This is a genomic window from Isoptericola sp. GX10416 (assembly GCF_056590155.1).
The window spans coordinates 1-56,847 of sequence record NZ_JBWPVO010000002.1 but is presented as its reverse complement, the minus strand read 5'-3'; the positions used below and the strand labels follow the sequence as shown (position 1 = coordinate 56,847).

Below are 56,847 nucleotides of genomic sequence, written 5' to 3'. Positions count from 1 at the left end.
CGATCGCGCTACCGTCCGGGGAGGAACGCCGCCATTCCGGGCGTCCCCGCACCGGCCGGCAGCGAAGGAACATCGGTGGCCGCAACATCAAGACAGCGACAGAAGGCAGCGACGCGTGCGGCGATCATGCGGACCGCGGCCGAGGAGTTCGACGCCCACGGCTATTCCGCGACCTCTGTCGCCCGGATTGCCGACAGGCTGCGTCTCACCAAGGGATCGGTCTACTTCCACTTCGCGTCGAAGGCAGAGCTGGCCGCCGAGGTGGCCCTGGCCGGCGCGGACGTCTGGGAACCCATCCTGCGGTCGCTCGACGACGACGGTCTGACCGGCCTCGACGCGCTGCAACGGCTCTCCGTCGAGGTCGCGGGCCTGTTCCGCGACGACGTCATGCTGCGGGCTGCCGTACGGCTGACCCGGCAGGGCCCCACGGCCGAGCTGCCGGACCCCTTCACGAGCTGGATCGCGGTCGTGCGCCGCTGCCTCGACCGGGCCGTCGGAGCGGGCGAGGTCCGGCCCGGCGTCGACGTCGACGCCCTCGCCTGGCAGCTCGTCGCCACGTTCCTGGGCATGCAGGAGCTCGCGCGGCGCGTGGCCGACCCGACCGACCCGGTCGACCGGCTCGACGGCCTGTGGAACGTCGTCCTCGACGGTGTGCGGGCACCCTGAGACCGGTTCCCACGGTCGATTGACCTACCGGAAGGTCAGCGAAACGCTTGCGGTCCGGGGCTGCGCACTGCACTCTGGGGTGCGTGCCGCACGGGGCGGCGCCCAGAGACACCTGGCAGGAGGTCCGCCATGCGCGCCGACGCGACGGACCGCGAGCTGTGGGCGAGGGTGCGTGGCGACGACCAGCACGCCTTCTCGCTGCTCTTCCGCCGCTATCACGAGCAGGTCCTGCGCTCCGTGGCCGGCCACCTGCGAGGTGTCGCGCGCGCGGACCCCGCCGCCGTCGCCGGTGACGTCTTCACCACGCTCTGGCGACGGCGCACCAGCGTGGACGTCGAGACCACCGCGTGGCCGTGGCTCCGGGCGGTCGCCTCGCGGCTGTGCGCCAACGAGCGCCGCCGCTGCCTGCGGCACGACCGCCTGCTGGTCCAGGCCGCCTCCGCCGCCGCGCGGGGCGGGCACGTCGTGCCGGACCACGCCCCGGGGGTCGCGGACCGGATGGCGCTGGTCGACGCCCTGGCACTCCTCGGCCCCGCGGAGAGTCAGGTGGCGCGCCTCGCGCTGGTCGACGACCTGCCCGACACCGAGGTCGCCGCGACGCTGCGCGTGCCCGTCGGCACCGTGAAGTCCCGCCTGCACCGTGCCCGCCGGGAGCTGCGTCGCCACCTGCAGCGTCACGGTAGCGTCGGACCGTGACCACCGACGTTCCCTCGCCCACCGTCGCCGACGTCGGTTACGCCGCGGGCTCCCCCAGCCAGCATCTCGACCTGTGGCTGCCCGACGCCCCCACCGCTCCGGCCCCGGTGGTCGTGTTCATCCATGGCGGCGGCTGGTACTACGGCTCTCGCGACATGGTGGGCCCCAAGGTCGGCCCGCTGCTCGCCGCCGGGTTCGCCGTCGCGAGCATCGACTACCGGATGTCCGGCGAGGCACCGTTCCCGGCCGCCGTCGACGACGCGCGGGCCGCCGTCGGCCACCTGCGCCGCCACGCCGCCGAGGCCGGGCTGGACCCGGACCGGATCGTGCTGTGGGGCGAGTCCGCCGGGGCGAACATCGCCTGCGTGGTCGGCGCGCTGTCCGGGCGGGCCGCACCCTGGGACTCGGCGTCGCCGGACGCGCCCGGGCCGACGCCGCCCGTGGCCGCCGTCGTCGACTGGTTCGGCCCGACGGACTTCCTCGCGATGGACGAGCAGGCGGCGGAGATCGGCTGCGCCCCCTCGTCGCACTCCGCGGACGACTCGCCCGAGTCGCGGTACGTCGGCTCCCCCGTGCGGACCGCGCCGGACCTCGCGGCGCTGGCCGGCCCGCTGCCGCACCTGGCCGCGGGGGCCGACGGCGCCGCGAGCGGCGAGGACGCCCCGCCGCTGCCCGCCGTGGCGATCGCGCACGGCACGGCCGACTGCACCGTCGCGCCCGGGCAGTCGCGCCTGCTCGTCGAGGCGCTGCGCGCCCGCGGGGCCGAACCCTGGGTGACCTGGCTGGAGGGGGCGGAGCACTCGGACCCGCGCTTCGACGCCGAGCTCCTGGCACCGACGATCGACTGGCTCTGCGAGGTGCTGGGACGGTAGCTCGTCGATACACGGGCTACTGAATACAGGGAGCCATGTACTGTGGCCCGCATGGAGACCGTGACACTCACCCACACCGCCGCGCTCGCCCGGCTCGGGCACGCCCTCGGCGACCCGACCCGCACGCGCATCCTCCTCGCGCTCCGCGACGGTCCGGCCTACCCCGCCGACCTCGCCGACGAGCTCGGCGTGTCACGCCAGGTGATGTCCAACCAGCTCGCATGCCTGCGCGGCTGCGGGCTGGTCGCCACCCGACGCGACGGCCGCCGGACCGAGTACCGGCTCGGCGACCCCCACCTGGCCCATGCGCTCGGCGACCTCCTGCGGCTCACCCTCGCCGTCGACCCCGACTGCTGCGGGCCGGACTGCACGTGCGCCACCGGCACGCCGTCCGACGACCGGCCCGCGGACGTGGCATGAGCGCCACCGCCGCGCCGACGACGGCGCTCACCCGGCGCGGCCTGCACCTGGCCCAGCTGACCATCGCCTACAACGTGGTCGAGGGCGTCGTCGCCGTCGGCGCGGGCGTCGCGGCCGGGCTCGTCTCCGTCATCGGGTTCGGCATCGACTCCGGGATCGAGACCGCCGCCGCCGTGCTGGTGGCGCTCCGCCTGTCCGCACGCCTGCGGCGAGGCGCCACCGTGGGCGTGGCCGGGACGAGCCGCCGCGAGCACCCTGACGAGCACGACCCGGCCGAGCCCGACCCGGCCGAGCTGCGCCGCGAGCGCCGCACCCTGCGCGCCGTCGCCGCGACGTTCTTCCTGCTCGCGGCGTGGGTCACCGCCCAGGGCGTCCGCGCGCTGGTCGTGGGCGCCGAGCCCGAGACCTCGCCCGTCGCGCTCGGCGTGCTGGTCGCCTCGCTCGTGATCATGCCGGTGCTCGCCGCGGCGAAGTACCGCGTCGGTCGCGCGCTCGGCGACCCGCTCGTCCTCGCCGACGCCGCCGAGACCCGCGTGTGCGTCTGGCTGTCGGTCGCCACCCTCGCCGGCCTCCTCGCCTTCTGGTGGACGGGCCAGGCCTGGATCGACCCCGTGGCCGGGTTCGTCGTCGCGGCGTTCGCCGTGCACGAGGGGATCGAGGCGTGGGAGGGCGAGCTCGTGGAGGATGACGACTGATGGGCCACAGTCACGGACCGCCCGAAGGCGGTCACCAGGGTCGCCTCGCCGTGGCGTTCGGCATCACGGCGTCGATCGTCGTGGCGCAGGTGGTCGGTTCCGTCCTGACCGGCAGCCTCGCGCTGCTCACCGACACCGTGCACCTCCTGGTCGACGCGAGCGGGCTCGGCATCGCGCTCCTCGCGGCACGCGTCTCCCAGCGGCCGCCGACGGCGCAGCGCACCTGGGGATACCGGCGCGCGGAGGTCCTGGCCGCCCTCGCCCAGTCGGCCGTGCTGCTCGCCGTCGGCGTCTTCGTGATCGTCGAGGCCGTCCAACGCCTGCAGGACCCGCCCGACATCCCGGGCGGCGAGCTCGTGGTCTTCGGCGTGATCGGGCTCCTCGGCAACGTCGCCGCGCTGGCCGTGCTGGCCTCGCGCCGGACGGCGAGCCTGAACCTGCGTGCCGCGTTCCTGGAGGTGCTCAACGACGCGCTCGGCTCCCTCGCCGTCATCGTCGCCGCCGTCGTCATCACCACGACCGGCTGGCAGTACGCCGACACCGTGGCGGCCCTGGTGATCGGGGCGCTCATCGTGCCGCGCGCGGTCCGGCTGCTGCGCGAGACCGCCGCCGTGCTGCTGGAGTCCACCCCGCCCGGGCTCGACCTCGGCGAGGTGCGTGTCCACCTGCAGCGCGTCGAGCACGTGCGCGAGATCCACGACGTGCACGCCTCGCTCATCGCGACCGGGCTGCCGCAGCTCTCGGCGCACGTGGTCGTGGACTCCGGCTGCTTCCGTGACGGGCACGCCGGCCGCATCCTCGACGAGCTGCAGGACTGCGTGCGCGACCACTTCGGCGTGGAGCACACCACGTTCCAGGTGGAGCCGGACACGCACCCGGACCACGAGCACCCGACCCACCCCTAGGTGCCGGGGCGGGGCCGGGGGGTGCCGGGGCGGGGCCTGCAGCGGTCCGGTCAGGGTGCCGAGCCGCGCACCACGAGCTCGGGCGGGAAGACGACGTCGCGCGGCTCGCGCCCCGGCTCGGCGATCTCGTCGAGCAGCAGCCGCGCCGCGGCCCGGCCCATCTCGGCGATCGGCTGCCGGACGGTCGTCAGCGGGACGGCCGCGCGCGCCGCGAACGGGATGTCGTCGTACCCGACCACCGCGACGTCGTCCGGCACCCGCACACCACCGGCGACCAGGGCGTTCACCAGGCCGATCGCATGCAGGTCGTTGCCCGCGAACACCGCGTCGGGGCGGTCGGCCGCCTCGAGGCCCGCGATCCAGCGACCCATCTCCTCGCCGTCGGTGAGGTCCAGGTCGGCGGACCGGGCCACCTCGAGCCGCGTGCCGGCGATGCCCGACACCACCTCGCGGCAGCCCTCCAGCCGGCGGGCGACCTGCCGCACGCCCTCCGGACCTCCCGCGAACAGCAGCCGCGTGCGCCCGGCGGTGACGAGGTGCTCGGCGGCGATGCGCCCGCCCTCGCGGTGGTCCAGGGACACTGAGGACAACCGGCCGTCCGGGTCCTCGTGATCCACCAGGACGACGGGGGTGCCGCGGTCGCGGCGCTGGCGCAGCGGCTCCAGCTCGTCGTCCGACGGCGCCACCACCACGCCGTCGAACCGGAGCTGCTCGAACAGGGTCAGGAACTTCTCCTGGCGGTCGGCGGACTCGTGGGACGAGCCGACCACCACCGACAGCCCGGCGTCGTCGGCGACCTGCTCCACCGCCGTCGCGATCCCCGCGAAGAACGGGTTGGAGGCGTTGACGACGCTGAGGCCGACGATTCCGCTGCGCTGCCGGCGCAGCTGCCGCGCAGGCATGCTCGGCACGAACCCGAGCTCGGTGACCGACGTCTCGACCCGGGAGCGCATCCGGTCCGAGAGCTTGTCCGGCCAGTTGAAGAAGTTCGACACCGTCGCGGCGGAGACGCCCGCGTGGCGCGCGACGTCGTGGATCGTCACCGTCGACTCACGCATCGCTCATCACACCGGGAGGTTAGCAGCGCTGATCAGGGCGGGGCCGCGACACCGGGTAGACGTGGTCGACCACGTGCTCGGCGATCGCGAGGCTCGACGTCGCGGCGGGCGAGGGCGCGTTGCGCACGCTCGTGACGCCGTCGGACGTCTCGATGACGAAGTCGTCGACCAGGGTGCCGTCCCGCTCGACGGCCTGCGCGCGCAGGCCCGTCCGTCCGCGCATGACGTCGGCGGTGCCGATCGCCGGGACGTAGCGCTGCGCGGCGGCCATGTAGGCGGACGTCACGGCCGAGCCGTACAGCTCCCGCACGCCGGTGCGCCAGTGCCGGGCGGCCATGCGCCAGAACCCGGGCCAGGCGAGCGCGGCGGCCGTGTCGCGAGGACTCACCGCGAGCCGCCGGTAGCTACCGCGGTCCAGGGCCAGGACGGCATTGGGGCCGACCTCGAGGTCCCCGCCCACGGTCCGCGTGAAGTGCACGCCCAGGAACGGGTAGCGGGGGTCGGGCACGGGGTAGACCATGCCGCGCACCAGGTCGCGCTTGGCCGGGCGGACCGTCATGTAGTCGCCCCGGAACGGGACGATCGCGGGGCCGCGGCCGCCGCCGACCAAACCGGCGAGGCGGTCGGACTGGAGGCCGCCGCACACCACGAGCCGGTCCACGGTGTGCCGCTCGTCCCCGCAGGAGACGACGACGCGGGCGCCCTCGCGCCGGACGCCGGTCACGCGCGCACCGAGGAGCACCCGCCCGCCGGCGGCCTCGACGTCGCGCCCGAGCTGGGCGCACACGGCCACGAAGTCCGTGATGGCGGTCCACGGCGAGTGCAGGGCGGCGAACCCGACGGTGTGCGGCTCGACGTCGGCGATCTCCGCGCCCTCGAGGCGGCGCAGGCCGGGCACCCCGTTCTCACGGGCGGTCCGCTCCAGGGCGTCGAACCGGGCCAGCTCGCCGTCGGAGACGGCCACGACGAGCTTGCCGACCCGGTCGTACGGCAGCCCGTGCTCGGCGCAGTATTCCCGCAGCAGGTCGCGGCCGCGCGCGCAGAGCCGCGCCTTGAGGCTGCCCGGCCGGTAATAGATCCCGGCGTGCACGACGCCGGAGTTGTGGCCCGTCTGGTGCGCGCCCAGGCGGTCCTCGGCCTCCAGGACGACGACGCGGGTGCCCGGGCGCCGCCGCAGGACCTCGCGGGCGACCGCGAGCCCGACGATGCCGGCGCCGACGATCCCGACGGTCTCGTCCTCCATCGCTGCCCTCCGGCCGCCCTCGGCCCCGCGGTCCGGGGATCTGCGTTCCAGGCTAGCGCCGCACCCGCCGGAAGGGGGGCGAACCCTGCCGAGGCACGTTCGGCACTACCTCGCGGCCCAGGGGCCGTGGGCGTCGCCGGGCTCCTGGTTGCGGGTCCACCACTGCGCCACGTAGGTCTCGCCGTCGTGCACGACGGCGTCACCGGCGGTGAACACGCGCGACGGTGTCCACAGGGCGTCGCCCGACGCCGTGCGGACCGTCTCCTGCCACGAGCCCCACACGGCCTGGCCCGGAGCATCCCGGGTCCACCACTGCGCCACGTGGTACGAGCCGTCGTGGAACACCGCGTCGCCACCGGTGTAGGTCGCGTCCTCCTCCCACGCCGGCGTGGCCTCGCCCGGCACCTTCGCCATGACCTCGATCTCGCTGACGACCAGGTGCGTCGCCTCCTGGGCGGTCAGCACGACCCGGACGGCGTCGCTGCGCACGTCCGCCGCGACCTCGGCCACCGGCGCCCCGCCGTCCTGCGTCACCTCGACCGGGTCCCCGACGGCCTGCCACGCGCCGTCGACGTGCGCCTCGACCTGGACGCTCCGCGCCCAGCTCGGGTGCGAGCCGTCGACGTAGAAGTACACGTCGACGCCCGTGACGTCGCGCTGCCGGGGCAGGTTCACCGTGAGGGTGTCGGTCGGGTTCTTGTCGCCCGACCGCCAGTTGGACCAGCCCTTGTCGCTCCGGTCGCCGTCGACCACCCGGTCCGCCGGGTAGCCCGGCTCGGTGTACGTGGCCGACACGGTGGTGCCGTCGGCCGTCGCGGCGTTCGCCTCGCCGGGCTCGGTGACCAGCACCCGCACGGTGGCCGGCAGCGTGCCGCCCGCACCGGCGTCGGCGGTCCCGGAGAGCTGGACCACGCCGATCTCGTCGTACACGCCGTCGGTCGCCTCCTGCCACGTCACCGTGCGCTCCACGTCGACGCCGCCGGCCGTCACAGCCGTCACCGTGGCGGGCAGCTCCGGCTCACCACCGACGTACGTCGACGCGGACGCCGTGCGCGTCGAGTCGAGCACGTCGACGGTGACGGTCGCCGTCGCGGCGACCGTGCCGCCGGCCGGGTCCGCCACCGTGCCGGTCACCTCCACGGTGCCCGCCTCGGCCCAGGCGTCGTCGCCCGGGACGTCCCAGACGACGGGCAGCGCGTCCCCCGCACCGTCCGGGTACACGGGCGTGACCGTCTCCGGCAGCAGCGGCACCGCGCCGGGCGTGGTGAAGACGTCGACCGGCTCCGTGCCGAGCAGCGTCTCGTCCACGATCTCCCAGCGCTGGTTGGCACCGGAGTTGGCCCGGTAGGTCCCCACCGGAGAGCCGTCCGTCGTGGCGCCGCCGCCCACCTCGAGCAACGTGCCCGACGACGCGTTCACCAGCGTGTACGTGCCGTCGCCCGTGGTCGACAGGATCCAGCGTGCCGCCTCGGGAGCGTCCGCCGGGTCGGCGGACGCCTCGACCAGCACGGCCGAGGTGTCCGTGTCGACGGCGAGCTGCTCACCGGTGGCCACGTTGGTCACCGCGTACCGCGCCCGGTGCGAGCCCGAGCCCTCCGGGGCGCCCAGGTCCGTCAGCGTCCAGAGCTGGTCCGCCGCGGCGTCGTCGGTGGCGATCTGCAGCCCGTCGCCGGCCGGGGCCAGCGAGCGGTCGGACTGCACGCCGTCGATCCGGTAGACGTGGCCCTCCTGGACGAGCGGGGCGTCGTCGGCCACGCCGGAGACGCCGTCGACGACGAAGGTGGTGACGGACTCGGCAGGCACGGTCAGCGTGGCGCTCGCCGCGCCGTCGGCCTCCTCCACCTCGACCGGGTCGCCCTCGACGAGGTAGCCGTCGGCGGAGGTGACCACCGGGGTGACGGTGGCGGCGGCGGCCACCTCGCCGAAGCCGGAGAGATCCAGAGCGACCGTGCGCGCGGACGTCGCGTCGTTGACGTGCACGACGGCGGCCTGGTCGCCGGAGGCGGAGACGGCCGCCGTGCTGCTGCGGTCGTCCACCCCGATCAGCCGGTCGCCCGGGGTGATGTAGTGCGTGAAGTTCTGGGTCGCCCAGAACTTCGTGTTCGTGTAGATCGGGCAGGTCTCGAGGGTGTCCTCGGCGGTGCAGTCGAACGGGATCTGGATCTCGCCCCAGTTCATCCCGTCGGCGCTCTCGCCGCCGGGCGCCATGTTGGCGTAGTCCTCGACGGGCTGCCAGAACACCCAGGCGGACGGCTCGAGCTCACGCAGGTCGTCGATGATGTGCTGCGCGCTGCCCAGCCCCGACTCCATGGTCTCGAAGTCCTGGCCGGTCGAGCTCCAGTTGCCGCCGACCTCGCTCATCCACAGGGGCTTGTCCTCGCCCTTGGCGATGTCCCGGACCGTGGTGCGACCGCCCGTGCCATAGGTGTGGACGTTGAGCTGGTCCACCAGGTCCTTGACCTCGGGCGAGTAGGAGTTCCAGTTGTTCGCGAACGTGCCTGGGTTGGTCTCGTCCATCGCCGAGATGACGGCGTCCGTGCCCGAGCCGTCCAGGGCCGCGGCCAGCGCCGGGATCACCTGCTGCTGCAGTTCGGGACCCATGTGGGCACCCTCCTGCCGCCCGCCGGTGGGGTTGCCGTCCTCGCCGAGCCGGGTTCCCCAGTAGTCCGTGTTGGGCTCGTTGAACGGGTCGATCGTGTCCACGTCGATGCCGTGCGCGTCCTCGAGCCGCTCGGTGACACCCACCATGTACTGCGCGAAGTCGTCGACGCTCTCGGGCTTGAGCTGGTCCTCGTTCGCGTCGAAGTTGCCGGAGACGTACCCGGACTCCGTCATGAACCACGGCGGGGAGTTGCTGAAGGTCTCCCAGTGCGTGACCTCGTCCTTGATGCGGTCCACCCACCAGCGCTGGGTCGCGTCCGCGTCGGGGTCCCAGTGGTCCGGGTCGTCCGGGTCCCACCAGTCGACGTCCTCGCGCGTGGTGCCCTCGGGAGCGTTCCACCAGCCGTCGACGGCGCCGCCCGCGCGCAGGTAGTCGGGCACGTCGGGCGCGTTCCCGCCGCCCACGTTGTACCGCGCGATGTTGAGGTTCAGGCCCTCGTCGCCGAACACCATGTCGGCGAGCCGGTCCCGGATCTCGTCCGGGTAGTCGCCCGTGGCGTTGGCGAACCAGACGAGGCTGGTCCCCCAGCCCTCGAACGGTTCGCCCGCGTAGGAGGGGTCGGGGCGGACGACGACGTCGGCGTCCTGCGCCGCCGTCACGCCCGTCGCCGTCGCTACGGGCGCGGGCGCGGCGGTCGCGGACACAGGCGCGGCGGTCGCGGGCGCCGTCGCCAGGCCGGCGACCAGCAGTCCGCCGGCGCACGACGCGACAGCGCGTCGGGTGCGTGATCGTGCAGGGTGCCAGGTGCTCATCGGTGAGTGTTCCTCTCGCGTCGGTGCGATGGGTCGTGCAGGTCGTGCAGGTGCGCTCAGAGGCGGGGGCGGCGCAGGACGACGACGCCGCGGGGCGCGAGCACGCCGTCCGCGGCCGGGCGGTCAGCCGCCGCGTCGCCGTCGTGCGGCGTCGTGCTGACCAGGACCTTGCCGTCCGCACCGGTGAGGCCCAGGGCCTCGTCGGTGCGGTTCACGAGGAACCAGAACTCCTCGTCGGTGGTGCGGCGCACGGCGAGCTCCACCCGCCCGCGCAGTGGTGCGGGCAGCTCGCTGGGCACCCCGGCGGCGGCGAGCAGCCGCTCGAGCAGCGGCCGGATGCCCGCCGCACCGAGCCGGGTCGACACGTACGCGGCCGACCCCTGCTCGACCGCACGCCGGGTCACGGCCGGGCGTCCGGCCTGCCGTCCGTCGAGGTAGGTCGCCAGCACGTCGGTGCCGGGCAGGACGTCGATGCGGTCGGTCCACAGCGTGCCCGTCGAGCCGTCGTCGAGCCGTACGCTCTCGCCGTCGTGCAGGGGGCCGAGCTCCTCGATGCGCAGGCCGAGCAGGTCGCGCAGGGCGCCCGGGTAGCCGCCGAGCCACACGTGGTCGTCGGCGTCGACGATGCCCGAGAAGTACGTGGTGACGAGGTGTCCGCCGGCCTCCACCCAACGGGTCAACCGGTCGGCCAGCGCGGCCGGCACCACGTGCAGCACGGGGGCGACGACCAGGTCGTAGTCGTCGAGGTCCGTGCGGCCGTCCGCCAGGCCGGCCACGGGGACGACGTCGGCGCGGACCCCCGCGTCGAGGAAGGCCTGGTACCAGTCCAGCGCCTCGGCGCGGTAACGCAGCAGCTCGGTGGGGTGCGAGTCGAGCTCGGACGCCCACCAGGAGTCCCAGTCGAACAGGATCGCCGCGCGGGCCGGGGCGCGCTCGGCGCCCAGCACCGGGGCGAGGTCGGCGAGCGTGCGACCGAGCGCGACGACGTCACGGAACAGCGCCGAGTCCTCGCCGGCGTGCGGCACCATCGCCGAGTGGTACTTCTCCGCGCCCGCGGCGGACTGGCGCCACTGGAAGAAGCAGACCGCGTCGGCACCGTGGGCCACGTGGGTGAGCGAGTCCCGGGCGAGCTCGCCCGGCCGCTTGGGGACGTTGACCGGCTGCCAGTTCACGGCGCTCGTGGAGTGCTCCATGAGGAACCAGGGACGGCCGCCGGCGACGCCGCTCGTGAGGTTCGCGGAGAACGACATCTCCTCGCGGCCCTGCGGCCCCGGCTGGAGGTAGTGGTCGTTGGAGACGAAGTCGATCTCGGGCGCCCAGCTCGCGTAGTCCATGCCCTTCGTCTCGCCCATGACCATGAAGTTGGTGGTGATCGGGACGTCCGGCGTGATGCGACGCAACACGTCCCGCTCGGCGCGCAGGTGCTCCACCAGGGCGTCGGAGGAGAAGCGCTTGAAGTCGAGCTGCTGCGTCGGGTTCGGGTACGACGCCCCCAGCCGCGGCGGCAGGATCTGCTCCCATGCCGTGTAGCGCTGCGACCAGAACGCCGTCCCCCACGCCTCGTTGAGCCGGTCGAGCGTGCCGTAGCGCGCCGTGAGCCAGGTGCGGAAGGCCCGGGCGGCGTCGTCGGAGTAGTCCTCGACGTTGTGGCAGCCGAGCTCGTTGCTGACGTGCCAGGCCGCGAGCGCCGGGTGCCCGGCGTACCGCGTGGCCATCGCCTCGACGAGGCGCAGCGCGTGCTCGCGGAACACCGGCGAGGTGGGCCGCCACTGCTGGCGGCCGCCGGGCCACAGCGTCTCCCCCGCGCGCGTCACCGGGAGGATCTCCGGGTGGGCGGTGGTCAGCCACGGCGGTGGGGAGGCGGTCGCGGTGGCGAGGTCCACGGAGATGTCGTGCGCGTGCATGAGGTCCATGACCTCGTCGAGCCAGCCGAAGTCCCACCGGTCCGGCGCGGGCTGCAGCCGGGCCCAGGAGAAGATCGCGACCGAGACGACGTTCACGCCGGCGGCCTGCATGAGCCGGGCGTCCTCGGCCCACACCTCCCGCGGCCACTGGTCGGGGTTGTAGTCGGCGCCGTACCCGAGGCGTGCGGGGCGGGTCGTCTCCGGGCCCGCGAGCAGGCGGCGGGGGGCGTCGGTCATGGGTGCTCCTGGACGTACGGGGGGTGTGCGGGTGTGCGCGGGGGCCCGGGCCGGGCACACGGCTGGCGCGTGCCCGACCCGGACGGTTCTCAGCGGGCGGGCGTCACTCGACGGTGAAGCCCTGGTCGTTGCCGTAGGTGACCGTCTGCTCCTGCCAGGTGGCCAGGCCGTCGGTCAGGGTCGTGTCGGAGACGTACGCCTGACCGACCGTGTCGTTGAAGATCGAGTTGGCGTACACCTGGAACGGCAGGTACTGCCAGCCCTCGGCGACGTTCGCGGCCGACGTCGCGAGCACCTCGTTGACCTGCTGGCCGCCGAAGTACTCGAACTCCTGCTCGCGGAAGGCGGAGTCCTCCAGCTCGGCGACGGTCGCCGGGAAGGCTCCCTCGTCGACCCGGGTGGCGATGCCGTCACCGACGGTCGCGTACTCCAGGAACGCCCAGGCGAGGTCGGCGTTCTCGCTCGCCGCGGGGATCGCCAGGGAGCTGCCGCCGTTCTCGGACGTGACCTCCGCACCGCTCTCCCACTGGGGCATCGGCGCCACGGCCCAGTCACCGGACGCGTCCGGCACCGACGACTCGAGGTTGCCGCGCATCCACGCACCGATGACGAGGGAGGCGATGGACCCGTCGGACAGGCCCTGGTACCACTCGTCGCTCCACGACCCGACGGGCGCCACGAGCTCTTCGTCGAGCATGGTCTGCCAGGTGGAGGTGAACTCCTGGGTGCCCTCGTCGGAGAAGTCGACCGCCACCTCGGTGCCGTCGACCTGGTAGGGGCGGCCGCCGGCCTGCCAGATGAGCGAGGTGGTGAAGCCGGCGTCGCCGACGTCGTTGGTCAGGTAGGCGTCCGGGTCGGCCTCCTGCAGGGCGCGGGCGGCCTCGACGTACTCGTCCCACGTGGTGGGCACCTCGATGCCGTGCTCGTCGAAGACCCGCTTGTTGTAGAACAGCGCCATCGGCCCGGAGTCGGTCGGCAGCGCGTAGACGCCGCCCTGCTGCTGCACCGCACCCCAGGGGCCCGGGGTGAACGTGCCGTCGAGCTCGTCGGCACCGTACGCGGTGAGGTCGGCGAGGGCCTCGGAGAGCGCGAACTGCGGCAGCGCGTAGAACTCGACCTGCGCGACGTCGGGCACCCCGTCACCGGCGGCGATGGCGTTCTGCAGGGCCGTGTACTGGTCGTTGCCGGTGCCGACGTTCTCCAGGTTGACGGTGACGCCCGGGTGCTCCGCCTCGAAGTCGGCGGCCACCGACTCGAGGGTGGGGTCCCACGCCCAGACGGTGATCTCGCCGCCCTCCTCCAGCGCGGACTCGGCGTCCTGGGCGGCCTCGCCCGACTCGGTCTCGCCGCTCCCGCAGGCGGTCAGGCCCAGGGCCAGGACGCCGGCGACGGCGGTGCCGCGCAGCACCTGCTGCCTCCGTGTCGTGGTTCGTGCGTGCATGGTGGCGTTCATGAGGTCCTCACTTCATCGGTCGAACGGTGCGGTCGGACGGCCGGCGGCACCGTGGCGCCACCGGTCATGCGTCGGTCTGGTCATTCCTTGACGCTCCCGGCGGCGAGGCCGGACTGCCAGTAGCGCTGCAGCAGCAGGAACGCGGCCACGAGCGGCAGGATCGTCAACAGGGAGCCGGTGATGACGAGGTGGAAGATGGCCTCGCCGCCGGCGGTCGCGGCCTGCGCGTTCCACGCGTTGAGGCCGAGCGTGAGCGGGTACCACGCCGAGTCCCGCAGCATGATCAGCGGCAGGAAGTAGTTGTTCCAGGTCGCCACCATCGTGAACAGCAGCACGGTGACGATCCCGGGCGCGAGCAGCGGCAGGCTGACCTGGAAGAACGTGCGGAACTCGCCGGCGCCGTCGATCCGGGCGGCCTCGAGCAGCTCGGTGGGGATCGCGTCGATGGCGAACGTCCACATGAGGTAGAGGCCGAACGGCGAGATCAGCGACGGGATGATCACCGCCCACGGGGTGTTCGTCAGGCCCATCTGGCTGAACATGAGGAACGTCGGCACGGCGAGCGCGGTGCCGGGCACGGCGACGGCACCGATGACGACGGCGAACACGCCGCGCTTGCCCGGGAAGTCGAACTTGGCGAGGGCGTAGCCGCCGAGAATCGCGAGGAACGTGGCGCCGCCGGCACCCAGGACGACGTAGAGCACCGTGTTGCCGAGCCACCGGACGAACACGCCGTCGTCGTAGGTGAGCGTGGCCACGACGTTGTCCCACAGGGCGAACGAGTCGCCGAACCACAGGCCGAACGAGGTGAACAGGTCGCCCTGGGTCTTCGTGGAGTTGACGAGCAGCCACGCGAGCGGGACGAGCGAGTAGAGCAGCACGATGCCGGTGAGCACCGTGAGCAGAGGGTTGCGGCGGGGGCGGTCCACGCTGTGCTTGTTGACGGTCTGCGTGCGCAGGCGGGGGCCCTGGGGGCGCGGCTTCCGGGCGCTCGCGGAGTCGGTGGCGGGTGCGGTGTCGGTGGGCACGGTCACGCCTCCTTGCGCATGCCGCGCAGCTGCACCACGTAGGCGATCACCATGGTGATCAGGCCCATGATGATGGCGACGGTCGCGGAGTAGTTGTACTGCTGGCCGGAGAAGGACAACGAGTAGGCGTACAGGTTCGGGGTGAACGCGGTGGTGATCGCGTTGGGCGCGAGCGACTGCAGGATGCTCGGCTCGTTGAAGAGCTGGAAGCTGCCGATGATCGAGAAGATCGTCGCGATGACCAGCGCGCCGCGGATCGCGGGGATCTTGATCGCGCGGACGATCTGCCACTGGGAGGCGCCGTCGATCTCCGCGGCCTCGTACAGCGAGTGCGGGACGACGCGCAGCGCCGCGTAGAAGATCAGCATGTTGTAGCCGACGAACTCCCAGGTCACGATGTTGCCGATCGAGGCCAGCACCAGGTCGGGCGAGAGCGGGTCGGGCAGCCGGATGCCCAGCGCGTCGTTGAGGTTGCCCACGAGCCCGAACCGTGTGCCGTACATGAACCCCCACATGAGGGACGCGACGACGGCGGGCACGGCGTACGGCATGAAGATCGAGATGCGGAAGAAGCTCTTGCCGTACAGGCGGCCGGAGTCGATGGCCAGCGCGACGAGCAGGGCGATGCCGAGCATGATCGGCACCTGCACGACGAGGAAGAGGCTGACCCGCCCGAGGCCCTCCCAGAACTGGGGGTCCTGCATCGCCCGGGCATAGTTGTCGATGCCGACGAACGTGGTTCCGCCGACCATCTGGGTGCGGAACACCGACAGGTACAGCGAGTAGGCGATCGGCGCCAGGAACACGAGCGCGAAGACGAGCATGAAGGGGCCGACGAACATCCAGCCGGTCCATCGCCGTCGGCCGGGTCGGCGGGTGGTGGGGGCGGATGGTGTCACCGCCACCGGTGGGGACGTCGTCGTCATGCGGGCTTCCTTGCGCTCACGGGGATGTTCACGTGACCATCGCGCGCCGTGGCGGCAGATGTTTACGTAAACATGGACTAGAGTGATCGTGCATCCCGAGACGCGGTACGTCAACCCCGACGGCCTGCGAGATCGAACTGTGACCGAGCGGAGGACCTTTGGCCGACCGGAGCCCGACGGGGCGACCTCAGCGTGTCTCGATGGCCGACGTCGCGCGCCGCGCGGGCGTCTCGTCGCAGACCGTCTCCCGGGTCTCGAACGGCCATCGCGGGGTGGTCGACTCCACGCGGGAGCAGGTGCTGGCCGCCATGCGCGAGCTCGGCTACCGTCCCAACAGCGCCGCCCGCGCCCTGCGCTCGGGCCGGTTCCGCACCATCGGGGTCATCCTGTTCTCCCTGTCCACCACCGGGAACGTCCGCACCCTGGACGCCATCGCGACGTCGGCCGCGGCCGAGGGCTACGCCATCACCGTGATCCCCGTCGAGGCACCCACGCAGGACGGGGTCAACGGCGCGTTCACCCGGATGGGCGAGCTCGCCGTCGACGCCGTGATCCTGCTGATGGAGGTGCACCTGATCGACGCCGCCAGCATCTCGTTGCCCACCGACGTTCCCGTCGTCGTCGCGGACTCCGACGCCGGCGACCGCTACCCCGTCGTGGACACCGACCAGGCCGCGGGGACACGCACCGCCGTGCAGCACCTGCTCGGGCTCGGGCACCGGACCGTGGTGCACCTGGCCGGACCGCCCGAGTCGTTCTCGGCCCAGCGCCGCGAGGACGCGTGGCGCCAGACCCTGGCCGAGGCCGGTCGCGAGATCCCGCCCGTCCACCGCGGCGACTGGTCCGCGGCGTCGGGCTACGAGGCCGGGCGGGAGATCGCCCGCACCGACGCGACCGCCGTCTTCGCCGCGAACGACCAGATGGCCCTCGGTCTGCTGCGCGCCCTGGCCGAGGCCGGCCGCAAGGTGCCCCAGGACGTCAGCGTCGTCGGGTTCGACGACCTGCCCGACGCCGTCGCGTACCTGCCGCCGCTGACCACCGTGCACCAGGACTTCGCCGAGGTCGGACGGCGGTGCGTCACGGGCGTCCTGCGCCAGATGGCGGACCACACCACACCGCACGGCCGCACGCTGGTGCCGACGCGCCTCGTCGAACGGGCGAGCACCGCCGCCCCCTGACACGCCAGCCGACCCGGACCGCTCCGGACGGCCCGCGTTGTCGGCATCGCCACCATCGTGTTCTGTGAGCAGATGAGCGAACAACCCGAGCCACAGCGCACGCGCAGCGAACAGCTGGAGATGACACGGATCGTGCTCCGCCCGAGCGGCAACCCGCTCCCGCTGGGCTTCATGGCGCTGGCCCTGGCGACCGTCGGGTTCAGCTGCCTGCAGCTCGGCATCCTCGGCCCCGAGGAGGAACGGACCGTGGCGCTGGCCGTGCTCGTGCTCACCGTGCCCCTGCAGTCGCTGGCCGCGATCGTCGGCTTCGGCGCGCGGGACCCGATCGCCGGCACCGGGATGGCCATGGTCGCCGGCGTGTGGGCCATGCTCGCCGCCTCCACGCTCACCTCCGCGCCCGGCACCTCGAGCCCGGCCGTGGGCGTGCTGCTGCTGACGGCGGCCGTCGCCATCCTCGTGCCCGCCTCGGCAGCCCACGGGAAGCTCGTCGCCGCCGCGGTGATGGTCGGCTCGGCGGCGCGGTTCGCGTTGACCGGCGTCGCCGAGCTCACCGGGTCCGGCCCCTGGGAGGCCGTCGCCGGTGTCCTCGGGCTCGTCCTGGCGCTGCTGGCGCTCTACGCCGCCCTCGGGTTCGTCCTCGAGGAGGCCGACCATCCCGTGCGGCTGCCGGTGCTGCGCCGGGGCGACGGGATCAAACCGCTGCGTGACGACCTCGAGGAGCAGGTGGAGGGGATCGCCCGGGCAGCGGGCGTGCGCCAGCAGCTCTGACGCCGCCGAGCCAGGACCGCCACGACAGGTCTCCCGACGCGGGGTCGGGTGGCTGAGTCGAGGTGACGTGCGGCGATCGTGCGAGCGGCTTGGTCGACGACGCGGAGCTGCTCGTCAGGGATGGTGGTCGAGCTCGTCCTCGATGACGGCCTTGAGCCGCGGAACCTAGCCGTCAGCGTCCTGGCGCCGCTTCTCGACGGCGTTCTTGAGCAGCAGGGCCGGCAGCAGGAAGTTCGCCAGCAGCGTCACGATCCAGACGATGACCGGGCCGACGATCCATCCCAGCCATCCCGAGATGTCGAGGCCGTCGGGCGCCACGAGGACGGCGATCAGGAGCGCCACGTAGGTGGTGATGAGCCCGACGGCGCTCAGTATCGCGGGAGCGTTGTCGCGGGCCACCTTGGCGAAGAACGGTGTGAGGACGGCCTGGGCGACCGCGAAGACGACCACGGCCAGCACGAACGCCAGCGGGCTCGCCCAGTGGATGTCGAACGTCTGCCAGCCGAGCGCGGCGAACGCCCAGTCGGTCAGGAGCATCCCGACGGCCACGGCGAGCAGCAGGACCGCGGTCCGGGCCAGGAGTCTCAGCATGGCGCCAGCGTGGCACACGTCACACACGTTCGCCCGTGATGCTCTTGACTACCTCAACTCCCCTGGTCTGCACGTCGGGGCACCGCCATCATGGCGGCACGTCAGCAACGTGGTGCGAGGTGTGTCAGATGCGGGTCCTGGTCACGGGCGGCGCGGGCTATCTGGGGTCCCACGTGGTGCTCGCACTGGTCCAGGCGGGCCACGAGGTGGACGTCGTGGACGACTTCTCCCGCGGCACCCCGGCCTCTCTGGCCCGCGGCGAGGCGATCTCCCGGCAGCGGGTGCGCACCCACGCCGCCGACGTCGCCGACATCGACGCCATGGAGCGGATCTTCGCCGGCGCGAACGCCGACGCCGTCGTCCACCTCGCCGGGCTGCGGTCCGCGTCGGAGTGCGTCGACCGGCCCCTGGACGCCTACGAGACCAACCTGACCACCACGTTCACGCTGCTGCGATGCATGACCTGGTACGGCGTCGACCGGCTCGTGCTGTCCTCCTCCGCGGCGGTCTACGGCGATGCCGGGGCCGACGGCGGCACCCCCTTCGCCGAGGATGCCCCGCTCGTACCGGTCTCGACCCTCGGGCGCACCATGGTCACCAACGAGCAGCTGCTGCGCGACGTCGCCCGGGCCGGTGCCGCCCTGCGCGTCGCCGTGCTGCGCTGCTTCAACACCGTCGGCGCCCACCCGTCCGGACGCATCGGCGAGGACCGCAACGGTGCACCGTCCAGCCTGCTGACGCGGCTCGGCGAGGTGGCTCTGGGGCTGCGGGGCCACGTCGAGGTGCACGGCGACGGCCACTCCACCCTCGACGGGGCAGCCGTGCGCGACTACGTCCACGTCTCCGACGTCGCGGCAGGCCACGTCGCAGCCCTCGCCGCCCTCGACGAACCGTCCGCGGAGGCCGTGCGGACGTGGAACCTCGGGACGGGCGAGGCCAGCAGCGTGCACCAGGTCCTGCGGACGTTCGCGGAGGTCACCGGTCGCGACGTGCCCCACCGGGTGGTGCCCACGCCGCCGGAGACGGTCACCACGTCGGTCGCCGACACCCGGCGCTCGGCAGCCGAGCTGGGCTGGACGGCCGGACGGGACCTCACGCAGATCTGCCGGGACCACTGGCGGTGGCAGCAGGAGCACCCCCGCGGCTACCCCTCGACGGTCACCCCGGAGACCCCGTGGCGCCGTGGCGTCGGCCACCGGCTGCGGCTCGTGCCGCCGCTCTCGGCAACGGTCTCCCGCTGAGGGTCACGACTTGACCTCCTGGTAGTACCGCAGCGCTCCGGCCTGCAGCTCGGCCGGCTCGGTGTAGATCGCCCGCGACCGGTCGAGGAGCGCCGCCGAGGGAACGAGCACGGAGATCTCGCTGCGCGTCTCGAAGAGGGTCTGCACCAGCCCGTGAGCGACACCGTCGGGCATGTCGGGGCCGACCACCAGGACGTTGGGGACCGCGAGCGTCTCCACGTCGTCGGCGACACCGTAGACACCCTCGGGCACCACGCCGTGCCGGTACCCGTGCCCGTACTGGGTGCGCAGCCCGTCGACCACGTCCCCGAGCGGGATCAGCCGGACGGGCACGTCCTGGGACAGTCCCACGATGCCGGGCGTCCGCAGCCCTCCTGACCAGAACACGGCGTCGAGGCTGCCGTGCTCCAGCGCGTCGATCGACTCGGTGATCCCGAGCTCCGTGACCCGCAGGTCGTCGATCGGCACTCCCGCGGCCTCGAGCACCCGGCCCGCGATGAGCGAGGTGCCGGACCGCGGCGCTCCGACGGACACGCGCAGCCCCCGCAGGTCGGTGATCTCCTCGACCGGCGAGTCGGCCGGCACCACCAGGTGCGCGAAGTCGTCGTACACGCGGGCGAGCGCCTTGACCTCGACCGGATCGCTGAAGGCGCCCTCGCCGTCGACGGCGTCCGCCACCGCGTCCGCGGCGCTGAAGGCCACGTCCGCGGTCCCGTCGGCGACGAGCTGCAGGTTGTCCACGGACCCCCCGGTGCTGAGCACCTCCACCTCGATCCCGTACTGGTCGGAGAGCTGCGCCGCGAGCGCCTGGCCGTAGCCGTGGTAGATGCCGCTGGTCCCACCGGTCGCGATGGTCAGGCTCTGGGGACGCTGGCCCTCCCACGGGTCGCTGTCCCCCGCCGTGCACGCCACCAGCAGCGCGGCGGAGGCGAGCAGCGACAGCGCCGTCGCGACGGCCCGCCTCACTCCCCCGCCTCCCAGGCCGGGACCTGCAGCCGCACCCGCAGTCCGCCGTCGTCGGGCAGATCGAGCCGCAGACCGCCGCCCAGCGCGGCGAGAAGCTCCGAGGCGATCGCCAGGCCCAGCCCCGAGCCGCGCACCGAGCTGTGACCCGGGCTCCGCCAGAAGCGTTCCGTGAGGCGTTCGAGCTGCTCGGCGGGCACGCCGGGCCCGTGGTCGCGGACGACGATCTCGATCCTGCCGGCCTCGCGGACCACGAGGACGTCGACCGGCTCGGACGCCGGCGCGAACTTGATCGCGTTCTCGACGACGGTGTCGAACGCGCTCTCGAGCGCGGTGGGGTCGGCAGCGGCCAGGACCTCACCGCCGGGCGTGGTGAGCCGGACCTCCCGGTCCGGGTCGAGGACCTTGCGGCCCTCGACGCGCCGCGCCACGAGGTCGGCGACGTCGACGGGCTGCGCGGCGGACATGCTCGTGCCGTCGGCCAGGAGGAGCAGGGCGTCGAGGATCTGCGCCATGCGCTCGGCCTCGGCCCGCACGTGCTCGACGTCGTCCGCGTCCTCGGCCTCGACGGTCAGTGCGAGCGACTCGATGCGCAGCATCAGGGCGTTGAGCGGGTTGCGCAGCTCGTGCGAGGCGTTGGCCACGAACTCCTGCTGGCGGCGCATCAGGTGCTCGACGCGCTCCGCCATCTCGTTGAATCGGCTCACCACCTGGCGCAGCTCGGGCGGCCCGGTCGACGGTGGGATGCGCTCGTCGAGCCGCCCACCGCCCATCTTCTCCATCGCCTGGTCGACGGCGCGGACCGGCCGCAGCACCCAGCCTGCCGTGCGGTCGGCGAGGACCAGCGCGAGCAGCGCCATCACCACGCCCGCCGCACCGAGGAGCGCCCAGCTGTACCAGATCGCGCGCTGCACCTTCACGGCGTCCGACGACGTCACGAGGGCGCCGACCAGGTCCCCGCCGTCGAAGATGGGCTCGGCGACCACGATCCGCTGCGCGTCCCAGGGCCAGAACGTCTCGCGCATCTCCGCGCGGCGGCCCGCGAGCGCCGCGTGCCGTTCCGCGTAGTCGTGGATCTCCAGCCCTTCCGCTGCGACGGTGACCCCGGCCTGGTCGACGACGCCGGCACGGATGCCGTACACCTGCCGGTACCTTTCGAGGTCTCCCGCGACGAGGGACGGGTCGTCGGCGACGATCGCCTGACGGGCGGGCAGCACCAGGTAGCTCGTGTCGCGCAGCCGGTCCAGGAAGACCTCCTGCTGGTGCGCGCGCGTCACGCTCCCCGCGTAGAGCATGCCGAGCAGCAGGATGACCAGGGCGAGCGGCACGTAGACGAGCGCGGCGAGTCGGCTCCGCACGTCACTGCTGCCCGACGCGGTACCCCACGCCGCGCACCGTCTCGACGACGGCGGGTTCGCCGAGCTTGCGGCGCAGGGAGGCGATGTGGACCTCGAGGGTGCGGCCGAGCCCCTTCCAGCTGGAGCCCCACACCTCCCGCAGGATGCGTTCGCGGGCGAGCGCCGTGCCGCGGTGGCGGACCAGCAGCGCGAGCAGGTCGTACTCCTTGCGGGTGAGCGACACGACGTCGCCGTCGGTGCGGCGCACCACGCGGGCGGCGAGGTCGACCTGCACCTCGCCGACGTCGATCCGGGCGACGTCGGCGCGGCCGTCCCACTCCCGGGACCGGCCGCGGCGCAGCACCGCGTCGATGCGGGCGAGGACCTCGCGGATGTCGTACGGCTTGGTCACGTAGTCGTCGGCGCCGAGCTCCAGGCCCCGCACCCGCGACTCGAGCTGGGTACGTGCGGTGACCATGATGATCGGGGTGTCGCAGACCTTGCGCATCCGGCGGCAGACCTCGAACCCGTCCATGTCCGGCAGCGCCAGGTCGAGCAGCACGAGGTCCGTCCGCGGGCTCAGCGCGTCGAGCGCGCTCGCGCCGTCGGCCGCCCGGAGCACCTCGTACCCGTGCTTGCCCAGGACGGAGACGAGCGCGCCGGCGACATGCTCGTTGTCCTCCACGACCAGCAGCTGCACGTTCCGACCGTATCCGAGCACGGACGCGACGGATAGACGCGGTCAGGACGTGAGCACCCCTGGAGCGGGTGATCCGTGGCGGACGCCGCGGTCGGTCCGCGACCGTGATCCTCAGGCCCGCGGCCAGCAGCGGTGCGAGCTCGGCGAGCACCACGGGGTCGATCACGGGACGGTTCGGACCGCTCGCTCGGGACGCCAGGGCAGCCGGATGACGTGTCCGGCGCCGGTCGCCAGGGAGCGGTACGCATCACAGGAGGGAGCGACGTCCCGTCCCTGCCGCGACGGTAGGGTACGGACGTCGAACGGAGAGCCATGGGACAGGACCGCAAGCAGATCGGCGAGGTGTCGGAGCGTACCGGCCTCTCCCTGCGCACGATCCGCTACTACGAGGAGGTCGGCCTCGTCATCCCGTCCGCGCGCTCGCACGGCGGCTTTCGGCTGTACACCGACTCGGACATCGCGAGACTCCTGCTCGTCAAGCAGATGAAGCCGCTGGACTTCTCCCTCGAGGAGATGCGCGACCTGCTCACCACGCTCGACGAGCTGGAGCGCGACGACGCCGGTACCGCGGGACGCGAGGCCACGCTCGAACGGCTGAGCACGTTCGAGGCGGCGGCCGAGGAGCGCTGCCGGAGCCTGCGCGCCCAGCTCGAGAGCGCCGAGGAGTTCGCCGGCAACCTGCGCCGCGAGCTGGACGACCGACGCACGGTGGTGGCCGGCTCCCGATGACCACGCTCGCCACCGAGAACACGTCCGTCACGGCCGAGGCCGCCCGACGGCGCAGCATCGCCGTCATCTCCCACCCCGACGCCGGCAAGTCGACGCTCACCGAGGCCCTCGCCCTGCACGCCCACGCCATCGACCAGGCGGGCGCGGTGCACGGCAAGGGCAACCGCTCCGGCGTCGTCTCCGACTGGCTCGAGATGGAGCAGAAGCGCGGCATCTCGATCACCTCGGCCGCGCTGCAGTTCGTCTACCGCGACGTCGTCATCAACCTGCTGGACACCCCGGGGCACGCGGACTTCTCCGAGGACACCTACCGCGTGCTGACCGCGGTCGACGCCGCCGTCATGCTCCTGGACTCCGCGAAGGGCCTGGAGCCGCAGACCCTCAAGCTGTTCGAGGTCTGCCGCCGCCGCGGCGTGCCCGTCATCACCTTCGTCAACAAGTGGGACCGGCCGGGGCGTGAGGTCCTCGACCTCTGCGACGAGCTCGAGGAGCGCATCGGTCTGCGGCCCACGCCGGTGACCTGGCCCGTCGGCGAGGCGGGCCGGTTCCTCGGTCTGCTCGACCGCCAGGACGGCCACGTGACCACCTACCGCCGCGCACCGGGCGGCGCCTCGATCGCCGAGGAGCGCACGCTCGACGCCTCCCGAGCCGCCGAGGAGCTCGACGACGACTACGTCGAGGCGCTCGAGGGCGCCCAGCTCCTGGAACCGGTCGACGTCGGCACGTTCCGCAGCGGCGAGACCACGCCCCTGCTCTTCGGGGCGGCGCTGGCCAACATCGGTGTCCGGCAGCTCCTCGACGCCGTCGTCGACCTCGCCCCCGCGCCGGCCGCACGGCCGACCGCCGACGGCGGCGACCGCCCCGTCGACGCACCGTTCAGCGGGTTCGTGTTCAAGATGCAGGCCGGGATGGACCCCAAGCACCGCGACCACGTCGCGTACATCCGGGTGTGCTCCGGGCGGTTCGAGCGTGGCATGAACGTCACGCACCAGCGCACCGGGCGGCCGTTCGCGACGAAGTACGCCCTGTCGGTGTTCGGCCGCGAGCGCTCGACCGTGGAGGACGCCTACCCCGGTGACGTCGTCGGGCTGGTGAACGCGGGCGCGCTGGCCGTCGGCGACACCGTCCACGAGCCGTCCGGCCCGTCCGTGCGGTTCCCGCCGATGCCGGCGTTCGAGCCCGAGCACTTCGCCGTCGCACGGTCCTCCGACCCGGGACGCTCGAAGCAGTTCCGCAAGGGCATGGCCCAGCTCGAGCAGGAGGGCGTCGTCCAGGTCCTCGTCTCCGACCTGCGCGGCGACGCCAGCCCGGTCCTCGCGGCGGTCGGTCCGCTGCAGTTCGAGGTCGCCGCGTTCCGCATGGAGCACGAGTTCTCGGCGCCGATGGTCCTCGAGACCCTCCCGCTCTCGGTCGCGCGCTACGTCGACCCCGAGCACGCCGCCACCCTCGCGGCCTACCCGGGGGCCGAGGTCGCGCGTCGCCGCGACGGCGCCACCCTGGCGCTGCTGCGCGACGTGTGGCACGCCCGTGCCTTCGAACGCGGCCACCCGGACATCGCCCTGGACCCGCTGACACCAAACCTGCCTTGACGTCAGGGTAGAGTTCTCCACGGCTCACCCTTTCTGCGCCGTCACCGGCGCGACCGAGCCCACCTTCTTCCCGTGCGCAGCGTCGCGTGCGCTGTCCTTGTCCATCCCGACCGTGTCTCGCGACCCGGTCCGCGGGCGTGCGCGCCCACCGAAGCCGAAAGATGCTGCGTGCCGAACGACGCCCGTACGCCCCCGCCGGACCCTGCCTCCGCGCCGCAGCCCGTCACCGGCGCGCCCGAGGCGGCCCAGACCTACTCCGTACTGACGGCGCTGCGGTCTCCCCGGATCCTCAGGACCGAGGTCCTCGCGGGTCTCGTCGTCGCTCTCGCGCTCATCCCGGAGGCGATCGCGTTCTCGATCATCGCGGGCGTCGACCCACGGCTGGGGCTGTTCGCGTCGTTCACGATGGCGGTCTCGATCTCGTTCCTCGGCGGCCGACCCGCCATGATCTCCGCCGCCACCGGGGCGGTCGCCCTGGTCATCGCACCCGTGGCCCGCGACCACGGCATCGAGTACTTCATCGCCACGGTGATCCTCGCCGGCATCTTCCAGGTGGCCCTCGGCCTGCTCGGCATCGCCCGGCTCATGCGGTTCATCCCGCGCTCGGTGATGGTCGGGTTCGTCAACGCCCTGGCGATCCTCATCTTCACCTCGCAGCTCCCGCACCTCTTCGGTGACAAGGTCACGGCCGGCAACCGCTGGTGGATCTATGGCCTGGTGATCGTCGGCCTCGTGATCATGGTGCTGCTCCCGCGGCTGACCAAGGTGGTCCCCGCGCCGCTCGTCGCCATCGTGCTCATCACGAGCGCGACCGTCCTCGCCGCGATCAACGTCCCGACTGTCGGCGACGAGGGCGAGCTGCCCCAGTCGCTGCCGTCGCTGCTCGTGCCGGACGTGCCGCTGAACATCGAGACGTTCCGGATCATCGCCCCGGTCGCGCTGGCCATGGCCCTGGTGGGCCTCCTCGAGTCGCTGCTGACCGCCAAGCTGGTCGACGACGTCACCGACACGCACTCGAACAAGACGCGCGAGGCGTGGGGTCAGGGAGCCGCCAACATCATCACCGGGTTCTTCGGGGGCATGGGCGGCTGCGCGATGATCGGCCAGACCATGATCAACGTGAAGGTGTCCGGCGCGCGCACCCGGATCTCGACGTTCCTCGCCGGCGTGTTCCTGCTGGTCCTCGTCGTCGGGCTCGGCGACGTGGTCGCCGTCATCCCGATGGCCGCGCTCGTCGCCGTCATGATCATGGTGTCCGTCGGCACGTTCGACTGGCACTCGGTCCGGCCCGGCACGCTGCGGCGGATGCCCCGCTCGGAGACGGCCGTGATGCTGTCCACCGTGATCGTCACGGTCTGGACCCACAACCTGGCCTACGGCGTCGGCGTCGGCGTCCTGGTCGCGATGGCGCTCTTCGCGCGCCGCGTGGCCCACTTCACCACCGTGACGCGCCTCGACGCATCAGATGCTGACGACGAGCGCGTCTACGCCGTCGAGGGCGAGCTGTTCTTCGCGTCCTCGAACGATCTCGTCTACCAGTTCGACTACTCAGGAGACCCGCACCGTATCGTGATCGACATGACCAATGCCCACGTCTGGGACGCCTCGACGGTCGCAAGCCTCGACGCAGTCCGCACCAAGTACGAGTCGAAGGGCAAGACCGTCAGGATCGTCGGCGCGAACCCTGACACCGCGGCGAGGCTCGACCGCCTCGCCGGCACGCTGGACGGGGGGAGCTGAGATGCACACCGCTCCCCGTGACCTGACGCGCCCTCCCCGGCTCTCCCGCAAGGCTCTGCGGATCACGCCGCTCGGCGGCGTCGGCGAGATCGGCCGCAACATGACGGTCTTCGAGCAGTCCGGGCGACTCCTCGTCGTCGACTGCGGCGTCCTCTTCCCCGAGGACCACCAGCCCGGCGTCGACGTGATCCTCCCCGACTTCGCGAGCATCACCGACCGGCTCGACGACATCGAGGCGATCGTCCTCACGCACGGGCACGAGGACCACATCGGTGGCGTGCCGTACCTGCTGAAGCTCCGTCCGGACATCCCCCTCGTCGGGTCCGAGCTGACGCTGGCGTTCATCGCCGAGAAGCTCAAGGAACACGGCATCAAGCCGGTCCTGAAGCGGGTCGAGGCGACCGACCGGTACTCCACCGGCCCGTTCGACCTCGAGTTCATCGCCGTGAACCACTCGATCCCGGACGGTCTCGCCGTCGTCATCCGCACCGCCGCGGGCTCCGTGCTGCACACCGGAGACTTCCGGATGGACCAGTTCCCGCTCGACGGGCGGCTGACCGACCTGCGGGCCTTCGGCCGCATCGGCGAGGAGGGCCTCGACCTGCTGCTGGTCGACTCCACCAACGCCGAGGTCCCCGGCTTCTCGATCTCCGAGAGCGACCTGGTCCCGGCGATCGAACAGGTCTTCCGCACAACCCCGGGCCGGGTGATCGTCTCCAGCTTCGCCAGTCACGTCCACCGGATCCAGCAGGTGCTGGACGCCTCCCACGCGGTCGGCCGCAAGGTGTCCTTCGTGGGGCGCTCGATGGTCCGCAACATGCGGATCGCGCGCGAGCTCGGTTACCTCACCGTCCCGCGCGGCATGGTGATCGACTACAAGAAGACCCGCGGCATGGCGCCCGAGCAGGTCACCCTGATCTGCACCGGCTCCCAGGGCGAGCCGTTGGCCGCGCTGTCCCGCATGGCCAACGAGTCGCACGAGGTCCGCATCAGCGAGGGCGACACCGTGCTGCTGGCCAGCTCGCTGATCCCGGGCAACGAGAACGCGATCTACGGGATCATCAACAAGCTGACGGACCTCGGCGCGAACGTCGTGCACAAGGGCAACGCCCGCGTGCACGTCTCGGGCCACGCCAGCGCCGGCGAGCTCGTCTACTGCTACAACATCCTCAAGCCGCGCAACGTCATGCCGGTCCACGGCGAGCCCAAGCACCTGCACGCCAACGGTGCGCTCGCCGAGCGCACCGGCGTCGACCCGGAGAAGGTGCTGATCACCCGTGACGGCGTGGTCGTCGACCTCGTCGACGGCACCGCGAAGATCGTCGGCCAGGTCCAGGCGGACCTCGTGTTCGTCGACGGGCAGACGGTGGGCCACGCGACCGAGGACACCCTCGCGGAGCGTCGCCAGCTCAGCGCCGGCGGCGTGCTGACCGTGCTCGTGCTGCTGAAGCCGGGCACGACGGAGCTCGCCGAGCCCCCGGAGTACCTGCACCGCGGGTTCGTGCAGAGCCCGGAGAGCCTCGAGGCGGCCACCAAGGCCCTGACGAAGGCGCTCGCCGACGCCGCGGAGCGCGGCATCACCGAGGGCGAGGAGCTCGAGAAGCGTCTGGCGGGTGCCGTCGGGCGGTCGCTGGCCCGCACCTCCCGCCGCGAGCCGGTCGTCATCGCCCTGGTGCTCGACGCCTGACCCTCCTCCGGCCGCCGAATAGGTGGATCGAGACCGGTATGCGTCGCATACCGGTCCCGATCCACATATTCGGCACGCCACGGACGGCGGTGCACGCGTCGCCGTCCCCGGCCGATCATGGAACCATGCCACTGCCCTCGCTCCCCCGCCCGGACCAGGTCCGCCTGGTCGTCACCGACATGGACGGCACCTTGCTCGACCCCGACGGCGCCGTCCCCGACGGGCTGTGGCCGCTGCTCGAGCGCATGCACGACGCCGGCATCGCGTTCGTCCCCGCCTCGGGACGTCAGCACGCCACCATCGCCGCGTCCTTCCCGCCTGCCACCACCCCCGGCCACGACGAGCTGGTGATCATCGCCGAGAACGGCACCCTCGTCACGCGCGGCGGGGCCGAGGTGTCCTCCGAGACGCTCGACCGGGACGGCGTCACCGCCGTCGTCCACGCCGTGCGCGGACTGGGCACCAGCCGGGACGGTGGCGCCGTCCTCGCCGGCAAGCGGGGCGCCTACGTCGAGCGCGCGGACGCGCGGTTCGTCGACCACGTGCGCACCTACTACCTCGAGCTGGAGGTCGTCGAGGACCTGCTCGCCGTCGACGACGACGTCCTCAAGGTCGCCGTGTACGACGACGTCGACTCGGCCACCGGCACGCTGCCCGTGCTCGAGCACCTGCGCGCCACCCACCAGGTCGTGGTGTCCAGCCCGCACTGGATCGACGTCATGCCCACCGGTGTCAACAAGGGCCGCGGCCTGCGCCGGCTCCAGGCCGAGCTCGGCGTGACGCCCGCGCAGACGATGGTGTTCGGCGACTACCTCAACGACATCGAGATGCTCGACGCCGCCGAGTGGTCGTTCGCCATGGCCGGGGCCCACCCCGACGTCCTGGCGCACGCCCGGCACACCGCACCGAGCAACGCCGAGCACGGCGTGGTCCGGGTGCTCGAGGCGCTCTTCGCGGACTGAGGCCGGCCGGCGCCGGGACGGCCCACCCACGGTGGCCGGGCCGGCACGAGCCGTTGCCATCGCATCTACATCGATGTAAGTTTGCGGTGCTCGCGACCACCCTCAACGTGGAGGACCCATGGAAGCCCGCACCATCGCCCGAGCTCAGCACACCCGGCACTCCCGGCGCACCGTCGCGGCACTCCTCGCCGCGTTCGTCACGGCACTCGCGCTCGCCGCCGGCTGGACCGTCGCCGCCGGCACCCCGGCCCGCGCGGCCACCGTCGACCCGAACGCCTGGTACGTGCTCGTCAACCAGCACAGCGGCAAGGCGCTCGACGTCTACGAAGCCGCCACCGACGACGGCGCCGGCATCGTCCAGTGGGAGCGCAACAACGGCGCCTGGCAGCAGTGGCGGTTCCTCGACTCCGGGGACGGCTATCACCGGCTGCAGTCGCGGCACAGCGGCAAGGTCCTCGACGTCTCCGGCCGGTCGACCGCCGACGGCGCGGACGTGGTCCAGTGGGCCGACACCGGTGGGACGAACCAGCAGTTCCGCCTGGTCGACTCCGCCGACGGGACCGTCCGGCTGGTCAACCGCAACAGCGGCAAGGCGCTCGAGGTGTGGGAGTGGTCGACCGCCGACGGCGCCCGCGTCTCGCAGTTCGACGACCTCGACGGCGCGAACCAGCGCTGGAGCCTCGTACGCGTCGAGGGCGGTGGCGACGGCGGGACCGGGACGAGCTACCCCGGACCCGGCCCCGTCACCGGCGACACCGGCCTGCACGACCCCGAGGTGACCCGGACGCCGTCCGGCGGCTACCTCGTGGCGAGCACCGGGCCCGGCGTCCCGCTCAAGACGTCGGACGACCGCACGCACTGGACCGACGCCGGCTCGGCGTTCCCCGACGGCACGCCGTGGGCCGACCCCTACACCGGCGGCAGCGCCCACCTGTGGGCGCCCGAGATCCACCACGCGAACGGTCAGTACTACCTCTGGTACTCGGCGTCGTCGTTCGGCGAGAACACCTCGGCGATCTTCCTGGCCACCAGCCCGTCCGGGGCCGCGGGCACCTGGACGCACCGCGGGAAGGTCGTCGAGTCCGGTGCGGGCGACGACTTCAACGCCATCGACCCCGACGTCTTCGTCGATGCCGACGGCTCCTGGTGGATGAGCTTCGGCTCGTTCTGGTCCGGCATCAAGATGATCCGCCTCGACCCGGCCACCGGGGAACGCTCCGGGTCGGCGTTCCACTCGATCGCCGGCCGCGGCGGCGGCGCGATCGAGGCGCCGAGCATCCACCACCGCGACGGCTACTACTACCTGTACGTGTCGTTCGACTCCTGCTGCCAGGGCGCCGACAGCACGTACCGCGTCATGGTGGGCCGCTCGACCTCGATCACCGGCCCGTACGTGGACCAGGCCGGCGTGCCGATGACGGCCGGCGGCGGCACGGAGGTCCTGGCGAGCCACGGCTCGGTCCACGGCCCGGGCCACCAGACCGTCTTCAGCGACGCCGACGCCGACGTGCTGATGTACCACTACTACGCGGCGTCGGGAGCGTCGTTCCTGGGGATCAACCTGCTCCGGTACGACGACGGCTGGCCGTCGGTGTACTGACACCCGGACGCCGGGTGAGGCGCGCCACGATCCGCGTCCACCCGGCGTCGGCCGCAGTAGGCTTCCGGGGTGCGTCTCTGGACGGGAGCGACGATGGCCGGACGACCGCTGGCAGCCTGGCTGCGTACCGACTCGGGTGCCGCCCTGCTGCTCCTGGCCGTCACCGCGCTCGCCCTGCTCTGGGCCAACTCGCCGCTGTCCGGCTCGTACGAGCACCTGTGGGAGACGCCGATCAACATCGAGGTCGGCGAACTCGCCTTCGACATGGACCTGCACCACTGGATCAACGACGGCCTCATGGTGCTGTTCTTCTTCGTCGTCGGCCTCGAGGTACGCCAGGAGCTCTCGATCGGCTCCCTCCGCCGGCGCAGCCAGCGCCTGGTCCCGCTCGTCGCCGGCACCGTCGGCGTCGCGGTCCCCGCGCTGATCTATCTCGCGGTGGCCGGCCGGCAGGCACCCGAGGGCTGGGGCGTCGTCGTCGGCACGGACACCGCGTTCCTGCTCGGCGTGCTCGCCCTCGTCGGCCCGGCGATGTCGAACCAGCTCCGCGTCTTCCTGCTGACCCTGTCGGTGGTGGACGACTTCCTCGCGGTGACGATCATCGGCGTCGTCTACTCCGACGCGATACGGGTCGGCCCGCTGCTCCTCGCGCTGGCGTGCCTCGGCGCGCTGTGGCTGCTGGGCCGCATGCGCGAGTGGCGCAGCGCCCCGTACGTGGTCGTGGTGGTCGTGCTGTGGGGGGCCACCGTGCAGGCCGGGGTGCACCCGTCCATCGCCGGGATGCTCGCAGGCCTGCTGGTGCCCGCCGCGCTCACCCGCCGTGACGACGTCGTGCGGACCAAGAACCTGTACCGCGCCTACTGGCAGTCCCCCAGCGCGAGCGTCGCCCGCGACGTCCACCTCGGCCTGGCGCGGTCCATCTCGGTGAACCACCGGCTGCACCAGGTACTCAACACCCCGGTGCTCCTCGTCGTCGTGCCGCTGTTCGCGCTCGCGAACGCCGGGATCGACCTGCGGGGCGGCGCGCTCGGCGACGCGCTGGGCTCGTCGATCACGTGGGGCGTGGTCGCCGGGCTGGTCGTCGGCAAGCTGGTGGGCATCAGCGTCGGCACGTGGGTGGCCGTCCGGCTCGGGCTCGGCACCCTGCCCGACGGCGTGGGGCCCGGCAGCGTGCTCGGCGGCGCGGCCCTGTCCGGGATCGGCTTCACCGTCTCGCTGCTCGTGGTCGACCTGGCCTTCGACGACGCGGCACAGCGCCAGGCCGCCACCGTGGGCGTGCTGCTCGCGCTGGTGATCGCCTCGCTGGTCGCCTGGGCACTGTTCGCCACAGCACGGGTGCGGTGGGGCGAGGAGAGCGCCGACCTGCCCCTGACGCTGGACCCGCCGGTCGACCTGCGCCACGACCACGTGCGGGGCGACCCCGACGCGCCGCACACCGTGGTGGAGTACTTCGACTTCGAGTGCCCGTTCTGCGCCCGGACCACCGGGATGTGGCGGGACCTGCGCGACCACTTCGGCGACCGCGTCCGGTACGTGGTGCGTCACCTGCCGCAGGAGGACGTGCACCCTCGGGCGCTGCTCGCCGCCGTCGCGTCGGAGGCGGCGGCGCGGCAGGGCCGCTTCTGGGAGATGCACGACCTGCTGTTCGCCCACCAGTCCCGCCTCGAGGCGGAGGACCTGCGCGGCTACGCCGAGGAGCTCGGCCTGGACCTGGAGCAGTTCGACGCCGACCTCGCCGACGACGCCCTGCACGCCCTCGTGCAGGACCACACCGTCAGCGCGGCGGCCAGCGGCGCCCGCGGGACACCGACGTTCTTCCTCGACGGCACCCGTCACCAGGGCTCCCACGACGCCCAGACGCTCATCGCGACGCTCGAGGCACTGGACAGCGCCGACGGCCTCGCCGACCCGTCCCCACAACGCCGACGACGGCGCTGACGGCAGGTCCGCCGGCTCAGCAGCTGGGGCAGGGCACCTCTCCCGGGCGAGCCACGCCACGCTCCGCGCGGACCCTGTCCCACCACGCCTGCGCCCGGTCCAGCAGCGGCGCCGTGCGCTCCCAGAGCGTCGGGCGGCGGGTGCTGACCCGGAACGTCGTGGCCGCCGCAGCGTCCGAGACGACGGCGGAGACCCGCTCCGGGGCGCAGTGCCCGTACTTCGCCCGGTAGGCGTCGTCGAGCGGGCCGTGCACCTCGGGCGCCACCTCGGCGAGCGTCACGTGGTGCACGACGTCGGCCACCCGCACGCGTGCCCCGCCACCGCCCGGGTGCAGCCGTTCCCCGCCTGGCGCCGACCGCACGTAGAGGTCGTGGCCGAGGGACACCACCCACGCCGGGTTCCCCGGGCCTGACCCGTCGCTCGTGAGCAGCTGGGCGGTGGGAAGGGACGCGAGGTCCTGCAGGGTGGTGTCGGTCATCAAGGTCTCCTCGCGGCGGTGCGTCAGGGTCGTGCTGGGCGGGCTCGGGTGGATGTGGTCTCCTCAGAGGGGGTGTGCGTCCAATCCGGTGGAACCCCGCTGTCGCCCCGGCTATTCCGGCAGCAGGAGGCCCGCCCTTCCTAGGCCTGCTTTTGCCGATCATGAAGCAAAAGATGACCTTTCGGGGCACAACTTCCCTCGCAGAGGTCGGTCAATGTGGTTGACTTCTCCGCATGGCGACCGTTTCGGCACCCGAGCTCGGTGCCGTCCTGCGGCTGCTCCGCGACGGGCGTTACCGCACCCGCGCCGAGCTAGCGCGCACGGCCGGGCTCTCCCGCTCCACGATGTCCGCGCGTATCGACGAGCTCCTGCGCCTCGGCCTCGCAGCCACGGTCGGCGACGCCGGATCCACCGGAGGCCGGCCCGCCGCGACGTTCGCGCTCGCACCCGGCTCCCGGCTCGTCGCCGGCGTCGACCTCGGCGCCACCCACGCGCGGGTCTCCGTCACCGACCTCACGGGCCGCGAGCTCACCGAGCACATGGAGCAGCTCCACATCGCCGACGGCCCGGACGTCGTGCTCGACCGGGTCGCCGAGATCCTCGTGGGGCTGGTCGCCGGCCTCGACCGGCCGATGAGCGACGTGGTGGGCGTGGGGGTCGGCGTCCCGGGACCGGTCGACCACACCACGGGCCGCCCGACCAAGCCGCCGATCATGCCGGGCTGGGACGGCAGCGACGTCGTGGGAGCGCTCCGACAACGTCTCGGGGACGTCGCCGTGCTCGTCGACAACGACGTGAACCTCATGGCTCTCGGCGAGCACGCGACCGCCCTGCCCGCCGTCGGCCACCTGCTCTACGTCAAGGTCGCCACCGGCATCGGCTCCGGCATCGTGGCCGACGGCAGGATCCACCGCGGCGCGCAGGGCAGCGCCGGCGACCTCGGCCATATCGCCGTCCCCGGGGCGAAACCGGTCCGCTGCACGTGCGGCAACAGCGGGTGCCTCGAAGCCATCGCGGGCGGTGCCGCCGTCGCCGCCCGCCTCGCAGCCCAGGGCCTCGCCGCGGAGAGCACCAACGACGTCGTCGAGCTCGTCCGGCACGGCGACCTCCGCGCCGCCGCGGCGGTCCGCGACGCCGGCCGGTCGATCGGTGCCGTGCTCGCCGGCTGCGTCAGCCTGCTCAACCCGTCCGCCGTCGTCGTCGGCGGATCCATGTCACGAGCCGGCGAGCACCTCATCGCCGGCATCCGCGAGATCGTCTACGCCCGCTCGCTGCCGCTGGCGACCCAGCACCTGCGGGTCGTCACCAGCATCGCCGGCGCCCGGGCCGGCGTGCTCGGCGGGGCGCACTCCGCCGCCGAGCACGCCTTCGCGCACCCCGAGCTGCTCACCGGCGAGACCGTCAGCCCACCGGGCTCGGCAGCCGCGACAGCCTGAGCAGCAGGTCCCGCACCTCGGTCGCCTCCAGGCGCTCCGTGCCCAACGGCACCGAGGACAGCAGCACCGGGCCGTCCGCCGGGTCCGCCGGCAGGCGACCGTGCGTGCCCCGCACCGGCGACGGGTCGAGCGGCACCACCCGCAGCGCGGACCGCAGGCCCGTCTTCTTGCGCAGCACGTGCAGCAGCGCCCGCGCCTTCACCCAGCGGTCCGCGGGGTCCCAGAACAGCTCGGCCGGGTCGAACCCCGGCTTCTTGTGGATCTCCACCGACCGCGCGAAGTCCGGCGCCTTCGCGTCGTCCAGCCAGTAGTAGTAGGTGAACCAGGCATCGGGCTCGGCGACCAGCACCAGGTCTCCCGCCCGCTCGTGGTCCAGCCCGTACGCGGCGCGACCCTCGGCGTCCAGCACCTCGGCCACACCGGGCAGCGCGGCCAGCAGCTCGGAGACCTCGGCCAGGTCGGCCTCGTCCGGCACGTAGACGTGCGCCACCTGGTGGTCCGCCACGGCGAACGCCCGCGACGTCCACGGGTCCAGCAGCTCGCCCGTGGCGTTCGTGTGCACGTGCAGCAGGCCCGCACAGCGCAGGGCCCGGTTGACGTCCACCGGGCGGCGCGCCGCCGTGATCCCGTACTCGCTGAGCGCGACGACGGTGGTGCCGGTCCGCTCGGCGTCGTCGAGCAGCGGGGCGAGCACCTCGTCGACCGCCTGCGCGGCCGCCACCGCCTCGGGTCCGTCCGGGCCGAACCGCTGCAGGTCGTAGTCGAGGTGCGGCACGTACACCAGCGTCATGTCGTGGTCCGGCAGCAGCCGCCGCGCGGCCGCCACGATCCACCGCGAGGAGGCGATGCTCGCCGTCGGCCCCCAGTAGGTGAACAGCGGGAACGGACCCAGCTCGGACTCCAGCTCGTCGTGCAGCTCCGGCGGCCACGTCCAGCAGTCCGGCTCCTTGCGGCCGTCGGCGCGGTAGACGGGACGCGGGGTGATCGTCGTGTCCGCCGTCGACCCCATGGCGTACCACCAGCACACGTTGGCGACCCGGTAGCCCGGCTGCTCGTGCCGGATCGTCTCCCAGACCTTCTCGCCCTGGACCAGCCGGTGGTGCTGACGCCACAGCAGCGGCTCGCCCAGGTCGCGGAAGTACCAGCCGTTGCCCACGATGCCGTGGTCCCGGGGCATCCGGCCCGTGAGGAACGTCGACTGCACCGAGCAGGTCACCGCCGGGAGCACCGTCCCCAGCTCCGCCCGTCCGCCACCCTCGGTCAGCGCCCGCAGGCGCGGCATGTGCTCCAGCAGGCGTGGGGTCAGCCCGACCACGTCGAGCACCAGCATCCGGTTCACAGGACCTCCATCCCTCGGTCGACGAGCTGCGCGCGCGTCCAGTCCAGCTCCGCCGCGATGCCGGCCACCAGGCCGTCGTCGTCGCGGGGCCGCAGGTGCGCGGGCAGCACCGACCACGTGTACGTCTCGGTCTCCAGGTGCTCCACGAGCGGGTGCGCACCACCGACCAGGAGCCCGAGCGCGTCCGTCAGGACCTCCCGGGTGCTCCGCAGCGGCGGGCGCGGGTCGGCGTGCAGCGGCACGTGGACGTGCACCCGCCACGGCCCGTCGCCGGGCAGGCCCGCCGAGCCCGCCACGCGGCCGAGCGCGTCCGGCAGGTCGTCACGGCGGTCCACCGACGCCTCCTGCTGCTCGCGCACCTGGTGCAGGAACCGCGCCTCCACGAACTCCTCCAGCGCGGCCAGCGCCTCGGGGTCCGTCGGGTCGTCGCAGTGCAGCGCCGCCGAGACCTGCGTCTTGACCACGTCGACCCCCGCACCGTGGAGCTGCGCGAGCGCCGCGGCGGGGTCCTCGAACTCGGTGGCCAGGTGGCACAGGTCGAGGCAGGCGCCCAGCCGCTCGGTATCGACCCCGTCCAGGTGCTCGACGAGGCCGCTGGTCGTCTCGGCGACGCAGCCGGGCTCGGGCTCGAACGCGACCCGCACCGTACGACCGGTGCGGTCCTCCAGCTCCCCGAGCCCCTCGGCGAGCCGGTCGACCCGGTCGCGGGCCGCGGCGGCACGGTCGGCGTCCCAGGGCTCGCGCCAGCCCAGCGGCAGCGTGCTGATGCTGCCGCGCGTGACGTCGTCGGGCAGGAGCTCGCCGAGAACCTGCGCGCAGTCGAGGGTGTACTCGAGGCGGGCGTCCTCGGTCCAGTCCGGCCGGTAGACCGCCTTCTTGACCACCGGCGCGTGGAAGTTGCCGTACGGGAACGCGTTGACCGTGACGACCTCCAGTCCCTCGTGGTCGAGCGCCTTGCGCAGCAGACCGACGGCGGCGGGATCGGCCGCGAGCCGACGCGTCGCCTCGGCGGGGAGCCACAGGCCGAGACCGAGGCGGTCCACCCCGAGCCGCCACCGCACGGGGCCGCCGAACCGCCGGAGCTGGTCGACGAGCCCGTCGACGTCCTGCGCCGGGTGGACGTTGGTGCCGTAGGACACGTGCAGGACGCTCCCGTCGGGGTGGCGCAGACGCACGGCTCAGCCCTCCGAGCCCGCGGTCGGCACGCCCTGCGACCCGCCCGGCGCGAGCGGCTCACCACGCTGCAGCGTGTTGCCCGCGAAGTCCCCGGCGTCGTCGACCACGTCGTCGAGCAGCAACCGGCCGCTCTGGCCGTAGAACGCCACCGGGTTGCGCCAGAGCACGTGGTCCACGTCGTCGTCGGTGTAGCCGCCCTCGAGCATGGCCCGGCCCGTGCGGTACGTCTTCAACGGGTCGGAACGTCCCCAGTCCGCCGCCGAGTTGACCAGCGCGCGGTCCAGGCCGCGGCGGTCCAGGATCGCGACCATCCGGTCCTCGTCCATCTTGGTGTCCGGGTAGACGGAGAACCCGGCCCAGCAGCCCGCGTCGTCGACCAGGTCGACGGTCTTCTCGTTGAGGTGGTCCACGAGGACGCGCTCCGGCGGCAGGCCCACCTGCCGCACGATCTCCAGGGTGCGCCGGGTGCCCGCCACCTTGTCGCGGTGCGGGGTGTGGACCATGACGGGCAGGTCGTGCTCGCCGGCCAGCTCGAGCTGGCGGACCATCACCTTCTCCTCGGCGTCGGTCATCGAGTCGAAGCCGACCTCGCCGACGGCGACCACGCCGTCCTTCTCCAGGTAGCGCGGGAGCAGGTCGAGCACCTCCAGCAGCCGCGGGTCGTTCGCCTCCTTCGGGTTCAGCGCGATGGTGGCGTGGTGGGCGATGCCGAACTGCGCGGCCCGGAACCTCTCCCACCCCAGCAGCGCGTCGAAGTAGTCGACGAACGAGCCGACCGACGTGCGCGGCTGCCCCAGCCAGAACGCGGGCTCGACGACGGCGCGCACCCCGGCGGCGTGCATCGCCTCGTAGTCGTCGGTCGTCCGGGAGGTCATGTGGATGTGCGGGTCGAAGATGCGCACGGCACTCTCCTCGGGTCGGTCCGCGGCGTCGCGGAGGGATCGGTCGGTCAGTGGTCGGCGGAGGCCAGCAGCCGCAGCGCGTCCTCGGGGACGTCGCGCCCGGCGGCCTCGCGCTCCTCGGCGAACGCGCGCACCATCCGGTCGAGCTCGGCGTCGCGGCGGGCGTCCAGGGCCGCGACGGAGGCCAGCGGGACGCCGGTGAACAGGCACTTCAGGACGCCGTGGCGCCAGGCGTCGACCGGCAGGTGCGCGGCGGCGTACGGGCCCATCGCGACGGCCACCAGCCGGGTGTCGTTGGTCCGCAGCGCGTCGAGGACGACGGGCACCGCGCCGTCGCCGAGCCCGAGCTCCTCGAGGTCGGGCAGCGCCATCAGCACGGCGCGGCGCTCGTCGGCGTCGCCCACGGCGTACTGCCCGGCGACGACGTCGGCCGCGACGTCCGGCCCCGCCGTCTCGCACGCGGCCACCAGCAGCCGGGACCGCGCGACGTCCTCGATCCGGCGGCCGTCCAGACCCGGGCCGCGACCGACCACCCGGGCTGCGCGGGCGGAGACCCGGGGCAGCGCCGCGGGATCGTGCCGCACCTCCCCGACGAGCACGGCGAGACGTTCCTCGGCGGTCATCTGGTCACCTCCTGGGTCTGAGCGGGATGTCCGCCTGGTAGGCCGACGCGCGGATCGCCTCGGCACTCGAGGCGACGAGCCGAGCGGCGGCGTGCGAGTGGCGGGGCAGCTCGACGGCGGCCAGGCCGTCGAACGCGGCCTCGTGCAGCGCGGTCAGGACCCCGGGCAGGTCGACGTCCCCGGTGCCGAGCTCGAGGTGCTCGTGCACGCCACGCACCATGTCGTCCACCTGGACGTGGGCGATCAGGTCCCCTACGCGACGCACCACGTCAGGGCCGGGAGCGTCCTCGACGCAGGTCAGGTGGCCGACGTCCACCGTGAGCCGCAGGGCGTCCGGGTCGCCGAGCTCGCGGCGCAGGTCCAGCACGTCGTCGACCCGCTCGACGAGCATCCCCGGCTCCGGCTCGAAGGCGAGGACGACGCCCGCGGCCTCCGCGACGGGAATCAGCTCCTCGAGGCCGGCCCGCAGGCGCGAGCGGCCCGTCGCCCTCGAGGTGCCCACCGGCAGGATCCCGGACCACAGGTGGACCGCCGGCGACCCGAGGTCCGCGGCGATCTCGACGGCGGTACGCAGCAGGGCGACGCGGCGCTCCCTGCCCTCGTCGGACAGCAGGGTCGGCTCGTGCTTGCGGCGGGGGTCGAGCACGTAGCGGGCGCCCGTCTCCACGACCACCCGCAGGCCGTGCCGCTCGAGCATCCCCCGGACCGCCGTCGTCCGCGCCGCGAGGTCCGGCGCCAGCGGGTCCAGGTGCATGTGGTCGAGGGTCAGGGCGACGCCGCCGTACCCGTGGTCGGCGAGCAGCGCGAGCGCGTCGTCGAGGCGATGGTCGGCCAGCCCGTTGGTGCCGTAGGCCATCGTGATCACGTCGGGCTCACCACCTTGGCACCCGCCCGCGCCAGCGGGACCACGGTCATCAGGCCGAGCGCGGCACCGACGGCGTCCTGCCCGGCGAGCAGCGCGGCCTGGAGCGGAACCATCCCCCGGATGCCGACGCCGGTGGCCCGCCGGGCGTTCCCGGCGTCGGGCGCGCGGACGACGTCGAGCTGGGCGGGCAGGACGGCGGCCACGTACGACGCGGCGAGGCCCGGCCCCGCGACGGACGTGGCGACGGCGGGGCCGGTGCCACCGCGTGCACCCACCAGCGCGCCGAGGGCGGCCGCGGCGCCGACGCCGACGGTGGTGGCCGCGGCGGTGCGGGCCGTGCCGACGGTCGTGCCGTGCACCTCGCCCCGCGACACGGCCGTGACGGCGAGCGTGTGCACGCCGAGCGCGGTGGCCGGACCGAGGGCGGCGCGCCGGCCGCCGGCACCCATCAGCACGTCCAGGAACCGGGTCGACGCCATGACGACCGGCCCGGCCGCCGTCGGCTTCGCGACGAGGTCGTACGTCCACACCGCGGCCGCCAGGGCGGTGCCCACGGCGAGCGGCCGCCGTCCGGCGACCGCGGCGCACGCGAGCCCCACGCCGGTGAGCGCGGCCGCGACGCCCAGGGCCTCGTCCGGCCGGACCCGGCCCGACGGGATCGGGCGGTCCGGCCGCTCGACGGCGTCGAGCTCACGGTCGGACCAGTCGTTGAGGGCCATGCCCGCCCAGTACAGGGCGGCGGACGCGAGCGGGAGCGCCGCCGTCCGCCCCCGGCTCGGCCACCCCGCGGCCGCGGCGCCGACCATCGTGTCACCCGGGACGGTGAGTGCCGCGGGGAGCCGGACGAGCTCGGCGAGGTCGCGCCACCTCATGCGGCGCCGTGGGACGGCGCGTCCGCCGGGGCGGCGGCGAGGTCGGCGCACCAGCGGGTCAGCGCCTGCCACTGGTCGGTGAGCGCGTGCGACGCGCCACCCAGCGGCTCCTTGAAGAAGAACCCGAGCGCGGCGACGGGGCCGCACTGGCCGGCCTGCTGCGCTCGCGCGAGGAGGCGGGCGAGGTCGAGGACGAGCGGCGCGGCGAGCGTCGAGTCGCAGCCCTCCCAGGTGACCTGCATGCGCATGCGGGTCCCGAGGAACCCCTCGAACGACACGTGGTCCCAGGCCGTCTTCCAGTCGCCCATGTCGGCGACGTGGTCGATCCGGACCGGCCCGTCGACGGGGTAGCCGAGGATCGCCTCCAGCGCCATGGCCTTCGTGGCCGTCTTGCTCGCCGCCGCGGCCGGGTCCGCCAGCGTGCGGCCGTCCCCGCCCCCGAGGATGTTGAACGCCGCCCACGACCGGACGTCGAGGGCGCGCATCGCGAACATCGGCGCGAGCGCCGACTTCAGGAGGGTCTCGCCGGTCTTCCCGTCCCGCCCGGCCCACGGCAGGTGCCGGGCCTTGGCGAGCTCCTCGAGCGCGGGCACGTGCGGACCGGTCGACGGGGTGAACTCCACGAAGGGACAGTCGGCCCGGAACGCGGCGTACGCGTAGAGGGACGACGGCGGGAGCGCTGCGGTCCCGTCGTCGAGCGCGCGGTCGAGCTCGTCGAGGGAGCCGATACGGGCGGCCTCGGGCGACGGTGGTTCCGTGCTGGAGACGTCGATGACGACGAGGTGGTCGAGATCGTGCTCGGCGCGGAAGTCGCGCAGGTCCTGCTCGAGCCGGTCGGCGGTGGCGCGGTCCGCGGCTCCGGTGGCACCCGGGCGGACCCGGGCATCGACCGCGGCGAGCCCGTCGAGCACCTCGGTGACCGTCTCGGGCGGTACCACCCCCGAGCGGGCGAGCTCCTGGGCCCGCTCGACCATGCTGCCGGCGAGGTCGTGCCCGCCGAACACCAGGCCGTCGAGGGCCGGCAGCCCTGCCCGGGACACCTCCTCGAGCTCCGTGACCAGACCGGTCGGCGCGGTGCCGCCCCGCGCGAGGGCGAGCGCGCCGACGGTGGCGGTCGTCGCGACCGAGCCGCGAGCGCCGATGAACCAGACACCGGTACGGGGTCCACGGACGTCGTCATCATTGACCATATCGCGCACACTACGCGACTTCTGTTTGCTGTCAAGCAAATGTCGGGCCACTTCTGCACCCGTAGGTCATGGCGCTGCGGCCTCGAATCACCAGGAGCGCACCGACGACAACGCGGCGGCCGGCGAACCTCGGCGACGCGGCGTGGTCCAGGACCATCACGTGCACGTCAACGACGAGGGGCGCGCTCAGCGCGCCGCGGACGCCGCACGGGTTCGCGCCAGCACAAAACCCGAAGGTGGAGGCAGATCCGACGCGGCAGAACTGGTGCGCCGCACCAAGGCACTTCATGGGGTCGAGGACTGATGACGTCTCAGGCGTAGACGCTCGGCACCCAGCGCACTCCAAGACCGTCACCGGTCACGACGGCGCCCTGGTACGCCTCTTGCCAGCGTTGCGCGATCCGAACCTGAGACAGCTCGTACGGCACCTCGACGTCGACGACCTGAACCTCGTAGCCCGCAGCCGCCAGCCGGCCACCGAGCTGCACCGCCTTGTCCGGGTCCGAGAGCACCGAATCCAGAACCATGTTCGCCCCGTCCCGCATCGCTTCATCGCGCAGGCGCCGCGCGAGGTAGGACGACTCCTCATGAACGAGCGCGGCGAGCTCGAGGGGGAAGAACTGCTCTCCGTCGGCCTCGCGATCTGCGACGGCCTGCGGCTTGAGGAAGCCCTCGTAGCTGCCGTCGGCGACCGCCTCGCGCAGCAGCTTCTCCTTGAACTTGTCCGCGTCGACGACGAGCCATGCACTCCTGTCGAGCCCGAGGACATCGTTCTGCACGTGCCCCTTGCCGGCTCCTGGAGGACCCGCCAGCACGATCGCCTTGCCCTCGTGCCGCACACCCGGAACCTCGGCGCGCGCCTCGTCGAGCAGACGACGCCACAACGCACGTCGCCCCGCCGTAGGGCTGGCCACGTCGCCATCGAGGAACCAGTCAGGATTCCTCAGCGTCGCGTTCGGACCATCCTTGTCCAGCGGCCCACCGGCCTTGGAGAACGCGCGCACCGTCTCCCGGTGCCCAGCATGTTCGTGCAGCTCCTCAGGTGTCACGGGAGACGAGTCTGAGCGACCTACCGCCGGGCTTCCAGGATCGCGGTGTACGTGTCTTCGTCAATCAGCCCCTCGTCGAGCGCGCGCCCGACCTCCTCGAACGTGCCCACAGGCTCGTCGGCGAGCCAGTCGACGCCGTCGGTCGCCGGCGTGCGGGCGTACTCCCAACGGCCGAGCTCGTCGACCAGCTGGTCCCTGTCGATCTGGCCCGCAGCGAACCGCTGCACGATCTCGTACGGCGACCCACCCGAGAAGCCCTCACGCACCTCGGGCACCTTCGCAGCAGCCTTGAGCGCCTTGTTGATCGAGGGCTGGCTAATCGCCAGCACCTTGGCCAACTCCGTCTGCTTCATCGTCTTCGCCAGCACGCGAACCGCCCGCAGCTCATCCAACCGGTCTACAGCCTGCCGGCGGCGCAGCCGCACCACGGCGGCCACCGCCGGGTCCTCGGTCAAAGACAACTCGACCACCTCCTATAACCAAGGCTATAGCGCTCCGCTTCTCCGCACAAGCCACGTAGCCTGCACGGGGGCGCGACGATCAGCCGCGGCGGTCCTGGCCCGGCCAGGCCAGGAGGGCAATGAGAACACTAGTTCTAGTGTTCGCGTAGTCTGGTGTAGTGGGGAATCGACGACGCGAGCCGCCTGGTGGGTGGCCGGATGGAATCGAGACGGTGCCGCTGCGGGACCAGGCCGAGGAGGCTCCGGCAGCCGCACGAGACGGCGTCCGCGTCTCGCGGCCACCTCATGGGATCCCTGCACGTGCGTGGATCGTGCAGCGGCAGTCCGGGGCCGCACTCGTCGAGGCTGAGGCAATCGCGTGGACGCCACGGCAGGTGCAGGTTCGCTACCTCTTAACCGGCTAATCGGCGCGTTTTCCCTGGTCAGCGACACGCCGGGATGGGCGGTTGCCGGCTCCGCGAGGCCAGCAGTGCTACATGTGTGTCCATGGTGGAGGCCCGGGCCGGTCTACGGCTGCAGGAGCACGACGGTCAGTGGGTGCTGACCGGTGAAGCCGCTGCGCGGTTCGGCCTCGCGAACGACTACCTCGAACACCTACGGGACCGGAACTACTCCCCAGCCACGGTCCGGGCTTACGGGTATGACCTGCTCGCGTTCTGCCGCTGGCTGGCCGAGCAGGACGTCGACCTGGACACCGTCGAGACCAACACGTTGCTGGACTACCTGCGGGCGTGCCGGGAGGCGTCCGTGCCCGGCCGGCCGGGACCCAACGTGGTCGGAATGGACGGAAGGCGGCTGGACCAGTACGCCGCGACGACGATCAACCGACGCCTCGCGGCGATCTCCGGCCTGTTCACCTTCGCAGGGCTGCGGGACCCAGACCGGCGCAATCCGGTACCCAAGGGGCGCGAGGCGCGCCAACTCACCGCAGGCGAACGCACCGGGATGCTCGCGCACACTCGTCGCCGGCGCCCACGCCGCTCCGCCCTGCGGCTACGAGAGCCGCGCCGACTTCCCACCGCGCTGACACAGGACGAAGCACGAACGCTCGTCGGCAGCCTGCGCACGTGGCGCGACCGCGCGATCGCCGGGCTGATGCTGTGGTCGGGGCTCCGCTCAGGCGAGACCCTCGCGCTGGGCGTGAAGGACGTCGACATCGGCGCCCGATGGGTGACAGTCATGGGCAAGGGCGCCAAGGAGCGCCGCGTCCCCCTCGACGGCGACGTCGCGTCCGTCATCGACATCTACCTGCTGGCCGAGCGCCCAGACTCCACATCCGACCGCCTGTTCCTGGTCGCCAAGGGACCGCACCGCGGCGACCCCCTCACCCCGGCCGGGCTACGCACGATCTTCCGCTACCACCGCGAGCTGGCAGGCGTGCGCGCCGGGCACCCGCACGCGCTGCGGCACACGTTCAGCACCGCGCTGGCCGAGGCCGGAGTCGATCTGGCGGTGATGCAGGCCCTTCTTGGCCACACGCACGTGAACACGACCGCCCGCTACGTCCACCTGGCCCCAGCCCACGTGAAAGCCGAATTCGATGCCGCACGAGAACGCCTCCGCTCCCAAGCGCGCTGACGCACCCGACGAAGTCAGCAGCGGCGAGGACCTGCTCGCCGCATACCTCGAGTACCTCGCCGCGACCGGCCGCCGCAGCGCGCACTTCAAGAGCGCGGCGCGCCGATTCTTCCGCACGTGGTCCGACCCGCAGGACTGGGCCGCCCAGCCCGTCGAGGAGCGGCTCGCCGCGGACAAGGACACCCGCCCGCTACTCACCTACCTCATGCTCCACCGCCGTCTGCAGCCCGGCTACGACTACCTGCTCGAACGTCACCTGTCGCCGCTGTGGCGAGAGATCGGCAACAGCCCGCTCGGCCCCGAGATCAACCGCTTCCTCGACGGCGCACAGATGCTCGGACTCGCTGCACAGACCAGGCTCGCTACTGGGTCCCAGGTCCCGGCCCGCCTGCTGATCCAGACCGGTCGCCGGCTCGACGACCTCACGGTCGACGACCTGGAGGACTTCGCCGACGCCTGCCGCGCGCGGGGACGCCGCAACGGCAAGAACCAGGACCACTACCTGGTCGCCATCAACATCACCGGCAGAGTCCTCTACCACCTCGGCGTCCTGACGGACCTGCCGCGCAAGCCGCACCGTCCGGCCATGAGCCCGGAGGAACGCCTGGCCAGCGTCGCCGTCCCCCTGCGCGCGGAGCTCGTCGCCTACCTGCGTCGCAAGCGGGCCACCTGCACCCAACACACGGTCGACGGGATCACCACCAAGCTGAACCAGTTCGGCACCTTCCTCACCGAGATCGACCCCGACCTGCGCACGATCCGCGACCTGGACCGCCAGCGCCACATCGAGCCGTGGCTCGCATCGCTGGTCGACACGGCCAGGATGCGCGACGGAGAGCCCATTACCCCGGGGACCGCAATCGCCGCGTCGTGACCATCGCAGCCTTCCTGAACGACATCACCGAGTGGGACTGGGACGCTGCACCGCCGCGCAAGATCCTCTTCCGTGACGACGTCCCGAGACTGCCCAAGGTCCTGCCGCGCTACCTCCCCGTCGACACCGACCGGCGTCTGACCAAGGCGCTGACCGAGCACCCTGAGAACGAACTCGCCGCTCTCGCGCTGCGGCTGCAACGCGCGTGCGGCCTGCGGATCGGCGAACTGCTCGACCTGGAACTCGACTGCGTCCACGAGATCGACGGCAACGGTGCCTGGCTCAAGGTCCCGCTCGGGAAACTGGACTCCGAACGCATGGTTCCCCTCGACCGCGAGACGCTCGACATCGTCGATCGCATCATCCGGGTCCGAGACCACGGCCGAGCCTTGCCGCACCCGCGCTACGGACGCCCAGCCCAGTTCCTGTTCACCTACCACGGGCGGCGCCTGAGCACCGAAGGCATGCGCCGCGAACTCGATCGCGCCTCGCACACGGCCGGACTGGGACACATCACCTCCCACCAGTTGCGACACACCTACGCCACCGCGCTCGTCAACGCCGGAGTGTCCCTCCAGTCCCTGATGACGCTCCTCGGACACGCCAGCGCAGAGATGAGCCTGCGATACGGCCGCCTGTTCGACACCACCGTCCGAACCGAGTACGAACGCGCACTCGAACTCGCGAAGAATCACGTGTCGGCAGGTTCGGACCCCATCAGCGGTGGCGGTGCCGAAGCTGGACGCATCAGGCTGCCGCTGACAGACATCACCGGCGGCAAGGACTGGCGCACCACACCCCTGCTCAAGTCGCGCATGGCCGGCGGCTTCTGCCTGCGCGCCACCGCCCAGGGCGCCTGCAGTTACGCAAACATCTGCGAGCACTGCCCCAGCTACCGAACCGACGCAACCTCCCTGCCGATCCTCGCCGCGCAACGCGTCGACGCCGACGCCCTCGCTCGGGACGCCGAGCAGCGCGGCTGGATCGATGAGGCCAAACGCCACCACGACCTGATAAAGCGACTCGACGCACTCATTACCGAAGCCGAGGCCGCCGGTTGACCTATGCGCTCCGCAACTGTCTGGATCGGGCGCGTCGCCACGGGTTGAGCCCGGCAACAGCAGCGAACTGACTGCCACCACAGGTGGTGTGTCTCCACGACGGCGGGGCCCGACGCGGGCCGGCGCGAGGCCCGGGGCCAGCGGTAGTCGGCGAGGAGAGGCCCAAGCCATTTTAGGCGTGAGCCCCTCCCTCCTGTGCTCGCCTACTGACCGGGGACGTCAGGCTCGTCGGTCGTGTCCGATCCGACGGGGAATCGTTCGGCATCGGGGATGAACTCCCGGAGGTCGCCACCGTAGAGCTCCTCAATTTCGACTAGGGCATGTCTCCTAAAAGCGGGTCCAGGTGATGCAGGCTGAGATCACGACGGCGGACGGGGTACCGAGTTCGAGCATGACGACGGACGACCCCGAGCCGCGCCCGCCGCCAGGCGGCGGGCGCGGCGGGCGACGCTTGGAACGCGCATGCCCCCTCAGAGCCGACATCCGGAATCCTGAGGGGTTGTCGCGCGCTCTACTCCGTCAGCTTCTCGACAGAGCCCAAGACATACCCAGGCTCGCCCTCCGCCACGCAGCCCGCGACTGCCTCACCCTTGTGCTCCTGAAGGTCGTCGAACATCTCGCCACCGCCGAACACCTTGTCGCCAACGACGAGCGCCTCCCCAGAGGAGGTCTTGAGCTCTCCTTCGCCAGAAAGCGATACGCCCGCCGGCCAGACGACGACAGTGACATCGTCACTGCCATCAGGTGGAGCGAGCCCGAGACATCCTTCGGGGCTCACGGTCACGATGCCTTCGAATGCAGCATCGCCGCCGCCCAGGTCCGCTACCTGCATCAGGGCAGTGGTTCCGGCTTGCGTCTCGATCGTCACATTGGACGCCGCCCCTGACGTGCCGGATACGGAGCCACATGCTCCCAGCAGTGCTCCCACGAGTAACACAGCTGTCACCGTCGATGGGCTACGGGAAGGGAGCCGGCCCAGCCCAGTCATAGCTTGGTTCCGATGTCGAGGTGAGTGACAGCCTTCTGAAGAGGCGTGAAGACGTCTCGTCGCTGGCTGTCGATGGTGATGTATCCGCTGTGCACGCCGTAGGCCACGTTTCCGTAGTACCAAGGGCCTCCACTGTCCCCCGGGGCAGCCCTGCGCTCGTAAACCATCGCGAGACCGCAGTAGTTCCCCCGGCACTGGTTCAGCAGCGCGACCCTGTCACAGGTCGCGTCGTTGGTGCGTCCATAGCGGCATACCCGCGTACCCACCGGAGGGTTCGACGAGACGTCCACGTTTCTCAACGTCGTGTCCGCGACGTAGAACTTGGGCGGCGCTGTCTGATTGTCGCTGTGCCACTGGACATCGCGTGTCGACGACGCCTTCCTGAAGTTCAGCGAGTTCGAGCCGTACTTCAGAGTGTTGGGACAGTGCGCTGCGGTGATCAGTCCGTTGTTGTACGTAGTGCCCTTGCGGACCGAGAATCCTGAGGTGCAATAGCTGCTTCCTGAGGTCAGCTTCCCGCCTCCGTAGATCGCGTCCAGCCCACCGTCGAGATCAACGTCGACGAAGTACTCGACCTCGATGCCAGGGACGCCCGACGCCTCGGCACTGCGAGCCACATCGGATCGCGCCTCGACGCTACTGAGGGCCGACCTCGCCCTGTCGATCGACATACCATCTGCCGGCTCCACGTAGACACTTACCCTGCCGGACGCGGCATCGGTGTTCGTGTAGACGTCCTTGAAGGACGCAGTCTCCTTCAGGGCTGCGTAGTGGGCCTGCTCGCCAACAGAGGCGATCTCCTCCTCGCTCCATCCGACGCCCTCCCGGATCTCGATGTCGACCGGCAACTCCCCGAGAAGAGCAAGCGCGCCGGCAGGGGCATCCTGGGCAAACGGGACCCAGGCCTGCCCCGCGTCGGTGTCAACCGCCGAGGCGCTGTAGGCTTTCGGGTACTGCTCCTGCAGCGTCGTGACCGCGACCGAAAAGTCGTTCTGCCACAGCAGCGGGTCCTCCAGATCGACGGATTCACTTCCGCGCACTGCAGCAATGTCATCGATCAGGTCATCGGATGGTGCCGCAACTATGCCCTCGCCCTGCAGCACGAATACATCGGGCGCGCCTTCAGCCGCGTCGCTGGCGGCAAGAGCCCCTGCTGTCACGCCCGCTGTGAGCGATAGAGCGACTACCAAGACTCCTGCGCCGCGAATCTGAGTTCGGTTCTTCACTGACCCCTCGTCTCCCCGGGCATTCGTTGCCAGGACGGGAGAATAGTGACACGCTTCACACCTGACCACAAGAGGTACTGGGCATCACAACTGGATGACCACGGCACCACCACGACCCACGTACGACGAAGAACTACCGGGCGGCCGCCGGCGGCGCATGGTTGTCTGGATGGTGACGATCGCCGCGATCCTGTCGGTGAGCGCCGGAGCGGTTCGATCCGACCGACCTCAGGATGGTCCGTGTGACCGATCCTGTCTACAGTGGCTCAGGTGAAACCGACATCATCTACAAAGAGAGCTCACTCCCGAATGGGCTCATAGGCGCCACGTGGTGCAACGCTCCCGTCGCAAACTCGCATCGATGCGATCAGCAGTACGTCGACATTCTGCCGGGCAACTACCAGAAGAAGGTCATCTGCCACGAATCTGGCCACGCAGTCGGACTCCTTCACGGCAGTGAAGCCAGTCCGAAGCTCAGCCGGGGAGATGACCGGCTTGGATGCATGCAGACGCCCGTTCCCGATGGTGCGCCTTTGGGGCAGAATCAGAAAGACAACATCAACGCCAATTACTAGACCTCTACCATCGAGGGAGAGTCAGACATGAAGAATCGAACGGTGGCGAGCGGACTTACACTCGCAGTTGCCCTGGTCGCTGGCTGTGCCTCATCGCCTGGCACTACAACGGTCCACGGCTTGGAACCGTACCCCAACTCCACTGCCACGGACTGGGTCACCTACGCGGACCACGTAGTTGTCGCCACCGTGACCGCCGAGCGGGAAATGCCGCTGGATGACCATGAGAAAGAGACCGGGGAAGGTTCAGTCGACCGCGAGGTCACGCTGCACGCGGACGAGATCATCTGGTCCGCGGACGACCCAGCCCACGCCGCTCCTGAGGGTGAGTTCACCATGCCAGGATTTGGTTGGACTCTTGCCGATGGCGAGAAGACCGAGATGGTTGCCGAAGGGGCTCCCAGACTCGAGGTCGGCCACTCCTACATCTTCGCTCTTTACTGGCTGCCGGAAGTTCCGGACGAGCCAGTACCTGTACCTGCACGCTGGAACTCGCTCGGGCTGAGCGCCATGGTGCCGTTCGACGACGGCATCATCGGCAATGGTGAGGTGATGGGAGAGGTGGTATCACCATCGCAGCAACGTGATCTCCACGAGACTCCTGCGGAGGACGAGCCAGCCCTGGAGCAGACACTGGCCGGGGAAGACATCACCGAATTGGAGTCGACACTCGCTACCACGAAGCCGGGAGTGCCCGAAGACTACTGACCGCAACACTCTGAGGTGTTCTCATCAGCCCGCGTGAGGTGATCAGCGCAACGGTGCGTTGACTTGCAGGTTCGTCTGGTGGCGGGTTTGGCGGCAGCAGGGTCCCAGCGACGGACACGGGGCCCGTTCCAGCGAGTACCTCGACATCGATTAGCGGCTCATCGCAGTTGAGGGGGGCCTCGGTGACACGCCGAGCACCAAGGTGACGTCCCGGGTAGGGGTCGAGGCCTCCAGGATCGGGAGCGACCAAGCATCCTGTTCCAGAGAGGCCTCGACGTGTCCGAGCCTACGGCCTGTAGTTCGTCCTTCCCTGATGCGACATCTGCTCATCGGTACTGCATGCGCTGCGATCTGCTGGTCGGGCTCGAGCGGTTGCATGTGATCGACGTCGAGCGCGACGACGACGCCCTGATCGCGACCGTCGAGTCAGCGCCCGGGCTGATGGGCTGCCCGGCCTGCGCCGTGGTCGCGACGTCGAAGGGGCGCAGGACGGTCGAGCTGATCGATGCCCCGGCGTTCGGTTGCCCGGTCCGGTTGCGGTGGCGCAAGCGGCGCTGGGTCTGCCCGGATCCGGGCTGCGAGGTCGGCTCGTTCACCGAGCAGAACCTCGAGGTTGCCGTCCCGCGGGCCGTGCTGACCTGCCGGGCGGTCGACTGGGCGATCGGCCAACTGAGGGCCGAGAACGCCTCGGTCGCGGGCCTGGCCCGCCAGCTCGCAGTCTCGTGGTGGACCGTGTGGACTGCGGTCCGTCCCGCGCTCGTCGCCGCGGCGGCGGATGAGTCCCGGTTCGACGGCGTCACCACGCTCGGAGTCGACGAGCACGTGTGGCACCACGTCAGCACGAGGCTGCGCGGCCCGAAGGAACTGACCGGGATGGTCGACCTGACCCGCGATGAGCAGGGCCGCACCCACGCCCGGCTGCTGGACCTGGTGCCCGGACGCTCCGGCACCGTCTACCGGACCTGGCTGGACGCCCGCGGCAAAGACTTCCGCGACCAGGTCCAGATCGCGACCCTGGACCCCTTCCACGGCTACAAGAACGCGATCGACGACCAGCTCGACGACGCCATCGCGGTGCTCGATGCGTTCCACGTCGTCAAGCTCGCGAACCAGGCCATCGACGAGGTCCGCCGCCGAGTCCAGCAGGCCACCCTCGGCCACCGAGGCAGGGCCGGTGACCCGCTCTACGGGATCCGCAACATCCTGCGCGCCGCCCCGGAACGACTCACCGACCGGCAACGCGACCGTCTCGGGCGGGCGATCGCTGCCGACGACGCCCACGACGAAGTGCTCATCGCCTGGCAGGCCGCCCAGCAGATCCGCACCGCCTACCGCACCAAGAACCTGCCCGAAGGGCGACGCCTGGCCGAACGCGTCCTGGCGTCCCTGCCGTCGTGCCCGATCCCCGAGATCGCCCGCCTCGGCCGGACCCTGCGCAAGTGGCGCACCGCGTTCCTCGCCTACTTCACCACCGACCGCTCCTCGAACGGCGGCACCGAAGCAGTGAACGGTCTCATCGAACTCGCCCGCCGCATCGCCCGCGGCTTCCGCAACCGCGACAACTACCGCCTACGCATGCTCCTCGTCGCCGGCGGACTCACCCCGTGACCCCCCTCAACTGCGAAGAGCCCGATTAGCCGGTTAATACCTCGATCAACATAGTCGCCAGGGCTGGGCCTGGCTCTGGGCAAGTGCCGTGACGCGGGGTCGACAGTAGTCAGACGTAGACGACGTCGGTTGAGGCGAACCGGCAGCACGATGACCGCGGTAGAGGCCTTATCGTGGGGGTACGTCGATGTACCGCTCCACGATCAACGGCCGCTTGCGCCAGCTCTTGAAGATGACCCGCCCCAGCACCAGGACCGACCCATGCAGTTCGGTCTCATAGCGGAAGTTGTCCTGCGGGTTCTGCCGGGGATGTGGGCCCTCGTCAAACTTCGGGCCGAACGAGTACACAACGTGCTTGATTTCCTCGTTACTGAGGGGCCCGCTCCCGTGCTGAGCCAACTGGATCGTGACGGTCCACCACTCCCGGGTGTCGTCCGTGGGGTGCTGGTAGGGGATGGCACTGTGGATGAGGAAGAGGCCCTCTCGTCTTCGGTACTCGTTCTGTCGAAGGTGATCCCACTGCTCGGTGTCCCACACCCTGGCGTCTAGCTGTCGCCGGCGAAGCCAGTTGATGCCGAGCAAGACAATGCCGACAAGGATCAACGCACCAACGATCCACCAGTTGGAAGGTGGAACCGTGCTCGCGGCTGCTGCAAGACCGACAGTGACGAGGCCGCCGACGCCGCCCGCAAGAAGCACCTCACCCGCCTTCTGTAGCCCGGTCCTTGGTGTCGGATCGATCGGGCTGGGGTAGCGGTCCATCCTTGGATGCTAGAGGCGCGGCGGCCCCAACGACGTGCCGGCGGATGCTCGATACCGATACACCGAGGGCACGCGCCACGGCGGCGACGGACTGCCCGCCAGCGAGCGATGCTCTCGCAGCGGCGATGCGGTCGGGGGTCATGACCCTGGGCCGGCCACCGGTACGGCCTCGAGCTCGAGCGGCCGCAAGGCCGTCGATCGTGCGTTCCCGGATCAGGTCAGCCTCCATCTGCGCGAGGGCTGCAAGCATGTGAACCATGAACCGGCCGCCGGCGCTACTCGTATCGATGGCTTCCGACAGGGACCGCAGAGTGACGCCGCGGCGCTCCAGCTCGTCGACGACGCGCACGAGGTGGGACAGGCTTCGCCCGAGACGGTCGAGCTTCGTCACAACGACGGTGTCGCCCTCGGCGACCTCGGCGAGCAACTGTGTCAAGACAGGACGGTCGTCCCGTCGCCCGGACGCGGTCTCGACCCGCAGGTGCCGGGCATCGACGCTGGCAGCCACGAGCGCGTCGCGCTGCCCGTCGAGGTTCTGCGTCGACGTCGAGACCCGTGCGTAGCCGAAGGTGATCGCCATGCCGTGACCGTAGCGAAAACCCCCGCCGGGGGTTCTGAACCGGCGGGGGTTTTGAACGAGGTTTTTGAGCGGCGTGTCGCCGACACGACTGTGGCCTTGGCCGTTATGTGGCGGGGTTCTGTCGCCGCTTCGTGAGTTCCCTGATGATCGGGCGAATCGTCCCGTGGGTCGATCCCCAACTGACACAGCCTCGTTCGCACGCTTAGCGACTCCGGGTTGCGTAAAACCACTTCAGTCCTCGCTGTATAGTTCAGCGCATGCTGACCATTGCTTCTCGCCTGGACGTGATGAACCGGTTGGGCCGCGCGCTGGCCGACCCGACCAGGTCCCGGATCATCCTGACGCTGCTCGACCGGCCGGCCTACCCGGCAGAGCTGGCCCGCGATCTGGACCTCACACGCTCCAACGTGTCCAATCATCTGGCGTGCCTGCGCGACTGCGGCATCGTTGCTGCCGAACCCGAGGGCCGCAAGACGCGCTACGAGATCGCCGATCCCCACCTGACGCAGGCGCTGACCGCCCTGGTTGACGTCACCCTCGCGGTTGACGAGAACGCCCCGTGCATCGATCCTGCCTGCTCGGTGCACGGATGCGACGCAGCAGAGGCGGGCGCGTGATCCTGGCTGCGGTCCTGCAGGCAATCGGCCTGTTCATCGCGACCAACATCGACGACATCATCGTGCTCTCCTTGTTCTTCGCCCGCGGCGCGGGCCAACGCGGGACGACCACCCGCATCTTGGTCGGCCAGTACGTGGGGTTCACCTGCATCCTCGGTGCCGCTGTGCTGGTGACTATCGGAGCCGGAGCATTCCTGCCCTCAGCAGCTATCCCGTACTTCGGGCTCATCCCCCTGGCCCTCGGTCTCTGGGCTGCATGGCAAGCCTGGCGCGGAGACGATGACGACGATGACGCCAAGGTCACGGGCACGAAGGTCAGCGCGTGGACCGTCGCAGGAGTCACCTTCGCCAACGGCGGAGACAACATCGGCGTCTATGTCCCCGTCTTCCTCAGCGTGGAACCCATCGCAGTGGTCGCCTACTGCCTCGTCTTCCTCGCGCTCGTCGCGGTCCTGGTCGTAGTCGCCAAGTTCGTTGCCACCCGGCCGCCGATCGCTGAAGTCCTCGAGCGCTGGGAACACATCCTGTTCCCCATCGTCCTGATCGGCCTCGGCATCGTCATCCTCGTCAGCGGAGGAGCGTTCGGTCTCTGACGGAGCCAAAGCGAACGAGAGAGGTCGCCAGGCTCGACGCTCCGGTATAGGGATCCCTGTGCGGGTTCATGCTGCGCAGCAGGAGAGTTTGGTGATGTCGGTGGTGAAGGTTTGGGCGGTGAGTTTGAGGCCTTCGGCCATGGTCAGGTAGGGGCTCCAGAGGTTGGCGACCTGGTCGGTGGTCATGCCGGCCTCGAGGATGTAGACGCCGGCGGCGGCGAGGTCACCGGCGTCCTGGGCGAGGGCGGTGATGCCGATGATGCGGCCGGTGTCGGCGTCGGTGACGATCTTGATGAGCCCGCGGGTGTCACGGTTGACGATGGCGCGCGGGACGTGCGCCAGGGGCAGGACGCGGCTGTCGCAGCGGATCCCGGCAGTGCGGGCCTGCTGGTCGGTCATTCCGACGGAGGCCAGGGCGGGGCTGGTGAACACGACCCGGGGCAGGTGGCGGTAGTCGACCTCCCGGCCGGCTCCGGTGAGGGCGTTGTCGGCGACCAGGGCGCCGTGGGCCGCGGCGACGTACACGAACTGCGGGTGGGCGGTGACGTCACCCGCGGCCCAGATCCGCGGGTTCGTGGTGCGCAGGTGGCTGTCGATGATGACCTCGCCGCGCTTGCCGGCGCGCACGCCGATGGTGTCGAGGCCGAGCGTGCCGGTGACCGGGCGGCGGCCGGTGGCAACGAGGAGCTCGGCCGCGCGGAGCTCGTGTGAGCCGTCGGCGGTGGTGGCGGTGACCGTGACCTCGCCGGTGGCCGGGTCGCGGCGCACCGCGGTGGGCACCGCGCCGCGGATGATCTCGATGCCTTCGTCGGCGAGGATTTCTTCCAGGGCGGTGGCGGCCTCGGGTTCCTCGTGGGAGGCCAGCCGTGAGCGGACGAGCATGGTGACCTGGGCACCGAGGCGGGAGAAGAGCTGGGCCTGCTCCATGGCGACGTAGCCGCCGCCGATGACCAGCAGCGACTCCGGGACGTGGTCCAGCTCCATCGCGGTCGTCGAGGTCAGATAACCGGCCTCCTGCAGGCCGGGGACCGGCGGCGCCCAGGGCGTGGAGCCGGTAGCGATGAGGTGGTGCGCGGCCCGGACGGTTTCCGCCGTGCCGTCCGGGCCGGTCACGCGGAGTGCCGGCTCAGTCGGTGTGCCGACGAAGGTGGCCTCGCCGGGGTGGAGGGCCCACCCGTACTCGGCGGCCAGGGCCGCGTACTTCTCGCTGCGCAGCGATCCGACGAGCTTGTCCTTGCCGGCGACCATGGCGGGCATGTCGACCGGTGGGGCGTCGGGGAGTGGCAGACCGGGGAACCGGGCGGCGTCGAGTGTGACGTGGCGGGCCTCGGCGGCCGCGAGCAGGGCTTTGGAGGGCACACACCCGGTGTTCACGCAGGTACCGCCGATGGTGCCGCGCTCGATCATCACCACCCGCTTGCCCAGGGTGGTGGCGCGGATCGCGGCCGCGAACGCCGCCCCACCGGACCCGATCACTGCCAGGTCATACGACCTGCCCTTGTCCGTTGCCGTCATAAGTCCTCCCTTGTTGCCGCGCCTCAGGACCAGGATCGACCTTCCAGTGCACTGGAAGGTCAAGGCAGAATGAGTGGCATGCGGATCGGTGAGGTGGCTCAGGCGTCGGGCACGACAGCTAAGACCCTGCGGTACTACGAGGACGTCGGACTCCTCCCCGACCCCGACCGCAGCCCGGCGGGGTACCGGGACTACGGCCCCGAGGTGCTCGACCGGCTGCACTTCATCCGCCGGGGCCAAGCCGCCGGGCTGACCCTGGCCCAGATCGGCCAGGTGCTGGCCATCCGAGACCGGGGCCAGGCCCCCTGCCAGCACGTCACCGACCTGCTCGACACCCGCCTCGCGGTCATCGACCGGCAGCTCGCCGAGCTCGCGCAGCTACGCACCACGATCGCCATCCTGCGCGAGCACGCCACCACCGGCGACCCGGCCACATGCTCCCCCGAGGACGTCTGCCGCTACCTGTGACCCGCGAAGGTCACCGGCCCGTGGCACCATCGCGACATGGCCGATGACACCCAGCAACGATGCTCGTGCTGCGGCCGCCAGCGGCCACGAAGGTCGCTCCACGCACTCGGGAGCGAACCGGCCTACATCTGCCGAAGGTGCGCGCTCTGGGTCGCCCTTCGCATCGCTCGCGACTGAACGACTCCGCCCGCAACGCGGGCACGCCGCCGGCCGCGGCGAACATCGTCGGATGGTGCGCGAAGGAACCAAAGGGCGCGAATGACGACCAATCAGCACGCCGCCAGCGCGATCGCGGGCGCCCGTTGCCGCACTCCTCATCCGACGGTCTGAGCTCCACCGCCTGGCAGTGGTCCGAAGCCTGGAGAGGGCATCGGAGCCGGACGGGACCCCCTAACGCTCAGTGGTCCGCCCTCGCAGCGGTTGCGGTCGGTCCAGTTGTCCGTCCCGTAGGAGGAACCCGTTGCGGAGGCGGTGCAGGTCATCGGCGGAAACCCACGCCCGAATGTTCGCAAGACCGCCCGAGAAGGGTTGTCCGGTGACGGTGCGTCATATGGGACGGCCTGTCGTCCCGTAAACGAACGATTCCGCTACAGCGATGACGAGGGTGCGTTGCCCTGTCCAGGATGCTTGACGCTTCGCGGCTCTCAACCCACGGCGTTTGTAGCGGAACTCAGTGCCGGATTCTAGGCTCAACGCAGATGAGGGTGTAGCCGGGGTCTGAAGCCGCCGGCTTCGAGGAGTGATCGGGCGATGTAGTGGGTCA

The 56,847-nt window shown here is 71.6% G+C and carries 52 protein-coding genes (1 of these 52 only partly in view); 26 read left to right on the top strand and 26 right to left on the bottom strand.

Translation table 11 applies throughout. From position 1 onward, the window contains the following. The 6 genes from ACWAT2_RS04020 to ACWAT2_RS03995 all read left to right on the top strand — a co-directional run. A protein-coding gene (locus ACWAT2_RS04020; RefSeq protein ID WP_402373077.1) for a ScbR family autoregulator-binding transcription factor crosses the window boundary here: on the top strand, positions 1-666 show its 3' portion. It extends 105 nt beyond the left edge of the window; the window shows 666 of its 771 coding nt (coding positions 106-771); the start codon falls outside the window, past its left edge; the stop codon is at positions 664-666. 129 nt (positions 667-795) lie between these two features. Continuing rightward, positions 796-1,362, top strand: a complete 567-nt coding sequence (locus ACWAT2_RS04015) for an RNA polymerase sigma factor (RefSeq protein WP_402373074.1) — start codon at positions 796-798, stop codon at positions 1,360-1,362. After that, positions 1,359-2,234: an alpha/beta hydrolase fold domain-containing protein gene (locus tag ACWAT2_RS04010; RefSeq protein WP_402373072.1), complete on the top strand. Its 876-nt coding sequence runs from the start codon at positions 1,359-1,361 to the stop codon at positions 2,232-2,234. The genes ACWAT2_RS04015 and ACWAT2_RS04010 overlap by 4 nt, the downstream gene beginning before the upstream one ends. 51 nt (positions 2,235-2,285) lie before the next feature. After that, the gene (locus ACWAT2_RS04005; RefSeq protein ID WP_402373069.1) at positions 2,286-2,654 is read left to right on the top strand and encodes an ArsR/SmtB family transcription factor; all 369 of its coding nucleotides are present in this window, start codon (positions 2,286-2,288) and stop codon (positions 2,652-2,654) included. Further along, on the top strand, positions 2,651-3,349 hold the full coding sequence (locus ACWAT2_RS04000) for a cation diffusion facilitator family transporter (RefSeq protein WP_402373067.1): 699 nt from the start codon (positions 2,651-2,653) through the stop codon (positions 3,347-3,349). The genes ACWAT2_RS04005 and ACWAT2_RS04000 overlap by 4 nt, the downstream gene beginning before the upstream one ends. Next, positions 3,349-4,254 carry a cation diffusion facilitator family transporter gene (locus ACWAT2_RS03995; RefSeq protein ID WP_402373064.1) on the top strand — a complete coding sequence of 302 codons (906 nt, stop codon included), beginning with the start codon at positions 3,349-3,351 and terminating at the stop codon, positions 4,252-4,254. The genes ACWAT2_RS04000 and ACWAT2_RS03995 overlap by 1 nt, the downstream gene beginning before the upstream one ends. A gap of 50 nt (positions 4,255-4,304) precedes the next feature. On the opposite strand, the gene ACWAT2_RS03990 is transcribed toward ACWAT2_RS03995, so the two are convergent. From ACWAT2_RS03990 to ACWAT2_RS03960, 7 genes are all read right to left on the bottom strand, one after another. Beyond that, a complete protein-coding gene (locus tag ACWAT2_RS03990; RefSeq protein WP_402373062.1) occupies positions 4,305-5,312 on the bottom strand; it encodes a LacI family DNA-binding transcriptional regulator in 1,008 nt (335 codons plus the stop codon). A gap of 19 nt (positions 5,313-5,331) precedes the next feature. Further along, entirely contained in the window at positions 5,332-6,555 is a 1,224-nt protein-coding gene (gene lhgO, locus ACWAT2_RS03985; protein WP_402373059.1) for an L-2-hydroxyglutarate oxidase, read from the bottom strand. A gap of 105 nt (positions 6,556-6,660) precedes the next feature. After that, positions 6,661-9,969, bottom strand: a complete 3,309-nt coding sequence (locus ACWAT2_RS03980; RefSeq protein ID WP_402373056.1) for an RICIN domain-containing protein — start codon at positions 9,967-9,969, stop codon at positions 6,661-6,663. Positions 9,970-10,025: 56 nt separating this feature from the next. Then, positions 10,026-12,110 (bottom strand): beta-galactosidase, encoded by a 2,085-nt coding sequence (locus tag ACWAT2_RS03975; protein ID WP_402373054.1) that lies wholly within the window; start codon positions 12,108-12,110, stop codon positions 10,026-10,028. Between the two features lie 103 nt (positions 12,111-12,213). Next, the gene (locus tag ACWAT2_RS03970) at positions 12,214-13,563 is read right to left on the bottom strand and encodes an ABC transporter substrate-binding protein (protein ID WP_402373052.1); all 1,350 of its coding nucleotides are present in this window, start codon (positions 13,561-13,563) and stop codon (positions 12,214-12,216) included. An 80-nt stretch (positions 13,564-13,643) separates the two neighbouring features. Next, the gene (locus tag ACWAT2_RS03965; protein WP_402373936.1) at positions 13,644-14,492 is read right to left on the bottom strand and encodes a carbohydrate ABC transporter permease; all 849 of its coding nucleotides are present in this window, start codon (positions 14,490-14,492) and stop codon (positions 13,644-13,646) included. 101 nt (positions 14,493-14,593) lie between these two features. Beyond that, positions 14,594-15,517, bottom strand: a complete 924-nt coding sequence (locus tag ACWAT2_RS03960; RefSeq protein ID WP_402373050.1) for a carbohydrate ABC transporter permease — start codon at positions 15,515-15,517, stop codon at positions 14,594-14,596. Between the two features lie 200 nt (positions 15,518-15,717). Here ACWAT2_RS03960 and ACWAT2_RS03955 point away from each other — a divergent pair, with 200 nt between their 5' ends. Together ACWAT2_RS03955 and ACWAT2_RS03950 are read left to right on the top strand one after the other, a co-directional pair. Further along, positions 15,718-16,695 (top strand): LacI family DNA-binding transcriptional regulator, encoded by a 978-nt coding sequence (locus ACWAT2_RS03955; RefSeq protein WP_402373048.1) that lies wholly within the window; start codon positions 15,718-15,720, stop codon positions 16,693-16,695. A 72-nt stretch (positions 16,696-16,767) separates the two neighbouring features. Beyond that, complete coding sequence (locus ACWAT2_RS03950; protein ID WP_402373046.1) at positions 16,768-17,463, top strand: GPR1/FUN34/YaaH family transporter; 696 nt, start codon at positions 16,768-16,770, stop codon at positions 17,461-17,463. A gap of 165 nt (positions 17,464-17,628) precedes the next feature. On the opposite strand, the gene ACWAT2_RS03945 is transcribed toward ACWAT2_RS03950, so the two are convergent. Continuing rightward, positions 17,629-18,054: a hypothetical protein gene (locus ACWAT2_RS03945; protein WP_402373044.1), complete on the bottom strand. Its 426-nt coding sequence runs from the start codon at positions 18,052-18,054 to the stop codon at positions 17,629-17,631. A 128-nt stretch (positions 18,055-18,182) separates the two neighbouring features. Here ACWAT2_RS03945 and galE point away from each other — a divergent pair, with 128 nt between their 5' ends. Continuing rightward, positions 18,183-19,295 carry a UDP-glucose 4-epimerase GalE gene (gene galE, locus ACWAT2_RS03940; protein WP_402373041.1) on the top strand — a complete coding sequence of 371 codons (1,113 nt, stop codon included), beginning with the start codon at positions 18,183-18,185 and terminating at the stop codon, positions 19,293-19,295. Between the two features lie 3 nt (positions 19,296-19,298). On the opposite strand, the gene ACWAT2_RS03935 is transcribed toward galE, so the two are convergent. The 3 genes from ACWAT2_RS03935 to ACWAT2_RS03925 are packed head-to-tail and all read right to left on the bottom strand — an operon-like array spanning position 19,299 to position 22,295. After that, positions 19,299-20,261: a TAXI family TRAP transporter solute-binding subunit gene (locus ACWAT2_RS03935; protein WP_402373038.1), complete on the bottom strand. Its 963-nt coding sequence runs from the start codon at positions 20,259-20,261 to the stop codon at positions 19,299-19,301. Beyond that, a complete protein-coding gene (locus tag ACWAT2_RS03930; RefSeq protein WP_402373036.1) occupies positions 20,258-21,616 on the bottom strand; it encodes a sensor histidine kinase in 1,359 nt (452 codons plus the stop codon). Before ACWAT2_RS03930 ends, ACWAT2_RS03935 begins: the two co-directional genes overlap by 4 nt. A 1-nt stretch (position 21,617) precedes the next feature. Continuing rightward, positions 21,618-22,295, bottom strand: coding sequence for a response regulator transcription factor (locus tag ACWAT2_RS03925; RefSeq protein ID WP_402373034.1), 678 nt, complete (start codon positions 22,293-22,295; stop codon positions 21,618-21,620). A gap of 312 nt (positions 22,296-22,607) precedes the next feature. On the opposite strand from ACWAT2_RS03925, the gene ACWAT2_RS03920 reads away from it, so the two are divergent. The 7 genes from ACWAT2_RS03920 (at position 22,608) to nhaA (ending at position 32,540) form a co-directional block, all read left to right on the top strand. Next, complete coding sequence (locus ACWAT2_RS03920) at positions 22,608-23,024, top strand: MerR family transcriptional regulator (protein WP_402373031.1); 417 nt, start codon at positions 22,608-22,610, stop codon at positions 23,022-23,024. Next, positions 23,021-24,613 carry a peptide chain release factor 3 gene (locus tag ACWAT2_RS03915; RefSeq protein ID WP_402373028.1) on the top strand — a complete coding sequence of 531 codons (1,593 nt, stop codon included), beginning with the start codon at positions 23,021-23,023 and terminating at the stop codon, positions 24,611-24,613. Before ACWAT2_RS03920 ends, ACWAT2_RS03915 begins: the two co-directional genes overlap by 4 nt. A gap of 168 nt (positions 24,614-24,781) precedes the next feature. Beyond that, a complete protein-coding gene (locus ACWAT2_RS03910; RefSeq protein ID WP_402373025.1) occupies positions 24,782-26,353 on the top strand; it encodes a SulP family inorganic anion transporter in 1,572 nt (523 codons plus the stop codon). A 1-nt stretch (position 26,354) separates the two neighbouring features. Then, positions 26,355-28,040 carry a ribonuclease J gene (locus ACWAT2_RS03905; protein WP_402373022.1) on the top strand — a complete coding sequence of 562 codons (1,686 nt, stop codon included), beginning with the start codon at positions 26,355-26,357 and terminating at the stop codon, positions 28,038-28,040. Between the two features lie 125 nt (positions 28,041-28,165). Then, positions 28,166-29,002, top strand: a complete 837-nt coding sequence (locus tag ACWAT2_RS03900; protein WP_402373019.1) for a Cof-type HAD-IIB family hydrolase — start codon at positions 28,166-28,168, stop codon at positions 29,000-29,002. Positions 29,003-29,120: 118 nt separating this feature from the next. After that, positions 29,121-30,602, top strand: a complete 1,482-nt coding sequence (locus ACWAT2_RS03895) for an RICIN domain-containing protein (protein WP_402373016.1) — start codon at positions 29,121-29,123, stop codon at positions 30,600-30,602. 69 nt (positions 30,603-30,671) lie between these two features. Then, positions 30,672-32,540, top strand: a complete 1,869-nt coding sequence (gene nhaA, locus ACWAT2_RS03890; RefSeq protein WP_480048498.1) for a Na+/H+ antiporter NhaA — start codon at positions 30,672-30,674, stop codon at positions 32,538-32,540. Positions 32,541-32,556: 16 nt separating this feature from the next. Here nhaA and ACWAT2_RS03885 read toward each other — a convergent pair whose 3' ends face one another. Next, positions 32,557-33,018: a DUF2255 family protein gene (locus ACWAT2_RS03885; protein ID WP_402373011.1), complete on the bottom strand. Its 462-nt coding sequence runs from the start codon at positions 33,016-33,018 to the stop codon at positions 32,557-32,559. A 233-nt stretch (positions 33,019-33,251) separates the two neighbouring features. On the opposite strand from ACWAT2_RS03885, the gene ACWAT2_RS03880 reads away from it, so the two are divergent. Beyond that, a complete protein-coding gene (locus ACWAT2_RS03880; RefSeq protein ID WP_402373009.1) occupies positions 33,252-34,454 on the top strand; it encodes an ROK family transcriptional regulator in 1,203 nt (400 codons plus the stop codon). Here ACWAT2_RS03880 and ACWAT2_RS03875 read toward each other — a convergent pair. The 9 genes from ACWAT2_RS03875 to ACWAT2_RS03835 all read right to left on the bottom strand — a co-directional run bounded on the left by ACWAT2_RS03875 (position 34,420) and on the right by ACWAT2_RS03835 (position 42,907). Continuing rightward, complete coding sequence (locus ACWAT2_RS03875; protein ID WP_402373934.1) at positions 34,420-35,784, bottom strand: alkaline phosphatase family protein; 1,365 nt, start codon at positions 35,782-35,784, stop codon at positions 34,420-34,422. The two genes, ACWAT2_RS03880 and ACWAT2_RS03875, sit on opposite strands and share 35 nt — an antisense overlap. A 5-nt stretch (positions 35,785-35,789) precedes the next feature. After that, the gene (eboE, locus tag ACWAT2_RS03870) at positions 35,790-36,968 is read right to left on the bottom strand and encodes a metabolite traffic protein EboE (protein WP_402373006.1); all 1,179 of its coding nucleotides are present in this window, start codon (positions 36,966-36,968) and stop codon (positions 35,790-35,792) included. A gap of 3 nt (positions 36,969-36,971) precedes the next feature. Next, positions 36,972-37,871: a TatD family hydrolase gene (locus ACWAT2_RS03865; RefSeq protein WP_402373003.1), complete on the bottom strand. Its 900-nt coding sequence runs from the start codon at positions 37,869-37,871 to the stop codon at positions 36,972-36,974. Positions 37,872-37,918: 47 nt separating this feature from the next. Then, positions 37,919-38,494 (bottom strand): EboA domain-containing protein, encoded by a 576-nt coding sequence (locus ACWAT2_RS03860; RefSeq protein ID WP_402373000.1) that lies wholly within the window; start codon positions 38,492-38,494, stop codon positions 37,919-37,921. 4 nt (positions 38,495-38,498) lie between these two features. After that, the gene (locus ACWAT2_RS03855; protein ID WP_402373932.1) at positions 38,499-39,350 is read right to left on the bottom strand and encodes a sugar phosphate isomerase/epimerase family protein; all 852 of its coding nucleotides are present in this window, start codon (positions 39,348-39,350) and stop codon (positions 38,499-38,501) included. Positions 39,351-39,355: 5 nt separating this feature from the next. After that, positions 39,356-40,231 (bottom strand): SCO3242 family prenyltransferase, encoded by an 876-nt coding sequence (locus ACWAT2_RS03850; protein WP_402372998.1) that lies wholly within the window; start codon positions 40,229-40,231, stop codon positions 39,356-39,358. Then, positions 40,228-41,421: an inositol-3-phosphate synthase gene (locus ACWAT2_RS03845; RefSeq protein ID WP_402372995.1), complete on the bottom strand. Its 1,194-nt coding sequence runs from the start codon at positions 41,419-41,421 to the stop codon at positions 40,228-40,230. The genes ACWAT2_RS03850 and ACWAT2_RS03845 overlap by 4 nt, the downstream gene beginning before the upstream one ends. A 311-nt stretch (positions 41,422-41,732) precedes the next feature. Beyond that, on the bottom strand, positions 41,733-42,470 hold the full coding sequence (locus ACWAT2_RS03840; protein ID WP_402372993.1) for a zeta toxin family protein: 738 nt from the start codon (positions 42,468-42,470) through the stop codon (positions 41,733-41,735). A 20-nt stretch (positions 42,471-42,490) separates the two neighbouring features. Beyond that, entirely contained in the window at positions 42,491-42,907 is a 417-nt protein-coding gene (locus ACWAT2_RS03835; protein ID WP_402372990.1) for a hypothetical protein, read from the bottom strand. 510 nt (positions 42,908-43,417) lie between these two features. On the opposite strand from ACWAT2_RS03835, the gene ACWAT2_RS03830 reads away from it, so the two are divergent. From ACWAT2_RS03830 to ACWAT2_RS03820, 3 genes are read left to right on the top strand one after another with little or no spacing between them, the layout of a single operon-like run. Next, the gene (locus ACWAT2_RS03830; RefSeq protein WP_402373930.1) at positions 43,418-44,509 is read left to right on the top strand and encodes a tyrosine-type recombinase/integrase; all 1,092 of its coding nucleotides are present in this window, start codon (positions 43,418-43,420) and stop codon (positions 44,507-44,509) included. Continuing rightward, positions 44,472-45,383 carry a hypothetical protein gene (locus ACWAT2_RS03825; protein ID WP_402372987.1) on the top strand — a complete coding sequence of 304 codons (912 nt, stop codon included), beginning with the start codon at positions 44,472-44,474 and terminating at the stop codon, positions 45,381-45,383. The genes ACWAT2_RS03830 and ACWAT2_RS03825 overlap by 38 nt, the downstream gene beginning before the upstream one ends. After that, complete coding sequence (locus tag ACWAT2_RS03820; protein ID WP_402372984.1) at positions 45,380-46,444, top strand: tyrosine-type recombinase/integrase; 1,065 nt, start codon at positions 45,380-45,382, stop codon at positions 46,442-46,444. The genes ACWAT2_RS03825 and ACWAT2_RS03820 overlap by 4 nt, the downstream gene beginning before the upstream one ends. A gap of 511 nt (positions 46,445-46,955) precedes the next feature. Here the strand turns inward: ACWAT2_RS03820 and ACWAT2_RS03815 are convergent. Further along, the gene (locus tag ACWAT2_RS03815) at positions 46,956-47,312 is read right to left on the bottom strand and encodes a hypothetical protein (protein ID WP_402372981.1); all 357 of its coding nucleotides are present in this window, start codon (positions 47,310-47,312) and stop codon (positions 46,956-46,958) included. 116 nt (positions 47,313-47,428) lie between these two features. Beyond that, the gene (locus ACWAT2_RS03810) at positions 47,429-48,658 is read right to left on the bottom strand and encodes a S1 family peptidase (protein WP_402372978.1); all 1,230 of its coding nucleotides are present in this window, start codon (positions 48,656-48,658) and stop codon (positions 47,429-47,431) included. A 242-nt stretch (positions 48,659-48,900) separates the two neighbouring features. Here ACWAT2_RS03810 and ACWAT2_RS03805 point away from each other — a divergent pair, with 242 nt between their 5' ends. From ACWAT2_RS03805 to ACWAT2_RS03795, 3 genes are all read left to right on the top strand, one after another. Continuing rightward, entirely contained in the window at positions 48,901-49,233 is a 333-nt protein-coding gene (locus ACWAT2_RS03805) for a hypothetical protein (protein ID WP_402372975.1), read from the top strand. Positions 49,234-49,353: 120 nt separating this feature from the next. Next, complete coding sequence (locus ACWAT2_RS03800; RefSeq protein ID WP_402372972.1) at positions 49,354-49,941, top strand: hypothetical protein; 588 nt, start codon at positions 49,354-49,356, stop codon at positions 49,939-49,941. 276 nt (positions 49,942-50,217) lie between these two features. Continuing rightward, the gene (locus tag ACWAT2_RS03795) at positions 50,218-51,549 is read left to right on the top strand and encodes an ISL3 family transposase (protein ID WP_449768913.1); all 1,332 of its coding nucleotides are present in this window, start codon (positions 50,218-50,220) and stop codon (positions 51,547-51,549) included. A gap of 168 nt (positions 51,550-51,717) precedes the next feature. On the opposite strand, the gene ACWAT2_RS03790 is transcribed toward ACWAT2_RS03795, so the two are convergent. Continuing rightward, on the bottom strand, positions 51,718-52,311 hold the full coding sequence (locus ACWAT2_RS03790) for a hypothetical protein (protein ID WP_402372966.1): 594 nt from the start codon (positions 52,309-52,311) through the stop codon (positions 51,718-51,720). Then, positions 52,250-52,891, bottom strand: a complete 642-nt coding sequence (locus ACWAT2_RS03785; RefSeq protein ID WP_402372963.1) for a recombinase family protein — start codon at positions 52,889-52,891, stop codon at positions 52,250-52,252. The genes ACWAT2_RS03790 and ACWAT2_RS03785 overlap by 62 nt, the downstream gene beginning before the upstream one ends. Positions 52,892-53,148: 257 nt before the next feature. Between ACWAT2_RS03785 and cmtR the strand changes: the two genes are divergently transcribed. Further along, positions 53,149-53,508, top strand: a complete 360-nt coding sequence (cmtR, locus tag ACWAT2_RS03780; protein ID WP_028708027.1) for a Cd(II)/Pb(II)-sensing metalloregulatory transcriptional regulator CmtR — start codon at positions 53,149-53,151, stop codon at positions 53,506-53,508. After that, positions 53,505-54,101, top strand: coding sequence for a cadmium resistance transporter (locus ACWAT2_RS03775; RefSeq protein WP_264700890.1), 597 nt, complete (start codon positions 53,505-53,507; stop codon positions 54,099-54,101). Before cmtR ends, ACWAT2_RS03775 begins: the two co-directional genes overlap by 4 nt. A 66-nt stretch (positions 54,102-54,167) precedes the next feature. Here the strand turns inward: ACWAT2_RS03775 and merA are convergent, their stop codons facing one another. Continuing rightward, positions 54,168-55,616 (bottom strand): mercury(II) reductase, encoded by a 1,449-nt coding sequence (merA, locus tag ACWAT2_RS03770; RefSeq protein ID WP_030153508.1) that lies wholly within the window; start codon positions 55,614-55,616, stop codon positions 54,168-54,170. A 78-nt stretch (positions 55,617-55,694) separates the two neighbouring features. Here merA and ACWAT2_RS03765 point away from each other — a divergent pair, with 78 nt between their 5' ends. Continuing rightward, a complete protein-coding gene (locus ACWAT2_RS03765; protein WP_028708020.1) occupies positions 55,695-56,084 on the top strand; it encodes a heavy metal-responsive transcriptional regulator in 390 nt (129 codons plus the stop codon). Positions 56,085-56,847 lie beyond the last annotated feature (763 nt).

Excerpts from the sequence above, each read along its gene's own strand:
- ACWAT2_RS03915 (WP_402373028.1), top strand. The coding sequence starts at position 23,021 with ATGACCACGCTCGCCACCGAGAACACGTCCGTCACGGCCGAGGCCGCC.
- lhgO (WP_402373059.1), bottom strand. The coding sequence starts at position 6,555 with ATGGAGGACGAGACCGTCGGGATCGTCGGCGCCGGCATCGTCGGGCTC.
- cmtR (WP_028708027.1), top strand. The coding sequence starts at position 53,149 with ATGCTGACCATTGCTTCTCGCCTGGACGTGATGAACCGGTTGGGCCGC.
- ACWAT2_RS03825 (WP_402372987.1), top strand. The coding sequence starts at position 44,472 with ATGCCGCACGAGAACGCCTCCGCTCCCAAGCGCGCTGACGCACCCGAC.
- ACWAT2_RS03970 (WP_402373052.1), bottom strand. The coding sequence starts at position 13,563 with ATGAACGCCACCATGCACGCACGAACCACGACACGGAGGCAGCAGGTG.
- ACWAT2_RS04015 (WP_402373074.1), top strand. The coding sequence starts at position 796 with ATGCGCGCCGACGCGACGGACCGCGAGCTGTGGGCGAGGGTGCGTGGC.
- ACWAT2_RS03990 (WP_402373062.1), bottom strand. The coding sequence starts at position 5,312 with ATGCGTGAGTCGACGGTGACGATCCACGACGTCGCGCGCCACGCGGGC.
- ACWAT2_RS03880 (WP_402373009.1), top strand. The coding sequence starts at position 33,252 with ATGGCGACCGTTTCGGCACCCGAGCTCGGTGCCGTCCTGCGGCTGCTC.
- ACWAT2_RS03860 (WP_402373000.1), bottom strand. The coding sequence starts at position 38,494 with ATGACCGCCGAGGAACGTCTCGCCGTGCTCGTCGGGGAGGTGCGGCAC.
- ACWAT2_RS03885 (WP_402373011.1), bottom strand. The coding sequence starts at position 33,018 with ATGACCGACACCACCCTGCAGGACCTCGCGTCCCTTCCCACCGCCCAG.
- ACWAT2_RS03785 (WP_402372963.1), bottom strand. The coding sequence starts at position 52,891 with ATGGCGATCACCTTCGGCTACGCACGGGTCTCGACGTCGACGCAGAAC.
- merA (WP_030153508.1), bottom strand. The coding sequence starts at position 55,616 with ATGACGGCAACGGACAAGGGCAGGTCGTATGACCTGGCAGTGATCGGG.
- ACWAT2_RS03980 (WP_402373056.1), bottom strand. The coding sequence starts at position 9,969 with ATGAGCACCTGGCACCCTGCACGATCACGCACCCGACGCGCTGTCGCG.
- ACWAT2_RS03850 (WP_402372998.1), bottom strand. The coding sequence starts at position 40,231 with ATGAGGTGGCGCGACCTCGCCGAGCTCGTCCGGCTCCCCGCGGCACTC.
- ACWAT2_RS03855 (WP_402373932.1), bottom strand. The coding sequence starts at position 39,350 with ATGGCCTACGGCACCAACGGGCTGGCCGACCATCGCCTCGACGACGCG.
- ACWAT2_RS04000 (WP_402373067.1), top strand. The coding sequence starts at position 2,651 with ATGAGCGCCACCGCCGCGCCGACGACGGCGCTCACCCGGCGCGGCCTG.
- ACWAT2_RS03900 (WP_402373019.1), top strand. The coding sequence starts at position 28,166 with ATGCCACTGCCCTCGCTCCCCCGCCCGGACCAGGTCCGCCTGGTCGTC.
- ACWAT2_RS03905 (WP_402373022.1), top strand. The coding sequence starts at position 26,355 with ATGCACACCGCTCCCCGTGACCTGACGCGCCCTCCCCGGCTCTCCCGC.
- ACWAT2_RS03975 (WP_402373054.1), bottom strand. The coding sequence starts at position 12,110 with ATGACCGACGCCCCCCGCCGCCTGCTCGCGGGCCCGGAGACGACCCGC.
- ACWAT2_RS03845 (WP_402372995.1), bottom strand. The coding sequence starts at position 41,421 with ATGGTCAATGATGACGACGTCCGTGGACCCCGTACCGGTGTCTGGTTC.
- ACWAT2_RS03950 (WP_402373046.1), top strand. The coding sequence starts at position 16,768 with ATGAGCGAACAACCCGAGCCACAGCGCACGCGCAGCGAACAGCTGGAG.
- ACWAT2_RS04005 (WP_402373069.1), top strand. The coding sequence starts at position 2,286 with ATGGAGACCGTGACACTCACCCACACCGCCGCGCTCGCCCGGCTCGGG.
- ACWAT2_RS03790 (WP_402372966.1), bottom strand. The coding sequence starts at position 52,311 with ATGGACCGCTACCCCAGCCCGATCGATCCGACACCAAGGACCGGGCTA.
- ACWAT2_RS03895 (WP_402373016.1), top strand. The coding sequence starts at position 29,121 with ATGGAAGCCCGCACCATCGCCCGAGCTCAGCACACCCGGCACTCCCGG.
- ACWAT2_RS03765 (WP_028708020.1), top strand. The coding sequence starts at position 55,695 with ATGCGGATCGGTGAGGTGGCTCAGGCGTCGGGCACGACAGCTAAGACC.
- ACWAT2_RS03945 (WP_402373044.1), bottom strand. The coding sequence starts at position 18,054 with ATGCTGAGACTCCTGGCCCGGACCGCGGTCCTGCTGCTCGCCGTGGCC.
- ACWAT2_RS03920 (WP_402373031.1), top strand. The coding sequence starts at position 22,608 with ATGGGACAGGACCGCAAGCAGATCGGCGAGGTGTCGGAGCGTACCGGC.
- ACWAT2_RS03875 (WP_402373934.1), bottom strand. The coding sequence starts at position 35,784 with ATGCTGGTGCTCGACGTGGTCGGGCTGACCCCACGCCTGCTGGAGCAC.
- ACWAT2_RS03995 (WP_402373064.1), top strand. The coding sequence starts at position 3,349 with ATGGGCCACAGTCACGGACCGCCCGAAGGCGGTCACCAGGGTCGCCTC.
- ACWAT2_RS03960 (WP_402373050.1), bottom strand. The coding sequence starts at position 15,517 with ATGACGACGACGTCCCCACCGGTGGCGGTGACACCATCCGCCCCCACC.
- ACWAT2_RS03830 (WP_402373930.1), top strand. The coding sequence starts at position 43,418 with ATGGTGGAGGCCCGGGCCGGTCTACGGCTGCAGGAGCACGACGGTCAG.
- galE (WP_402373041.1), top strand. The coding sequence starts at position 18,183 with ATGCGGGTCCTGGTCACGGGCGGCGCGGGCTATCTGGGGTCCCACGTG.
- ACWAT2_RS03955 (WP_402373048.1), top strand. The coding sequence starts at position 15,718 with ATGGCCGACGTCGCGCGCCGCGCGGGCGTCTCGTCGCAGACCGTCTCC.